The sequence below is a fragment of the bacterium genome (genome assembly GCA_008933615.1).
GTDB lineage: Bacteria > CLD3 > CLD3 > SB21 > SB21 > SB21.
Genome location: WBUR01000010.1, coordinates 1 through 57671, shown reverse-complemented (window position 1 = coordinate 57671; position 57671 = coordinate 1). Strand labels below are relative to the sequence as shown.

Here is a 57671-nt window from a genome sequence, read left to right as displayed (position 1 = left end):
CTGCCTTTACCTTTTCATCCAGTAACTCATTAGTCGCGGCAATGATTCGAAAATCACTTGAGAGCGTCTCCGATCCCCCGACTCGCGTAAACTGCCTCGACTCGAGAACGCGCAATAAATCGATTTGCAACTTAGTGGATATTGAACCGATCTCATCCAGAAAAATAGTGCCTCCATCAGCCATTTCAAATTTTCCCTTGCGGCGGTGATGCGCGCCGGCGAAAGCGCCCTTCTCATAGCCGAATAGTTCACTTCCTAAAATCGTTTCCTCCAGTGTTCCACACGTAACCGTGACAATAGGAAAATATTTACGTTTGCTGTTCATATGAATCGCCTTGGCCACCAGCTCTTTACCGGTCCCGCTTTCGCCTCGTATCAGAACCGTTGTATCGGTTTGTGCAACGGTATTGATCAACTCATATATTTTTTTCATTTGCGCGCTTTCGCCAATCAGATTATCAGGACGGATGATCTCTTCGATATTTTCCTTTAATTGGTCATTCTCATTGCGCAATTTCTTTTGTTCAACAGCCTTTTTTACGAGATGCTCAAGTTCCTCCGGATCTACCGGTTTAGTGATATAGTCATAGGCACCGTCTTTCAACGCTTTGATCGCGGACGAGACGGAGGCATACGCTGTGATAAGAATGACAATGGAATCAGGATCGATTTGCTTCATTTTTTTTAGTAAATCCAATCCGCTCATTCCCGGCATCTTCATATCCAATAAACACAGGTCGTATTTTCCTTTATCAAATTTGTTAAGCGCATCTTCGGCCCTGTCGGCCGTATCAACAAGATAACCTTCTTCTTCGAACCAATGATGAAGCGACTCACGCACGATCTTTTCATCATCTACAACGAGTAATTTTGTGTTTTCCATAACTTAATAACCTGATTTTTTCGGCAGCGGTAATGTAATCTTAAACGCTGTGCCATCCGGCGAAGTGCTTTCTACAACCACGCTGCCATTGTGGTGATTGATGATACCGAATACGACGGCTAATCCTAAACCCGTTCCTTTTCCTCCGGATTTGGTCGTATAAAACGGCTCAAAAATATGCGGGAGATCTTTCGGATCAACTCCAAGTCCGGTATCTTTGATGTGAATGTGAATTTCCTGGCCGTCCGTTGCAGTATCAATGATGAGCTTTCCTCCGGCGTTCATAGCTTCGATAGCATTCATGAATATCGCGAGCAAAGCTTGCTGAATTTTTTGAGGATTACAGACAATCGTTGAATCCGAAGCTTTATAGTTTTCTACGGCTTCGATATTATATATTTGAAGGTGATGACGTATGAGAGCCATGGATTTTCTGATAATGTCGTGGACATCCTCGCGAATAAACACTTCCTCGTCACGATGTGAGAAAATCAACAGATCTTTTACTATCCTGCCGCATCGGGCAGATTCATCGGAAATCATAGAGAGATATCTTAATACTTTTTCATATTCGTTCTTTTTTTGAACTTTCACCAGCTGCTTAGCGATCAATTTGCTGTAGGTCAGGATTCCTTCGAGCGGATTGTTCAATTCATGTGCAACGGTAGCAGATAGTTTTCCGAGCGAGGCTAATTTTTCAATTTGCATCACCTGATCATAGAGTTTTTTCAGTTCTTCCGTTTTTTGGTTTACCCTTGTATTCAGCGTGTCTGACCAATTTTTGATTTCCTTATAAGCGGCGTGCAATTTAGCGGACATATCATTAAACCTTTTCGCAAGTCGGCCAAATTCGTCGTGGGAATTGAGCAAGATCTTATAATCCAAATTTCCTTTCCCTATTTCCTGAATTCCCTTGTTAATTTGAACCATGGGGCGATTCAGCATGACGGTGACAAAAAGTCCGCAGAAAAAGGATATGGTAAATGTAACAACAATAGCATTATAAGCGATATTCGCAATATTGGAACGTATGATCTTCTCAATATTATCGACGGATATTACCACGTCAAGCACGCCCAGAATTTCCTGCTCTGCACTGTGCGCATGACAGTTTGAATTATAACAATCTGCTTCATTCTCAATGGGATTTATCAACCCCATCAGTCTTTTTCCGTCCTGAGTATATGTACGGATTCGATCTTGGATAGGAACGCTGGCAAATACTCCGAATTTAGTATGGCAGATAACACAGGCTTCGGCATTCACATCAACGGCATGTTTAGTTTCCGTGGAATTCGTGGAAAACATAATCGTTCCGGTATTATTATATATGCGAATGTGAACGACATCTTTTTCTGTGCCGATTGTATTAATTATTTGATGCACATCCTCACTGCGATTAAGGAGCATGGAATAACGTGTTGATTTTTTAATCACATCGCTGAGATTATACGCATGTTGTGAATAGGCTAGTATGAGGTCCGATTTAAGATGGGAGGTCGTAAAATAGGTATACAGGGCAAGGTTAGCGAGGAGTATTCCAGAGATAACCAAGATCAGTTTGACGCTAAATTTATGTTGCAACCCAACCTGCATTGCGTCTCCAAAACAACTGATTTAATGTATCAAAAGTACCAAAAAAAAAAATCAGCCGCAAGTTATCTTGCGACCGGCTGCGACTGTTTCTCATTTGTGAATAGTTTATTTTATAAAATAACACTGTTTATTTTTTAAACACTTCGGATTTTTATCTTTTGTCTGAAAAGAACCTTGAGCATACTTAAGTAATCTTCCGTACCTATTCGTTGATACAAATGCTGAATCTTATGTTCAACGTCATCAGCAGTCCGATCCGTGCCGGGGTGTTGAATCTTGTGCTGTATGAGCATGCGGGATAACTCGATAATCTGTTGTTGCCACTCTTGTTGTGATAGACATTCCCGTGCAATTTCATTTTTTTCCGCTTCAATAATACCTATAACCCAGTGTGCTTGGTCACGCTGGATACTGTCGTCCGACTTATCCTGATATAAGAAGTGAATGGGAGAATTCACCGTCATTCCCCCCCATGCGCCGCTCAGCATCAAACAAGGTTGACCTTTTCGAATCTCGGTTCCTTGGCGGCCTGGTACGACCGTAAACACATTATCCAAAAAATGGACAGCAAAAGAACTCAGGCTTAAACGAAATGTTTGATCAGATAATTCATCCAGAACCAGACTATTGGGCAGATAGATCAAACGTTCGTTGTAGTGTTCATACATCAGCCCATCAAGCAAGAGGTCAATCTTGTCAATATCTTCAGTCTTTTTTTCACTCAAAACTGACTTTTCACCTGAATATGCGCAATTACGCATAACTCTGTCAAACTCACATCGTTCACATTCAAACTGCTTGTCACACAGCCTATACTCGACCACATTCGATGTCATCCAGACGCACCGCGTATCTTCTGTAAATGTTTTCATGATTATCCTTATCAATCTATAACGGCCTGCATGGCCGCAAGACTTACTTCATTATATAAGTGGATGCATGAAACATGACGACGACGGTTCATTAGAAAACAACCTTTACTCGGGCGGTAATAATCATTCCTATACGCAAAACAGTGGAATGGAGCGGCCTTACCTTACAAAAAATTCTGCAACCACTTTTTGCCAGTTCATATCGTTTAGTTTTTCTAGTTGCCCGATATATATTTGTCCATTCTCAATATACTCCCCTTCTCTTTTTTCAGACTTAAGAAGATCTTCCATAAGGTCCTTGAATTTTTGAATATCTTCTTGATAAAAAGCCACGGCTGATTTTCCAATACTCATACTTTTGATTTCGTTATCCAAGTTGTCTGTATCGAGGGCGCAAACCCAATTTCTTTCGTATGGAGTAATGTCCAGAGCATCCAGGTTATCCTTAAGTAAAGTATTTATCTGCGATACTTTTCCGCTTACCGGGGAATTAAACGTAATGCTTCTGTTTCCTTGTTTAATAGTGAATAAGGGCTGGCCCGCTTTTACATTCATGCCAAGATTTGGTAGTTCGATCGCATAGACTCGTCCAATAAGTTTCTTAGCAAAGTCATCAATACCGATTTTCGCAATTCCTTCCTGGTTCATACTAACCCACGTATGATTCTTGGAAATAAAAACCCCACCGGGAATTGAAAACTCACCTTTAACAAAATCACCCGATGCGGGGACATGGGAAATATGGACTTTAGGTTTAAGTTGTTTCTGAATCTTATCCTGGCGTTTAATCAGTGTTTTCTTCACAAAATCAAGCAGTTCATCTTCAGTAAACGGTTTTTGAACATAGTCCATTGCGCCGTATTTCATGGTTTCGACGGCAGTCTCCACTGACGCATATCCCGTAATAATGATAACGTCGATATCCGGCCGCAAATGTTTAACGGATTTCGTTACTTCTACTCCATCCATCAAAGGCATTTTTAGATCTGTAAAAACAAAATCATAATGATGTCTTTGAATCATCCCGAGCGCTTCCTGTCCTGTTTCGACTGTATCCACAGCATAACCATCCAAAACAAGAATTTTTCTAAAGCTGCTAAGAATAACTTCTTCATCGTCAACGCACAAAATCTTAGCTTTCGGATTTGCGACTTCCGCACGCTTCAATGTCTTCGCTTCATTGGTAAAATCCAGTTTGAGGCTTTCCTGCAACACCATTTCGCGCTCTTTTTTTAACTTATTGTCGGTGAGGCGCTTCACGACCATCCGGATAACAATATCCGCAATGATAAATATTATTACTGCAAGAATTAATAGTGCCATGATATATCTCCTAAAGATTAATATTTCTTTGCCAATTTACAATCTATCTGAATTATAAGGAACCAACGTTTTTATTTCATAGGCAATATCAGCAGGAATAACGCGATAAATCCAACCTTCAAAGTAGGGATCCTTCTCAATCATGTTCGTATTCAAATTGAGTTTGTGATTGACTTCAATTATCCTGCCGGAAACAGGCGAAAGAATGTTATGTGCTCTATCATCGCCTGACTTAATGGCGGCACAGCTCACGCCTTGCACTATCTCTTCCTCTGATGCTAGAAGTTCTATTTCTTTAACTGAATCGATGGTTTTTAAAAAGAGATCGCACGCGCCAATGAGAACGCTGCCGTCATTCTCCTGGAACATCCAACTCGAATAACCTAAACGTAAATATTTTGCAGGACAAGAAACGTAAAGAAAACCGCTCGGGTTATTTTGGGCCGAAAGATCCGTTTGTCTCTTTTTTATTTCCTGATACTTATTTGCGCGAAATACCGAACTAAGCAATTCATCTACCGTAAAGGGCTTGGGTATAAAATCAACGGCTCCCTGGTAAAGCGAATTGACTGCATTTTCAACGGTGGAATAACCCGTCATCATTATTAATGCGCTGTCAACATTCCGATTTCGAAGTTCGTCCAGAATTTGAAATCCGTCGCCGTCGGGCATCATGATATCGCATATAATAATTGAGTAATAGCTTTGAGAAATTTTCTCAATTGCACTTTTTACGCCCAAAGCAAAGTCAACTGAATAACTCTCAAGCGAACAGATCTTGGTTACGGCATCGATAATCACCTGTTCGTCATCGATGACTAATATTTTTGTTGATTTGCTCATAATCTAGGCTTTCAATGGAAGACGGATAATGAATGTAGTTCCTTTACCCTCTTCACTTTCAACGCTGATCGTTCCATCATGATTATCAATTATTCCCCAAATGACTGCTAAACCAAGCCCGGTTCCTTTTTGTCCTTTCGTGGAGAAAAATGGTTCAAAGATCTTCGGGAGATCACTTTTACTAATTCCGCTGCCGCTGTCAGAAATTCTTATCTCTATATATTCTTTCAGTCCGGCGGAGTCAACAAAGTCCCATTTCTCCCAATCGCTCTTTTCAGACGAACATACTTCGTAAACGCCTTGCCCGCTTATTTCAAAAGATAGAACGGGAGCTCCGCAGTTGGGACAGGGTTTATCCTGCGGAACAAGGGAACTATTGCAGTCCGGGCAAACAAATTTTGTATCCGCGACTATTTTATAACCGGGATTAAAATGATTCCGACGCTTTCCGTATACGGGATCAAAGTGAACTATACCTTCCTCTTTATGAGAAACAACTTTAACTTTCAATGCCGGGAGCCCGTCTATCTTGAATTCATTGTCGATTAGACTGTGCCGTTTTGGACAAGTCGCCTTTTTTATTTGAGCGACCCCAAACGGTGAAAGAGATATTTGTTTTGTGAATGCTTTTATGGTACCGCCTTCTTTTCCGATCGCGTCCGATGCATTGACAAAAAGGTTAATAAACACTTGTTGCATCTGATTTGCGTCAACCGTTATTTTGGGAAGATCATTTTCAGACTGCTTGACAATTTTTATTTTCTTGATCGTTAGCTGCTTCTCAATGACAGCAATGGCTTTATCAATTATAGCATTTATATCCGCAACACCCTTCTTCGGAACGGACTGGCGAGCGAAATCTAACAGGCTCTTTACTATTTCTCTGCTACGCAACGTTTCTCTGACAATGACTTTCAGATCTTCCTGGAGTTCCGGATTATCTTTTGTCCTCTTAAGCAGGAAACTGCTATAAGTTAGAACACCCGTTAGCGGATTATTAATTTCATGCGCCACGCCTGCGGCTAATCTTCCAAGCGAGGCCATTTTATCCGATTGGAAAAGCTGCAGTCTTGCTTCGGACAATTTCTTTGTCATATTATTAAATGATTCGCCGAGCATTCCAATTTCATTATCGCCTAGATACTTAATTGTACAATTCAGGTTGCCCTGGCCGACTTGTTGAGTTGCATTAAGTAATTCATGCACGGGATTCGAAACCCAGCGCCGCACAAATAGAGCGATTAATAATCCGAGCGAAATGATAGCTATAACCGCAAAGATCACAATTTCCCATTCTCTGGTGATAATTGCTTTATCAATCTCTGCAAGTGAGATAGAAACATCCAAAACTCCCAGAACTTTTTGATTTTTAGGGTGTGCGTGACAGTCAGACTGCCAGCAGGATTGTTCATTGTAAATCGGGGTAATTATGCCAAGTACCCGGTTAGAGTCTTGATGGATTTTAAATATCCTGGTTCGTTCAGTAATCGAAATTTGTTCAAGCGGCTGATCCTCCGAGTGGCATGCGTAACAACTTTCAGCCTGCTTATCGACCATCTTATTTATATAAGCAGGATTGGAAGAATAAATTATTTCCCCGACCTTGTTGATGATCCGAACATCTCTGATCTGCGGCTGCTTACCTATCGAATTGATGGTTTGTTGAATTCTGTCTCTTTGATTCAGCATCATATCAAAGCGAGTGCTGGCTACAACCGTTTCACCCAGCTGATTAGCATGTCTTTCAACCTCCGAGATAAAGCTGCTGCTTTGCGATTTGACATTGAAGTAAGCAAATACGCCAATAATAATCAGCGACGCTAACGCAACGACGGATATAAGGCGGAATCCTATTTGTTTAAACATGGTATGCTAGTTCCTAGAGACGGTTCAGATTCTTAATCCTTCAACTATCTTATTATTTATTAACCAACTTTCCCGGCTTTTGTTTTGGATATACATAATTATCATGACAGCCAGTGCAGTTTGGTTTTAATGCATAATTATTACCTGAATGACAATCGTCGCAACCAAGTTCAAAATGAGTTTCATCTAACTGTAAGCCCGTGACCGAATGTTTAAAATTATCTTTGTTCCAATCTTTATGGCAGCTTAAACAGGCATTGTCGATTTTTTTATACGGAAGTTTTGATCCATGACATTTGGCGCATGAAAGCCGCACGTGATGTTTACCCAACGCCCACCCGGAGTTAAGCGCATGGTCAAAAGGCTCAAGCTTTGTATCGCTGTGACACGAACTGCATTTATCGTCTTTGTGGCATGAAATACAGTTTTTGTGCTGCTCATCAAAAGACTTGTCTACATTTGCAGACTTTATTTTGCCATTGAATTTTTTACTTACGTCGTGACATTTAGCGCATGTTTCCTGTTTATGGCAACCGGCACAGGACAATCCAAATTTTTTCGTATGATCGTCATGATAAAATGTAACAAGCTTCCCTTTATCCGAATTGGTTTCATAACTGATGTGTGACGGCTCCAAAATAACAGGATGATCTTTTCCTAAATACTTTTTATGAGTATCTTCTTGTTTCGTATCCTTAAGATCTTTTTTCAATTTATGACACGAATTGCAACCTGTTTCATGACTCCATTCCCGATGACAATCCATGCATTGCCTGTGATAAGCGCCCTTTAGATCAGGTAAACTGACATCTTCCCGCTTTCGTGATAATTCATGGCAGCTGTTACACTGCAAAATGGGACCCGAGGTATTGTGATGGTGGCAATTCTCACAACCTCCGGACATAATAGACATTTGCGCATGTAACTTATGCGAAAAGTAAACAGGCCCGTATCGATCCAATATCTGATCCATGATTATCAGTTCGGGAGTTTGCTCCGGTTTTTGATAAATCGTCACTATTTTTTCACGGGGACATGTGACCAGGCACGGTTCATCTTTCTTTGGTACATCGCATGTATGACAGGTTTTGCAACTGATACTAAGCTTGGCATGATCTTTACCCGGGCTTTGCTGTGCATTAACTCCGGCTGAAAGTGCTGCGATCAGAAACAAACTAATTAGAATGTTTTTCATTGTTCCACCCCTCTGATGCTATATTTGGTGGGCTGTGCGGTTTGTTTGCCCGGCAAACTTATAACAGGAAAATTTAAGACAATAAAACGGTAGGCTAGAACCAGCATCGCAACGAATCCAACCGTTACGGAAATTTCACCGAAGGACGGGAAATAAGATTCCGTCGAGTATGGCGGAGTGTAAGCAACCACAAAATTATTAATTCGGTTTAACAGAACTCCAAACACAACCAGCCCGGATGCCGTAAATAGCAACGGGGGCGATTTTAAAACTTTCGGTGAAAGGAACATTCGTAACGGAATAATTACTCCAAACAAAATTTCGATCGTGAACATAACACTTGCCGTATTAAGTTCCCCCAAATATACAAAGGTCTCTCGAATGACGATATCGCCAATTTTGAATGCGAGATAAATTCCAAGTAAAGGCGCAATCATGGATCCTAATCGTGAAAGAACGTGCATTTCCGGCTTTAATTTAAGTGACCGTGAAGCGATTAGAGATTCAAAAATGACCATTGGGAAACCAACGGAAACCGCAGATAGCAAAAATAAGAGTGGGAGAACCGGTGTTTGCCAAAGCGGATGCATCTTTGGCCCTGCAATGACCATTAAGGTGCCGAGCGAGGATTGATGAAGCGTCGAGAGTACGACACCCGCAATTATGAATATGAACATGGTCTTTGAAAGTCCACGATCAAGAAATCTCAGTATTTTATCTGTAGGTTTGTTCAAAGCGGACAATACACCGGGCAAATTAACTTTTCCTATAAATCTTTCTGTGAAAATGGGGAGAAATTCAATGTAGAGAACGCTCATATATATCATAACACAAATGCCTACTTCAAACAAAGCGGAGTTGCCGTTCCACATAATCAGCGGATGCCAAATGAAATACCACCTTCCGATATCGACAAAAACTCCAAAAGCAACAAAAGTATAACCCAACATAGCCGTCAGCAAGGCAGGACGTATAACGGCATGATACTCTTCACGATGCATAACATGACCCAGTGCGGCAGTGGTAAATCCTCCTGCAGCAAGAGCAACACCGGCGGCGACATCCACTCCAATCCATAATCCCCAGGGATATTGATTATTAAGATTGGTAACCGCGCCTAGTCCGAAGAAAAACCTGCCCATTAAGAAAACAATGCCATTTAGCGCAATCATGACGAGTACTATGACGCCGGGTGTAAAAAATCTATGCTTAATGGGAACGGGATTTACAGATTCGTGGTTCATACGTGTTCCTCCTCTTTTAACTCTTTGCGGCGTTTTGCAATCCACATAATTCCGCCGAGCAGTGCATAAAGCGAAACCGGAGGAACGAAGTATGCAAAAATTCCATGCTGAATTGATTCGGAAACACCTGGCGCAGGGTTATTCCCTAAATTTGGAAATTCCAGTTCCTTAAATTCTTTTGATGACAGGTACAGCCACGAAGTGCCGCCTACTTCATGTTCACCAAGTATATGATCCACATAACGATCCGGATCTCTCTTGATGCGATTACGAGCAATCTTAATAAGTTCGCTTCTGGGTCCGTACGTGAGCGCCTCGACCGGACAGATAGCAACGCAAGCAGGAAGTTTTCCTTCTTTTGTTCTATTAAAGCAAAAATCACATTTCATGATCAGCGGATCAAGCGCCTTATCATACTCAAACGCCGGGATCTGAAATGGACATGCCGCGAGACAATAACGGCAGCCAATACACATATCGGTATCCCAAATAACTGCTCCGTTTTCCTGTTTTGAAAAAGCTCCAACAATACAAGCAGATACGCAAGCCGGTTGATCGCAATGCATGCACTGTACTTTTACATCAACAGGCAGATTTGAATTCTTGCCATGTGAATACTCATTCACAACGGTCAATGCAGTGTGATCAGGCCTTCTTTTAGTTTCCATAGGTTTTCTATCTTCATAAGAAAATAACTCTCCGGCAGATAAATTATGGGCATCCTTGCAAGCCCACTCGCAATTTCTGCATCCCACGCACACTGTAGTATCTACAAGAACCCCCATTCGATCTGCCGATAAAATATTCTTGGGGGCTGCTTTTGCCGGTGAGACAGATAGCCCCGTAACCCCTGCCCCGATTATTGCGGTTTTTTTGAGAAAATCGCGTCGACTCTTGCCAGACATGTTCCGTTCCTTTCAAAAGTGTTAGGAATATCTCCACAACAAACTCAATATACTTGTGTTTTTTTTCACAAACAATGACGTATGTCATGTTTTTGTAAAATTTAATGCATTTAGTTGCATTCTGTTTTCGATAATAGAATGTGACAGCTTAACTAAGATATTGTAAATTAATACTTTACTAATACTCTAGCGTTTCCAAAGATTAAGTCTGGTTTTGTTTACATAGATTTACTCTTATACCCAACTGATTTTAATAAAAAATCAGAAAATAATACACTCCACGATCACACAAAGTGTGGAGATCACCTCCACATTAGCTCATTATTGGTATTCTGTACCGATCTGCAAGCAAAATAACAAAAATGCAATTGAATATTTTCATGAAATTTTATATAGAAACTTTGAAGCAAATAGGTATGATTCTCAAAATCGAATTTGTACTTGATTATCAGCAAAAAAAATAATATTAAAGCGATGGCGTCGACGGCAATGGCGTGCATGAGACATCGCGACGAAAAAAAATCGGAGTAAGTATGAGAGTATCTCTTAATTGGTTACGGAACTATGTTGATATTTCCCTGCCGATGCGCGATCTCGCGCATCGATTGACGATGAACGGACTAAATGTCGAAGAAATCTTTGAACGTGATCCTTTCAAAGGCGTAATCATTGGCAAAGTTATAGAAGTCACAAAACATCCGAACGCGGATAAATTGTCTTTAACCCGCGTTGATATCGGAAACGACCTATTGAATATTGTCTGTGGTGCGCCGAACGTACAAGAAGGCCAGCTCGTGGCTGTCGCCACTATCGGTACGATGATGCCGGGAGGATTTGAAATCAAAAAGGCTAAAATTCGGGGGGAAGAATCTAGCGGCATGATTTGTTCAAAAAGTGAACTTGGATTCGAAAAAGACAAATCTCCAGGAATTTGGGAACTGGATATGCATCAATCCTATCAAATAGGCCAGGCCTTCACGGAGTTCATGAAACTCGGAGAAACCATATTTGAGATCGACGTGACGTCTAATCGCCCAGATTGTTTAAATATGCTTGGTATTGCAAGGGAAATAGCCGTCATCGAAAATAAACCTTTAAGAATTCCGGAAACTAAGATTACGGAAAGTAATGAATCTGTCACTTCACTTGCGTCGGTAGCAATTGAAGATGCGGATGGTTGTCCCCGCTACGCCGCGCGCGTTGTGCAGGGCGTGACCATCGGACCGTCTCCGCAATGGCTCGTCGAAAAACTGGAAGCTGTCGGATTACGATCTATCAATAATATTGTCGATATAACCAATTTTGTCATGCTCGAATGCGGCCAGCCATTGCACGCGTTTGATTATGATGAACTCAAAGGCCACCGTATCATCGTCAAAAAATCAAAAGCAGGTGAAAAATTTCAGACACTCGACGGAAAATTTCATGAACTCAACGACGAAGCGGTTATGATCTGCGACTCGGAACGCGCTATTGCTATCGGCGGCATCATGGGCGGTAAAAACTCCGAAATTTCCGATGAGACAAAGAATGTTTTGCTGGAATCGGCGTATTTCAATTCAAAACGGATACGTCGATCTTCTAAATTCCTTGGAATTACCTCCGATGCATCGGGACGATTTGGCCGTGGAATTGACACGGAAGGAACATTACGAGCGCTCGACCGCGCAACAGACCTCATCATGCAATGCGCCGGTGGTTCCATCGCGTCCGGAGTTATTGATGTTGTCGCACAACCCCGCGCGCCGCGAACGGTGAAACTTCGAGCATCTGCAGTAAATAAATTACTCGGATTAACTATTCCAGAGAAAGACGCCGTTTCAATATTAGAAAAATTGGAATGCCGCGTAAATAAAACAAGCGGCGGAGAATTTGAAGTCACACCGCCGAGTTTCAGGCTCGATCTGAACGTCGAAGAAGACCTGATCGAGGAGATTGCCCGTATTTACGGATATGATCAAATTCCAAACGCAACCGGCGCATATGTAAATTATGAAGCGGAAGAATCGAAACCAGAAAGACTCTCAAGAGAACTTCGCGCAACCATGCGTGAAATTGGATTCTCAGAAGCTGTAACCAATTCGATGGTTCATCCGAAGCCTCAGCTCGTACTATCACCGCAGGCTGAAGGGCAATTCATGAAGATTATGAATCCAATCAGCGAAGATATGTCCGTTATGCGTACTTCTTTGCTCCCAAGCCTGTTTGATATCATCAAGGGAAACTTGTTCAGAAAGAACTATGACCTCCAACTGTATGAGATCGGTAAGATATATTTGCATAATGTCGGCAACCCATTACCGGATGAACAAACAATAATCTGCGGATGCGCAACAGGAATGCGCGACCCAATTCACTGGAGCCATCAATCAGAACCTTTTGATTTTTTTGACTTAAAGAGCGTAATTCTGCGCATTTGTCAAAAATTTATGCTTGACTCTATTGAATTTAATCCCTATAATTTTATTGAGGTGTATGCACCTAACTCTTTGGAAATTTGTTCAGGAAAACATCTTCTGGGCCGTATTGGAAAGATCCAAAAGAGTATTCTACGGCACTTTGACATTGAAAAGGACGTTTGGGCGTTTGAATTGGATTATACGAAGTTATCAGAGTTAGCCCGATTCAAAAAAGCAGTTAAGCCGATATCGCGATTTCCATCTATTCAGCGAGATTTGGCTCTGACAGTTAATAAGTCAATCTCTGCCGGCTCGCTCATGAATGTTATTCGCGGTAATGCCGGAGCGAATTTAGAATCGCTTGATGTTTTTGATGTATATACCGGGGACCAGATCGCATCGGATAAAAAAAGTTTAGCTTTCTCGCTTCTGTTTCAATCTCCAGAACGAACATTGACCGAGGAAGAGATTGATGCCGCATTGAAGACGGTAATTTCAAAAGTTGAAAAAGATTTTGGCGCACAATTAAGATAAACTAATAGAGTAACTCGTCGTGATGAAAGGAACCGCCAAAAATAAGAAGAGCAAAACGACGAGTATCGCTGCGCTTGAACTGGTTTCCAATAACCAGTTTGACCTTCTGGAAATAAAAGCAGTAGAACTACTGCGGGAATTGCAGGAAACGAAAACCGAACGCGACCGGCTCCGATCAGATGTGGAAAACAGCCAAAGCGGATTATCTGAGGCGTTGGAATCCGTGAATAAAGATCTGGAAGCAAAAGAGCAGATATTGCGGCGACAGCAAGCAGTTCTTAAAACTAAAGAGGCGTCGTTGCAAGAATTACAACAGACACTCGGTGAGCATCGAAAACAGTTAGAATTAATTTTAGCCGAAAATCAAAATTTGAAAGAAGATATTGAACAACTCAGAACAAATGCATCCGACCAGAATCCGATGGATCAGCATAGCCGCGATCAGATACGGTTCCGGTTGGAGCAAGTCGTTCAAAAGTTGGATCAATTAGAAAAAGTTATTTATTCAAGTTAACCGATACACCACAGGTGTAAAAACAACAGTGGACAAGAATACTGTTAAGGTAAATATCTACGGGTCGGAATATGTGATCAAAGGTGATGCAGACACCGGTCACATCGAAAAAATTTCTCAATTTGTCGACCAGAAGATGAAAGAAATCAATAAGAGCGGAGCCATCAAGTCCCCTCTTAAGGTCGCCATTTTGGCCGCCCTCAATATCGCCGATGAATACTTTAAAACCCGGGACGAACAGAAGCTACAAATCGAATCGTACGAATCGCGCGCAAAGAAACTGCTTAAGTCTCTGAACGCGGGAGTGACCGAGAAACCCGAGCCTGCCCCGGTTGAAGATAAAGAAGAAGAAATATCCTTATTTTCGCAGAAGTAATTTTTTCGTCGAGTATTTCCTACCTTTACATTTCGAACCCTGTTGTTACCGCTGTGGTGATCAAACCAAGTTGTAATATCAGGGGTTTTTTGTTTTTAAACACATACAGATCATAACCAACGACGATATAGAGGAAAAATGGACATAGCAATATTTATACTATCCGGCCTTGTTATAGCGGTAGCTGCATTCATTTTCGGGCAACTCTACGCCACCAAGATTAGAGTGGCCAAGCGTATCCGGGAAGCGGAAGATGAAGCGAAAACAATACTGAACTCCGCCTCGGTGGACGCTGAAAACCTAAAAAAAGAGAAACTCATCGAAGTTTCCGATGAGTGGTACCGAAAGAAGCAGGATTTTGATGAACAGACCAAGGCCATACGCGCTCAGACTAAGAATCAGCAAGATGAACTTCTCAAACGCGAGCGCAACATCGAACAAAAAGGCGATCTGGTCACACGCAAAGAAAAAGATTTTCTTAACCGTGAACAGCTCCTCCACAGCAAAATGGAAGAGACAACTAAGAAGAACGAGCAACTCGATGCGATGATCAAATCTGAAAATGAGAAGCTGGAGCAGATGGCAAGGATGAGCGCGGAGGATGCCAAACGAGTTCTAATGAATAATATGACCGAAAAAGCTAAGCAGGAGTCAGCGCAAGCTGTTCGAAATATCAAGGAACAGGCTCAATTAACGGCTAAGGAACAGATCAAAAATGTGCTGCTGCAGGCGATCAACCGGACTTCGATGGATCATACGATAGAAACAACCGTCACGTCGATCAAATTGCCCAGCAATGAGATGAAAGGCCGTATCATCGGCCGTGAAGGCAGAAACATCCGCGCTTTCGAAACGATCACGGGATGTGAAATTCTAATTGACGATACGCCGAATACGATCGTGATCTCCGGCTTTGATCCGATTCGCAGAGAAATTGCCAAGATGGCATTGGAAAGTCTGATCACCGACGGACGTATTCACCCGGGCCGTATCGAGGACGTAGTCGAAAAAGCTAAACGCGATCTGGACGAACTGATCATAAGCACCGGCGAAGAAGCGCTATTTGAGGTTAGTATACACGGCACCCACATAGAGATCGTTAAACTGCTTGGAAAGTTGAAATACCGCACTCAACATGGACTCAATTTGCTTCAGCACAGTATTGAAACAGCAACTATCGCGGGACTGATTGCTGCAGAATTGGGTTTTGACGTACAATTGGCAAAACGTGCAGCGATTCTGCATGACATCGGGTTTGCCGTAGACCGAACGGACCAGCATCATGCCGCAGCCGGCGCTGATGTCGCCCGCAAATACGGAGAAAATGCAACTGTACAGCTTGCGATTCTCTTACATCATGAAAACCCAACCACCGCGCACCCGATCGCCGTGATCGTAAGTACTGCCAATATGCTAAGTAAGGAACGGCCAGGCTCACAGAAAAACGCATTGGAAAATTATCTAAAACGGCTCCACAAGCTGGAAGACATCGCGCTGTCATTTCCAGGCGTACTAAAAGCATATGCAATTCAGGCAGGACGCGAAATTCGCGTGCTTGTTGATTTTAATATTCTGGATGATAATAAGATGATGATATTGGCGGATGATATTACACGCAAGATCGAAAGCGAACTGGAATACCCCGGACAAGTCAAGATCACCGTCATTCGTGAATATAGAGCGGTCGATGTAGCGAAGTAGAGTGAATTTTGCTAGGCAGCAAGTATAGTAGCACACTTTATATAGAAACAACCATTTTTTCAGTATTCGTCCTTGAATGCCTGACCGCAGAGTCTTCAGGATGACAGCCTTTAATCATCAAACCACACCATGCCCCCTCCTTACGCAAAAAAAACTTACAAACTCACTCATTTCCTGACGCGCAAAGAGGGAGACCGAGGGGGTGGTCAAAAAAAAACCGTCCCTTCGACAGAGACGGCTTATTTTTGTTTGACAATGCTTGTCCGCTAAAACGGTAGATCGTCGTTATTGGAAGAGCCCGACGATGAATCCGCAGTGCCCGACGGCGCGCTGGAATCCATTTCGCCTGGCGGCGGAACGTAGTCCCCGCTTCCTCCATCGCCTTTCCCACCCAGCATATTCATCTGATCACCGACTACTTCGGTAATGAATTTTTTCGCGCCGGTTGTTTTATCATCGTAGGAGCGTGTCTTTAATTTGCCTTCGATGTAGACGAGTGAGCCTTTCTTCAAATATTGCCCGCAAATCTCGGCGAGTTTATTCCACACCACGACGCGGTGCCAGTCGGTATTCTCGACCTTTTTGCCCTCTTTGTCTTTGTAGGATTCGTCCGTAGCGATATTAAACGTTGCCACGGCGCTCCCGCTCGGCGTATAACGTAGTTCCGGGTCTTTGCCCAGTCTGCCGATAAGCATTACTTTATTTAATGTTCCTTTTGCCATACTTTCACCTGATTTTTAATGATTATTTGTTTTTACAATTACGTATTTTGTTGCCACAAAGACACAAAGTCACAAAACAACACGAAGAAAAAATAAATTTCAATATTGACTCTTGGTGCCTTAGTGTCTTAGTGGCATGAATGCTACTTACTTTTTTTCTCGGAACTGCTTGGACTTTGCTTCGGCGTTTCCTTTTCCTGCGGCGCCGAGGGAATCAAACCCAATTCCTGCCGGATCTTCAATTCGATCTTTTTGGAAGTTTCCGGGTTATCGATCAGAAACTGTTTCGCGTTTTCGCGTCCCTGCCCGATCTTTTCGTCGCCAAACGCATACCACGTTCCGCTCTTCTGAACGATGTTCATATTCGATGCAAGATCGATGAGGTCGCCTTCTTTGGAAATCCCGGTACCATACATGAGATCCACTTCGGCTTCTCGGAACGGAGGCGCGAGTTTGTTTTTGACGATTTTCACTTTAGTTCGATTTCCAACAATAGCCTCGCCGGCTTTGATCTGACCAATTCGGCGGATATCAACCCGAATCGACGTGTAGAATTTCAGTGCGCGTCCGCCGGTAGTGGTTTCCGGATTACCAAACATCACACCGATTTTATCTCGAACCTGGTTGATGAATATGACGCACGTTTTAGACTTACTCACCACGCCAGTCAGTTTACGCATCGCCTGGCTCATCAGACGCGCCTGAACGCCCATAGTGGCATCGCCCATTTCGCCGTCTATTTCGCTTCTCGGAACGAGCGCCGCGACCGAATCGATCACGATCACATCCACCGCATTACTGCGAACGAGTCGTTCCGTGATCTCCAAAGCCTGTTCGCCGTTATCCGGCTGTGAAATGAGTAGATTCTCCGTGTCTACGCCTATCCGCTTTGCGTATATCGCATCTAACGCGTGTTCTGCATCAATAAATGCCGCAATGCCGCCCGTTTTTTGCGCTTCGGCAATGATATGCAGCGACAAAGTCGTTTTACCGCTGGCTTCCGGACCGTAGATCTCTGTAATTCGGCCGCGCGGAATTCCTCCCACGCCCAATGCCGCATCAACCGAGATCGACCCGGTGGAATAAACGTCCACGCCAACTGACGTGCGGTCGCCTAATTTCATGATCGAGCCCTTGCCGTATTCTTTGACGATTTCCTGCAAAGTCCGGTCTAACGAGGCTTTCTTATCTTTGTCCATTAAAATTGCTTCTTCTGCCATTTATGCGCTCCTTGATTAAAAAAATTTTCTATTTTAGTGTAGAAAGGTTCGTGAAAGTATAAAAACAAATACTATTCTGCAAGCATAATTCACGTAAAGTCTTTCCTCACTTTTTTAAATAATGGCGCCCTGTAATTTTTTAGCCACAGAGAACACAGAGTTTCACAGAGATTCCTTTTCCGTATTCCCTGTGCGTCCTGTGTAGTAAAGTTATTTTTTACAGGGCGCCATTGTTACACACCAACGAATATTTTAGAACGGTAGATCGTCTTTCGACGGCGTTTCTGCTTCGTCTGTTTCGACGGGCTCGTCATTCGCTTGCTCATGGGTGAGCAATTCTTGCTGTTCCGTTCCTTTCTTAGACGAAAGCATCTGCATCGTTTCGGCTATGATCTCAGTCATATACCGTTTGACGCCGTCTTTGTCGTCCCACGAACGGGTTTTAAGCTGACCCTCCACGCATACGAGAGACCCCTTTTTCAGATACTGTCCGCTGATCTCCGCGAGCTTACGCCACGTAACCACCTTGTGCCAGTCCGTTTGCTCGACCATGTTCCCGTCTTTACCTTTGTAGACGTTATTGGTGGCGATACTGAACGAGCTGATCGGTATTCCGCTTTTCGTATAATGCACGTCAGGGTCTTTCCCCAATCGTCCGATCAATACGGCTTTGTTTAATGTTCCTTTGGACATAATGTCCTCCTTTTTTAGTTACGGTTAATTAAGTTAGTTTATTTTCAAAGTTCATTTTCCAATCGTTCACGTACTTAATTTAATAGTACTAAAGACGGATTTTCGCTCAAAATTTGACCGAAAATGCATTATTGTAAAAAAATTTGATTTATTTGGCTGGATATGGTAAGTTTGAGGCCTTGAAATGTCTGTGAGGAAACTTTGAACATATTTAATCTGCAAATATTTATTTTACCAAAAGAAATTTTATTGTGTCAAAATCCGTAAAAATTACAATTAGCGTCCTAGTAAGCATATTGGTAATAAGCCTCGCCGCAGGCTCTGCCTGGTATTACGAATACTTAAATCAAACGATTCCTCTGAAGGATCGTGTGATGAGCCTTGAACTTAACCTCAGATACGCCCGGGACAGCATAGCAAAGTACCAGGAAAATAACCGGCTACTTGTGGAAGAAAATAAGTGGTATCATCTCGTCATTCCTTCGGAAAGCGGTATATTTTATCCGGCAGAGATATCGCACCAATATTATATTTACGGCCAGCAAAAAGGGAAATACCTCGAGTTATCATTCAATGCAAATAAGTATTTTGAACACCGGCGACGAAAACAGGAGAGTGGACTGCAGCGTTTCATTGACGCATCGACGCCGCATGAGAATTTCCTCTACACTATTCTGGACAGCTTGCGCATTGTACCCAATGACTCCGTACGCAATGATGCAAATGCTCAAAAAATACTGAACTTCGTTAACAGCATTCCCTATGAAGACAAAAAAAAATATTATGTTAAAATGCCCATCGAAACGCTGGTTGAAGGACGCGGGCATTGCGCCGACCTTTCGATACTTATGCATTCCCTGATGATCACAGCAGGACTTGATGCGCTGCTTGTATTTCCCACAGACCGTGACAGTCTCGACCACACGATGGTCGGTGTACACGGTGATTTTAATTTCGACCGGACACGAACCTATTTTTTCTATCCTGATAGCAACGGAAAAAAATATTACCTTTGCCAGCCGACCGGAACGGACGACATGCGCTACCCCATTCTGCATAAAGTAGGCTTTTCCCACCGTTATCCTTATTCTATTATTTTTCAGGATTCCGTAACCATTGTAGAAAATAAAAAAGAGTGGCTAAAACGCAGAAAATAAAGGTCCGCAAAGTTGGTCAGCTTACGTATGAATAATTTATTTAATCGCCGCCAAGTACAATCAAAATGAAACAAAACAATTAATTAGTTTTTGCGTAATAATGATTCGCGCTGTGACTTGATCCGGTCAGCTGGCGTTCAATTACACGTAAATAAAAATACGTGCTTATCGGGTTGGCTCACAAATGGAAGAGAACCCTTCAGTCTGAGTGAAGTCGAAGACTGATTTTACTAAACTTGGTCATGGTTCGACAAGCTTGTCCTGAGCCCCGCCGAAGGGCTCACCATGACGTATGTGAGCAAACCCGATAAGCAAATAAAATTAAGATAACCGCTTGAAAGGAATAAGGAACATGAATCGAATTTTCACACTGCTGGCAGTGATCGCAATGACTCTTATTGCATGCTGGCCTTCAGTAAAACAGGCAGACTTAAATGATCCGCTGGTAGCAAATCGTGATACGACAGTAGCTCCCGGTCAAAACTTTTTTTATTACGCCAACGGAGGATGGATTAAAAATAACCCGATCCCCTCTTCAGAATCTTCAAATGGAATTTGGCTCACGATCCAGGACGGCGTGAAAGATGCCGTAAAAGAAATCTGCGAAACTTCCGCCAAAGCATCAGCACCCAAAGGAAGTAACAAACAAAAGATCGGTGATTTTTTTTCCAGCGGCATGGATACGCTTATGATTGAACAAATGGATTTGAAACCCCTTGAATCCGAATTTCAAAAGATCGATGCCATTACAGACATTCCAGGACTACTAAGAACGGTCGCGCATTTACAGACACTGCAGGTCGGCGCGATGTTCAGTATCTATGTAAACCGTGACGACAAAGTTCCGGCCCAATATGCAATATTTCTGAATCAAGGCGGTCTCGGCTTACCCAATCGTGATTATTATTTCAATACGGACGCGCGAACCGCTAATATCCGCAGTGAATACCTTAAACACCTGCAAGCGATGTTTCAGATGTTACAGAAATTAGGCGATCTATCCTCGGCCGACAAACTCAGCAATGATATCGTGACACTGGAAACCGCGCTGGCCAAATCAAGCCGTAAGCTCGAAGACTTGCGCGATCCGTATAAGAATTATAACAAAATGACCATCGCTGAACTGAACAAGCTTACTCCTTCAATCGATTGGAACATACTGCTTAAAGAAATGGGTGTGACGAAATTGGATACAGTCGTTGTCGGGCAGCCGGAATTTTTCAAGACACTCAACGATAATGTGAAAGCGGTAGGTATCGATAAATGGAAAACGTATTTGCGTTGGAATCTGATCAACACTTACTCGGCGTACGTCAGCAGAAGATTTGACGATCAGGATTTCGATTTTTACTCTAGAACTATTTACGGAATCCAGGAACCTAAACCGCGCTGGAAACGCGTTGTAGAAAAAACAAACCGTTCCCTTGGCGAAGTGATCGGACAAGAATATGTTGCCAATTATCTTCCGAAAGGAACGAAAGAAAAATTGATCGAAATCGGAAATAATATTCGGGATGAAACACGTGAACGAATCATGAGACTAGATTGGATGACCGAGCCTACGCGTCAAATGGCACTCAAAAAAATAGAAACCCTGGTCATGAAAGTCGGCTATCCCGATAAGTGGAAGGATTACTCTGAACTCGAAGTATCGCGTGATTCGTATGCGCAAAATGTGATGAATGCGCATAAGTGGTCATTTAACTATATGATTCGCAAATACGGCAATCCGGTTGATCGCCATGAATGGAATATGTTTCCCCAGACGTATAACGCGTACTATGATCCCACAGGAAATGAGATCGTCGTTCCGGGCTGTAATATTATTGTCCCGGGGTATGGCAAGAAATTACCTGATGATGCGGTACTTTACGGGATTATAGGCGGAAGCACGTTCGGTCACGAGATCATTCACGGTTTCGACGACCAGGGAAGTCAATATGACGAAACAGGGCGGCTGAATAACTGGTGGACAAAAGAAGACCGCGAGAAATTCGAAGCGCGCACTAAACTTCTGATCGAGCAATATAATAATTACGTAGTGCTTGACAGTTTGTACGTTCGGGGTGAAGCTACACTTGGTGAAAACATAGCCGATCTGGGAGGCATCCAATTAGGATACTCGGCGTTTAAGAAAACCGCTCAGGGCAAGTCAAACGAAACATTAAACGGATTAACGGCCGATCAGCGGTATTTTCTTGGATTTGCATATGCCTGGATGATGCAGTACCGCAATGAGTCGCTGGCCGCGCAGATCATGACGGACGTGCACTCGCCGGTTCAATTTCGCGTGATCGGACCGATGTCCAATACACCGGAGTTTTACAGGGCATTCAATATTCAACCCGGCGAACCGATGTACCGGGATGAGAAAATTCGTGTTTCGCTTTGGTAGATCATTTTGCCACAGAGGCCACAGAGAAAATGCAGAGATATTTAAGTGAACTAAGGGACTTATGTTTTTCGCCATGTGACCACTGAAAAAATTGTTATTTGAAGCAGATAGTTTAAAAACATGACTCTGTGTTCTCTGTGGCTAAAATTTTATAGCTTATGATCAAAAGTATAGACGAACTCCAGCGTCAGATCGAGATTGTTGCATTCGTATTCGAACATCCCGATAAATATTCCGAAATAGAGCTCGCGGAACATTTTTTTACCAGCGATACGTCCATACGTCGCGATATGAAGGCGCTTCGTGAAATGGGAATCGTGATCCATTCACGTAAACACTCCTACCGAATTGAATTGACGCAGGAACAGGTTAATCAGTTGGTTACCGCCTATTTCGCCTTCGGCAATAATGAAACGATAAAAAATCTCCCATTGGTTTTTGAAAAATTTCAAAAAAAAACATTGACGTTTTTTGTACAGACCATTAAAGCGATCCGCGAAAAAACTATCATGGAGATCGAATACCGCGCTGCAAAAAACGGCAGACTCCAATGGCGCTCCGTCACGCCGGTGACGTTTTACAATGCAGGTAAAACCCATTACCTCATCGCTATGCATCACGAGACTCCGAAAATGTTTACGCTCGAACGCATCAATGCATTTCGGTTTACAGGCCAACGTTCAGCTATAAAAAACGTACCTTCACTCGGCGAACTATTTAAATATTCCTGGGGCTCGTTTACCGGAGGCGCAATCACTAAAGTACGCCTTCTCTTTCAGGACGAAATGGAACAATATATGTCTGAAAAATTTTGGGTGGAAAATCAAGAAGTGAAACAGACCGACGATGGATTTGAAGTTACCATGCAGGTCAAACTGTCCAATGAGTTTGTCGCATGGATAATGGGTTGGGGCAGCGCGGTTCGAATTCTAGAACCAAAAGAATTGGTAGAGAACGTTTTGAACAAGGCGAAAGCAATCACTGAAAAATATTCACGATAGGACAGAATCCCTGCGATGTCAAAATACAATTTTCAACCTGCTTATCGGGTTGGCTCACAAAGTCATGCAGAGCTTGTCGAAGCATGACAAACTATCAATAAAATCAACCTTCGACGGGCTTAGGCTGACAGTGTTTCTATCAATTGTGAGAAAACCAGATAAGCAGGATTTATGCTCCCGCCCACCTACGAAATAAAATCAAATCTTTGAAAAAAAAACTTTCATTTATATCGAATTAAAAATATATTGCTTCATTCAAAATTTAAACATCCTATCCATAGTTTTTGATGAAGAAACGACTGTTTACCCCGGGCCCCACGCCCGTCCCTGAGTCTGTCATGCAGGCAATGGCTCAGCCGATCCTTCACCATCGTAATAAAGACTTTGAAGAGATTTTTCGGGAAGTTAATTTAGGACTGCAGTATTTATATCAAACATCCCGTCCCGTTTTAACCTTCGCATCATCCGGAACCGGCGCGATGGAAGCCGCCTTTGTTAGCTGCTTATCCAAAGGCGATACCGTCATCAATATCGAAGGAGGAAAGTTCGGCGAACGCTGGACGAAAATCCCTCAGGCATACGGCGTCCACGTAGACCTTATGAAGGTTGAATGGGGAAAATCTGTAACAGCGGATGATGTCAAAATAAGATTGAAAACCAACCCGAAGATCAAAGCCGTGGTCATGACGCACAGCGAGACGTCAACCGGCGCATTCACGGATGTAAAAGAAATTTCAAAAGTTGTGCATGAAAACTCCGATGCCCTGGTCATGGTGGACGGCGTTACATCGGTCGGCGCCATGGAATTGAAATTCGATGATTGGGGCCTTGATACGGTCGCGACAGGCTCGCAAAAAGGCCTGATGCTGCCGCCCGGTCTTGGCTTTTGCGCGGTAAGCGAACGCGCGATGAAAGCGAGAGAGACATCCGATCTGCCAAAGTTCTATTTTGATTTTAAACGCGCAGAGAAAGAATTAAGTTCGTTTACGACGCCATTTACGCCGGCCATAACATTAATCATTGGATTACGTGAATCGCTGCGATTGATCCGGGAAGAGGGTATTGAAAATGTGTGGAAACGGCATTCGCAAATGGCCGAGTCATGCCGTTTAGCCGTAAAGGCATTGGGATTGGAAGTGTTTGCTGAAAAACCCGCCAATTCCGTCACGGCTGTAAAAGTTCCATCCGGCCTGGACGCCGATATGGTTTTTAAAACGATGCGCAGCAAGTACGGTATAACACTGGCAAGCGGACAGGATCATCTTAAAGGAAAAATCTTTCGAATTTCACATTTAGGCTATTATGATATTTTTGATATGGTAACTGTTATCGCAGGAATAGAAAACACGCTAAACGACTTGAAATTCGAATTCGAACCCGGAAGCGGATTGCAAGCCATCCAGCAATATATCCTCAATACATCCAATTAAGCCTCCTGATAAGCACACACAGAAAGGAAAATGAAACATTGGGTTCATGGCGACAAATTCTTTTTGCATCTCTATTGATAGCGGGGACTCAACATCCGGCAGTGGGACAGGAATGGAAATTGGTCAAAGGTACGATGCTGTGTGGAATTGGCGGATTAGCTTTGATAAGCCATGCTGGAAAACAAACTCAGTATATCGCCGTTCATGATGCCAAGAAACCGGGTGAACCCCGCCTGGCAATAATCACGGACGAACCGGGGAAACTCCCAATTTATGAAAGCATTGTTTGGCCTGACAATAATCCTCCCATTGATGCCGAAGCCATTAGTGCAATTCCCGGTACGGAGAATGCTTTCGTAGTGATGGCAAGCGGCGGGAAACTGTTTCATATCATCTTTGATCCGTTGTCAAAAACAGTTCAAGTCGTCCATACTTTTAGTTTACCGGAAATAGATCAGGGAAGTAATTATGAAGGGCTCTCTTTCCTAAGGATGAATGGGGAAGTGCTTGCCGTATGGGCGCACCGCGGGCAAGGATCGGTACCGGCAAAATTATTTTGGAGTATATTCGATCCTTCAAATTATACGTTTTCATCAATAGGCTCCGAAATGCTGATGGTTCCGTGGCCAGTCGAAGGTGTACGCCATGTTGCCGATTTAAAGGTCGGCCCTTTGGGAATTCTATACATCGTGGCCTCATCGGATTTAGGCAATAACGGGCCATTTGAATCGGCCTTCTATGTTGCAGGAGTTTTCAGAGCTTGGAACAAAAAAATCTTTTTTAGTAAAAATCCCGTTATGTACCGCATTATGCAGTTCTATGATCACAAAATTGAGGCCATAGAATTTGTTCCGGGCCCGGGCGGAGGCGTGATCTTCGGATCGGATGATGAAAACCTGGGAGGCAGTATTTATTCAACGTGGCAATGATAGATCTGCTTATTTCCATTTGAAATAACCTAAAGCGCCCTTTAGCCCTACCCAAAGTACCAAAGGGGTCTGCAAAAAAAACCATGCAACAAAAACTGCAAAAGAATATTTCTTTTTGAAAATGTGGGCCCCATAGAACGTCACCGCGAAATCTACTATGCCTTTGGTTATCCAAACAAATGCGGTCATGACCATGATCGGAGCGTATACGACGCTTAAGGCCAATCCCGCAACCAGCAAAAAGTGCAAACAATATATACTAATCAGGTAGAAAAAAAATAACGGATTCAGACGAAGCATAATAGTTCCGTTTGACGCCCAACGAGCGCGCTGCTGAATGAATTCAAATAATGTATTCATCGGCAGTGTTGTATTAAATGTTCCCGCATGCCCGGAAAACACTATCCGGTATGAAGTATATTTTCTTATAAGCTGGATCATCAACGTATCATCGCCGGAAATACGTTCGATGATTTCTTCAAATCCGCCGACGGCATCAAAGGCTTTTCTGCGGTAAGCAAGATTCTGTCCGCTCGCAGCCAATGGAAACCCCATATTGGTTATTCCGCACGTAGCCGACATCAGAGTCAAAAAATCAAACTCCTGCCAACGTTCAAAAAAAGTCTTCGATTCTACTTCTGAAAAACCTATCACGACTCCAACATCTTCCAGAAAAAAGGAGGCTATTCCTGCTATCCAAGAGTTCCTAACACGGCAATCTGCGTCGGTGAATAGCAGTATCTCACCCTTGGATTCTTTTATTCCCATAGACAAAGCATTTTTTTTGCCGGAAATTTTTTCGGATTTATCCGAAACGTGAATCAATTTGACCTGCATGTTATGCCTTACAAATTCCGAAACCAACTGCGACGTTTTGTCTGTGGAACGGTCATCAATCACAATGACTTCGAACAAATCTTTCGGATACGTTTGATTTACGACGGATTCCAAACATCGAATAATGTTGTCTTGTTCGTTGCGGGCCGCAATAAGCACAGAAACAAACGGCTGGGCTGAATTATTACTTCGTGCAGGCACGAAAAGGCCAATGAGGTATAGCATACTCATGACAAGATATACGATAAGAACGACCCCGGTCAACACAGCTATAATAATCATGATATTCCGGCCTTAATTAAGCGGTTTTGAAACCGTATCTTTCCATTGAAATTTTCCAAACAACCCCCACGCTCCAAAAACTGAAATATACAAAGGGTGAAGCAAGGCGATAATGGGATAAAACAGCAGATACGTCCATTTTTTAAAACGGAATGCGCCAACTGTCATAAGTAAAAAATCAGCGATCAATTTGATTGCCCACACCATAGCATAGAATGAGAAATGAATAAAAGTCTCAGAGATCAGTATTTTTACAGAAACATATGTGATCATCGAAACATTAAAAACATAAAATAAACTTAAGCCGATAATCATGGCAAAGCCGTAATGGCGTCCTTTTGACGCCTGTCGTATTTTTTGATTTACAAATTTACCAAACGACGATGGCGGATCTGTGACGGCCATTGTTTTATCGCCCAAACAATATCTTATTTCCCAAAGTGTTTTTCTAACCAACCCGAGCAACAGATCATCGTCCCCGGACACAAAATGTGCAATCTTAGAAAATCCGCCTACTTCCTGGAATACTTTTTTACGATAAGCCAGACTGCGGCCGGTCGCAGTCATCGTTTTTCCAAAAGCTGAACTTGCTGCGGCTACCGATGCCAATGCAAGTGAATCCAACGCAATAAAATTCTCAAATACGGAATACTTTCGTATGGGTTCGATGGGCGAATACCCGACGACCATGCCAACTCTTTCACCGAATTCGGACACCATCGCATTCAACCAATTCTCCTCCGGCCGGCAATCTGCATCAGTACATACTATGATGTCTCCTTTTGCAGCTTTGATCCCTTCATTTAGAGCATGTTTCTTAGGAGCCATGTGCGGAGATGGTTCAGTAACAGTAATCAATCGAATAGCGCTATTCTCTTTTTGATAGGACTTAACAACAGACGCGGTCTTGTCTGTAGAACGGTCGTCGATGATAATAATTTCAAACTGATCTCTCGGATAGGTTTGTCGTAGAAGGTGTTGAATACATGTCCCAATGTGTTCTTCTTCATCACGCGCGGCGACGAGAACTGATACGAAATTTTTGTGACGCGCAAAACCGACGGGCTGATAAAATAGAAATCCAATGCTGTACGCGGCAAGGATTAACGCATAAAAGCTAACAAATAAAATCAAAAATATATCAAATCCGTTCAATTCCATTTCATACGCCCGACTTCTTCAATCGGTCATTAGTAAGTGCATGCCAGAGATAATACGTTGCAAAAGATTCCCAGCCCTTCCATTTGTCTGCATATTTTAGAACTTTCTCCAAACCGGTATCTTTATCCAAATTATAAAACCTGCGAATGGCCTGATGAAGTCCGATGTCGCCCCGCGGCAATATGTCACGATGCCCGAGATGCATCAAACAACATTCGGCAGTCCACATCCCAATTCCGCGAATTTTTGTAATTTCTTTTCTAAATGCCTCAGCAGGCAGGGATTCCATTTTATGAAAATCAACTATCCCGTTTACAACGTCACGAGCCAGATCGATCAAATACTCGGCTTTGCGTTCTGAAAACTGAATGTTCAGCAAATCTTTCTTATTGATTTCAGACACCGTTTTGACATCCGGATAAACATAAAAAGATTCGCCATGATGGGCCAACTTTTTTCCAAACTTTTGCACGTAGTTCATTTCCACTTTATCGGCAAATGTTACGTTGATCTGCTGGCTGATGATACACCGTGTTACGCATTCAAAAAGATCGCCGGGGTAGTTTGGCTTCAATCCGAAATACTGCGCTAACAATCCTGCTAATGTTTTGTCATGAGAACAATGCTTGTAAAACGGCTTCAGATCAGTGTTTGCTAAAAATTGCCGTTCTATCTGCGTTCTAACCGAATCCACCGCTCTTTCACTGATGCTATTACCTATAAGCGAAACGGATAATCGCGGCTTCTTTACAGTTCCTTCATTGACCATTTCGGCCAAAAGAAGTTTGTTTTCAAATTCATACGCTTTTTTGTATTTCCCGTTCGAGCGTTCATACTGATCAAAGTGATATTTTTTGTATCGATGAGAATGGGTAGAGGCAAAAAAATCATATGGCGGCACGACATCAATTACTATCGTAAAATGTTTCATGCGCCTTGGCCGGAAGATCTACGGAAATAATTTTTCAATGTCATAACCTCTATCTATAAACGTTTGCCGGTTTTTTTTAATCAAGTCACTGATGGACTCTGTGGAAATGGAGTTTGTTATGCCGTATTTGAGATCGGTTTTGAGTTCGACGTACATCTCACCCTGGTATGGGATTGACGGACTATATTCGCTGACTTCGAACTCCTTGTTTGGAGTTAAAACGTAGGTGGAGTTTGCCGGAACCGATTTCGCCATTCCGACGAGCTCAAAGTTAGGAACTCCGTCGCGAATAGCTAATATAATACCGCCGCTGAAACCTCTGTTAAACGAGGCGTCGGTTAGAAAAGAACCCCGTTTATCTCGGTTGGGGCTGCTCACAGTCCCTTTGGTGATCATTTTGAATCCCATCGGATAGCCGACGATATATATAAACGTTCCCCAATTTAAATCCTTGGATTTCCCAATCGGATACGTAAAAACCGGAATGGCTGACTCCGGCCTATGATCAAATTTCCGGCCAAGAATGGCGATATCTTGCGCGTTATCAATTGCCAGTATCTCAAGCTCCCCGCCCTCAGGCAGATCCTTGATAAAATTGATCTGACGGTCTTTAAAAGAAATGCTTTGAATAAATCCGTGGCCGTTGTCATCCTTGCTGTAATATGAGATCATCGTATCCGGAAAATCAATGATGTGCGCACAGGTCAGAAGCGCTACGCGCACATCCTGATAGTAAATCACCGTAGCTGTTCCTACGACGAAACTGTGCGGATAAGTGATTTGTATGGATTTCTCTTTCAGAACCGATTCGTTAATATCCCTGATACCTATCTGTGATTTTTCAGAAAAAGTATACGTTTTGTAGAAAGCCGTCGCATTGATCATTTTTACGGTCTCAACAATTTCGGATAACTGTTTCGAACAATCTTTATAAGGAAACTCCGAGTCGTATTTCCCGTCGGCGAGCGTTGGGTATGCAACTTTATATATCTTATCTGCGCAGGACACTAACGCAAACGTCGTCAGTATAAATATAAGATAACTTCTCATACGGCCTCCTTTTGAGCGGTCAGTCTTTCGGGGTCCACTCAAACTTAGTCAGATCGATCTTTTCACCTTTAAAAACAATATTTTCTTTTTTTAATAACTTCTTCTGCAGCTGATACATTCCGTCTTTTTGCGGTAACGAAATCATACCTTTGGAATTGATCACGCGGTGCCACGGAATGGATGAGCCGCGTGGAATATTGTGCATGGCGTATCCGACTAGACGCGCATTCTCGCCCAATCCCGCGATACGCGCAATCTGGCCGTAAGTTGATACTTTGCCTTTTGGAATTCGTTTTACGGTTTCCCAGATGATGGAATAGGAATTTTGTACAGAAACTTTTTTTTTCATAGGCTTTTGAATCAAACGGGGCAACTTCCGGCACTATACAATTTAACACAAAATAAAAAAACTACAGGGCTTTCATTTTCTTAGAGGCTTTGTAATTTAAGGTGAATTTAATTCAACCCCGACGGTGTCTGTGGTGTGGAAATTAATTTTGTAAAGATGCTCCAGCGTTTTTCAGGGTTTGCCAACGTTCCCCCATTTTTCTCGATATAATTCTTGACGATATCCTGACCGAGATTATAATTGATCACATAGCTTCGGTATTTCTCTATAAAACGAATACGTTGTTGCGCGCGATCGCGAGGATATAACCCAAACTGAATCAGCCATTCCACCGCTTCCTCCATGGTCATTTTTCCATCGAGGTAGTCACGTGCGGCTTCATTTCCGGCATAACCCAGTTTTCCGACCAACTCATGTATCTGGTAATACTTTGCTGCCGTTTCCGGCGCCATACCGGCGATTGGGAATAGTACTTTGCTCTCAAAATCGATCCTTTCTTTCCCCGAAAGGGCCATTTCGATTCCAAAATTGGCCGTACCTTCTGCGATTAGAGACTGCGGGCTGAAAAGCGCATACGCGGAAAACTCAAACCATTTGTTTTCTCTTACAAGATGTTTTTCGAGCAGTGAATTATACACATGGTGCCCCGGATAGCCTTCATGACAGGCGAGGTCGACCGCGCGGTCGATGTAGATCGGCAGATCGGTATTGATCTGAATCAGGCTGAAAGCGCCGCCCTTATACCAATTATAACCGCTCCACGCTTTATTCGTCACATATTCTACGACGAAATTTTCATTTTCCGGCAGTGAAATATATTTCCTTGTACGTTTTCTGCCCTCTTCAATGGCCGCTTTAAAAACTTGATCCAGTTTATCTTTTGGGATAATAAAAGCGTTTTTGAATTCCTCTAATCGCTGCGATACGCTGCCGCTGCCAGGCAATTCATTATCCAGTTCTTTCATCGCTTTTTCAAAAAAATACTTATCATGTTTTGGCGCAACGGCATCGTACAACAATCGCGATTCTTCGTCAAAAGTAAATTTCTTGCCGATTAGCATTTGTATTTTCGTTCGAATTGCCACGCATTGCTTGGCCAAAAAATTATAACGCAATCTGTCCATTTCCGGTAAATCAGAGTTGTCGAAGGGCTTCAGTTTTTCAGATAGTTTCATCGTTTGCTCTTCGAGTTTTTTCAAATTATCATCCCTATCTCCCGATGGTTCCGACGGCTTCCATTCTTCAGGGCCATAATAGGCGTCGACGAAGTCCGCGTCATACAAACCAACTTGCAAAACTAATTTTACGTACGATTCAGCTATATTATTCATGGTTTCCTACTCTCCTATGGAAAATTAATCCCTGTTCTGCAACCGTTTTAAAGTATTTTGTTATGAAGAAATGTGAACTAAACTATTTCACATTAAAATATTTTGCTTCCGGATGATGTACTATAATAGCGCTGGTCGATTGTTCCGGAACAAGATGAAATTCCTCAGTCAGCAAAACCCCGATCCGCTCCGGTTCAAGTAAATCAAACAATTTGGCTTGATCTTCAAGATACGGACACGCGGGGTATCCAAAACTGTATCGCGAGCCGCGGTACTTTTGCTGAAATAATTTTTTGATCTCTGGATTATCGTCTTGACTGAAACCAAGTTCGCTCCGTATTTGCCGATGCCAGTATTCCGCTAAGGCTTCTGCCGTCTCAACACTAAGGCCGTGAAAATATAAATAATCGGAATAATTATTTGCTTCAAATAATTTTGCCGAAAATTCCGATGCCTGCAAACCAACGGTAACAAGCATGCAACTGAAAACATCCATTCTACCGGAATCCTTTGAAGCAAAAAAATCAGAAATGCAATAATAAGTACCGGCCTGTTGTCTCGGGAAGGTAAAACGCACTTTCTCCGTTTTCAAATCGTCGTGATACAGTATCAGATCATCCCCCTCGGATTGGCATGGATAATAACCATACACAACCTTTGGAATAAGCAGATTTTCCGCGGCCGATCGGGATTTCCAATGTTCAAATACCGGCAAAACTTTTTCTTTAACTAAGATATCATATTCCGAGCCGCTCATTTTTCCGCGAGTAAATTGCCATTGCCCTCGAAACAGTGCAATCTCATTAATATAGGGGTATATGTCATTAAGTTTAATCGGATCTACGATCTTGCTTCCCCAAAAAGGCGGCGTCGGTATGTCGGCATTTGCTGCAACCTTCGAACGCTGCATGACCATCGGCGCTTTAATTTTCTCTGGCTTCTGAGTTTCCCGAATCCATGATTGAACTTTACGGAGATGAGCATATTCATGAGCAAAGGAAGAGTCAGCGATCATCTCGCTAACAGAAACTCCGCTAACGATAATGGACAGCTGCTCAGGTTGTAACGACGAAATCTGTTGGATAAGTCCGGATTGGGCTTCATTCCATATGTCCATCAGCTCTATTCTTGGATGGGCTTTGTATTTTTCCACTGCTTCAGCATTCATGCGATTTTCCACTTCGCCGGTGACTAAGTAAACTTTTGAAAGTTCATTCTTCACAATATGTCTTAGTCGTGTTATTTGAAAGTATTCCGATTCAATAAAATGAGCGATCATATCATGCACCGACCATTGACCAAACACTTTTGGCTTTTCAAAATCTTCATCTGAAATATATTCCAGCGCTTTATTCCATTGATGACGAACAATGCGAACTCTCTTTATCGTTTCCTGGATGGTAGTTGCCGGCACTGCAAGCGTATCGTCGGCCGTTTTCATTTCTACCTTTAGCCCGCTCATCAGGTTTTCCATTACATGTAATCCGGAAAATGCATCTTCACAATAGAACAGCGGAGCATCGTAAACGGCTCTAAGATCCTCCTCAACATAACGACGAGTTAACGCGGCGCCTCCAAGTAGAACCGGTACCTTCAAGTCACGTTCTGCCATTACTTCCAGATTTTCTTTCATGATCATCGTTGACTTTACAAGCAGGCCGCTCATACCTATCGCATCCGCTTTGTGCTCTTCCACCGCATGCAACATGACGTCGACAGGGCATTTAATACCTAAGTTGATTACCTTATAACCGTTGTTAGTCAGAATAATATCGACCAGATTTTTTCCAATATCATGAACATCGCCTTTGACCGTCGCTAAGACCATCGTCCCTTTTTGTGTACTGCCGGCTTTTTCCATTAAAGGTTCGAGGTAGGCTACGGCAACTTTCATGACCTCCGCCGATTGTAACACGAAAGGTAACTGCATTTCACCGTTGCCAAAAAGTTCACCCACAACCTTCATGCCGTCAAGAAGAATCGTATTGATGATATCGAGTGGCTCATATTTTTGTAACGCTAATTTGAGATCGTCTTCCAATCCCTTTTTCTCCCCGTCAATGATACGATTCTTCAGACGTTCCTCGACGGAAGATGAAACCGGAGCCTTTGTTTTTGCGGTGTCGGATTTCTTACTGGCATAGTAGTTAATGATCTCTATAAGTGGATCATATACTGCTTTTTGTTTTTTTTCCTCTTGCAAAAAAGCTCCTTCAAGTCAATTTATGTCGGAATAATATAGGTAAAACAATGACCATTGCAAAAACTATTCAACGCGTTTCGAGAAGATTTTTGACAATCGTGATGGATTTCATCAGCTCCAAGCCGCTGATAGGTTCATCCGGCCTGAATCGGCCGTCAGCCGTGAGGGTCATAATTCCCTGCCTGCAAATTGTTCTGATCGCATCGAATTGAAAATCGTTTTTCTCCACATCGGATGGAACTGTTTCCTTTTCGAATCGGTGATTTAGCGAAGTCTTTACCTTTAAAAAAAGATACAAATAATACGCAACGTTGCGCCTTTTCATCACATATTCAGGATAAAATTTCCCGTCAGGTAATGGCTCTAATGCTCCCATTATAACCGACCTTTTATAGAAATCTATCATTGGGTGATCGTCCGAAACATCTAAGAAGCGGGTAGCGGTAGTTGCCCCGTCACTTAATTCCCTAAATTCGATGACCATAGAATGCGCAAATTGACCTCGAGTAACCGTAGTCGATTGGTTTAGATTTCTTAACTGTTCGTTTTCAAACGAATTCTTCGGATTATGGACATGTAGGATGGCATTGACCTTTTGGCTCAAGGCAACGATTTTTTCATTGTCTGCGGACAAACTGTCTTCCAATAACCTCTCCAAGTAGTCTGATGCATATTTATAGTTCTCTAACTGGAAATATAACTGAGCCAACATCCATGATGGCTTCCAATAACCTGGAGCTATTTGAATGGATTTTTCAAGATTCACCACTGCATCATTCATTTTTTTCTGATAAAATTGAGCCGATCCGATAAGATAATAAATTTTGGCATCGTTCCGAACGGTCGTCGGAATATTGCTTAAAATAGATTCAACATTTCTATAATCTCCGCGCAAAATCAAGATCTCACCAATTTCGCAGTATGCACTAACAAATGTCGAATCAGCTTCAATGGTTTTTTTGAAGAATTGTATGGCTTTGTCATTGTTGCCGTCATTTTTACTTTTCAGCCCTTTTTGAAAAGAGCTCACGGCAATTTTCTGGCGTTCCGCCCGGGTAAGGTTTGACAAATCGGAACATGAATTCACAAAAAATGAAAAGACGAGGAGTGTGAATGTAATTGAAAAAATCAGATTAGGGCGCATGCAGGTTTTGAGGAATTTTAATAAAATGGAGCGAGAGACGGGACTCGAACCCGCGACGTCCAGCTTGGGAAGCTGGCATTCTACCACTGAATTACTCTCGCATTGACTTTCGGTGAAAATATACTCAGTTGACATAGTATTGTCAATAACCAAAAATATCTCTTGACAAGCGTTATTTATTACTTTATATTGACCAAGCATATCCACTTTGTGGATTTGTATGTTTTTTGTTAAGATGTTTTGTCCCAAGTGGGAAACAGCTCATTAGAGTCTGGTGAATACCTTTACTTTGTGTACTTTTTTTGGACTTGCTTGTCTCGAAAAATTTCCAAAAAATAAGTTTTTATCCATTGTCTCAAAGTGTTATATGGGCGCTTTGAGATTTTTTTTATCCCATAGTTTAACTTTTTCAAGGAGATATCTCATGAATACCAGCAAACTTTACGTTGGTAACCTTTCGTACAAAGCGGACGAACAAACCTTAGCCGATCTGTTTAAACAGGCAGGCGAAGTAACTTCCGCTAAGATCATCGTGGACAAAATGTCCGGTCGTTCAAAAGGTTTCGGTTTTGTCGAAATGGCAACAACCGAAGAGGCAGCAAAAGCCATCGAAATGTTCAACAACTTTTCCTACATGGAAAGACAGTTGGTGGTGAATGAAGCCAAGCCGCAAGAAAAAAAGAGTTTCGGCGATCGCGGCGACCGATTCAGCAGAAGAGATTCACGATAAACGATAAAAAGGAGATATCTCCAGATTATTGATTCGATCGTTACTATCTTTCGTTATAAGCCTCAAAGCTTGCTTTGAGGCTTTTTTTTTGCCTCTGTTTCAATATCAGATGTCTTGAAACTAGCCGATGAATCAACTATATTATTGAAAAATTCCTCACCACTTTGCGGCTATGCGATTCATTAATCTACTGGATTATTTTTTTGTCTTGAGGCCGATCCTTTTCTTTCCCGGATGGACCACCACATTAGCCGGATTTCTCGCTGCAGGTAACACCCAAGTTCACTTGAGTTTTTTCGACGCAAATCCTTCGTTAATCCTTGTATGTATTTCTTCCGCTATGGTCATGGGCGCCGGCTTTATCGTGAACCAGATCAAAGATAAAGAAACAGACCGTGTCAACCAGAAACTGTTCTTTTTGTCAGAAGGTGTCACTCATCAAAAAACAATGATAATAGAAACATGGATATTAATATCATCCTCACTCGCAATCGCCGCATTTATCTCATGGCCAATGTTAGTCATTCACATACTGGCTTTATTTCTGATAACGGTAGCCTATAACCTGAAACCTTTTTCACTCAAAGACCGAACCTTTGGCAGTTTCATCGCCAACTCACTGATGGGAACTTTTGCATTTGCGTTTGGCTGGTATGCACTCGATTCCTCCTTCCTTCTCTTCATTGAAAAATCCTTGCCGTATCTCTTCTTCAATACTGCACTCTACTTTTTGACGACTATTCCGGATGCCGAAGGTGACAAACTTACACAAAAAAAGACCATTTGCGTCGTCTATGGCATTCATACAACAATCTACTGGGCCTTGGGGTTTGAATTAATTGCAATCACCTTGGCCGGAATAACAACGGATTGGCTGATTCTGATTCCATCGGTAATGACACTCCCCCTTTACGTCAGACTCGTAATGTTCAAAAACGTTTCTTCTTCAATTTTAACAATTAAATTTGGGCTATTGTTTTTTTCTTTAATGGTAGGTATTTTCTTTCCATTGTATATCGTACTCATAATTTTGTTTTTCATACTGACTCGGTTTTATTACCGAAGGCGCTTTAACATTATCTATCCTAATTTTAAAGGTGTGTAAAGTCGTGCGAACCTTTTTTTCATATTTTTTTGGAATAGCTGTAACCTTCCTGACTGTAACTTTTGTTCCAATGGAACGCCTTTTAGACGAGATCATGAATACACAAAAGCTGATTGATAATGTCAAATCGGCTAACTTGTATGAAAATCTCTGCCGGCTCACAGTACAAAAAATCGTTGAACAAAAACAGCTTGGGCTCCTGGTAGACACTCCATTGATGCCGGCACAAGACGACGTCCGTAAGGTGATTCAAAAAACATTTCCTGAAGAGTGGCTTCTGAACAACCTATCGGCCTCTCATGCCGATCTGATTGATTTCATCAAAGACCCCGTAACGGATGGACGTTATTTTGTGGGAATCCTTTTAACGGACCGCAAAAATCTACTTTCTGAAAACCTTACCATGCTCATCAAGGCAAAAATGAACAGCCTTCCACAATGCACACATCAGGAACTGATCAAGATGAGTCCAAGTTTTTTAACAATGCGTAAGGGTATGGATATTGATATCAGAAAATTGAATGTAACATGCAGGCCACCCGAGGCCGTTCAGAAATTGCTATTTAAATCACTTCGGATCCAAATTGAGAGGGCGGTTGACTTTTTACCCGACAGCCTTAGTTTGCTTAGGAGCACAAACGGAAAGAATGATCAGATCGGAATTATACGTGAACTAAAATCACTATATCGATTTTCACAAACGTTTGCGGTTTTTGGCTACGGCGTACTGTTGTTTTTCCTTATGCTCATTGTGATCATTAACTACGGAAATTTATCTGTTTTATTGCATCGTCTTGGTTTTCCTTTCGTCCTTTCAGGCATTCTGCTTCCGCTGCCTTTTGCTTTATTATTAGCGAAAAGTAATGATATCTTTTCCATATCTTCGAAACAATTTACGTACGGCGAAGCGGCAGTTGGTTCCGTCAGCTACGAAGCATTGCGCCTTATCGTATTCTTTGTTAAGTCGCTCACGGAACAGTACAGCTGGAACATGATATATTTTGCCGTCATCATTTTTATTATCGGAACCGGGCTTTTCATATGGAGCCGGATCTTGAGGATAACACCTCTATCACCTTTGGATAGCAGAGATGAAACAAATATATAAAGATATTCTCGAATCGTTAGATCGTTACGAAAAGATCGCAGTCGTAACCATCATAAACGCGAACGGTTCGACTCCCCGAAAGGGCGGGGCCAAAATGCTGGTCTTCCCTGACGAAAGTTTTCTCCATTCCGTTGGCGGGGGCATTTTTGAATCCATCGTTATTAAGGATGCTCTCGGTGTTCTGCGCAACGGCAAGACCGTGATAAAAAAATATTCTTTTAACCAGGAAGGCAAATACGCTACCGGCGCGATATGCGGCGGACAAGTGGAGGTGATGATCGAAATGATTACCAATACACCGGATTTATTGATCGTCGGCGGAGGACATGTCGGCAAGGCCCTCGCCAAAGCAGCATCGCTGCTCGATTTTTCTATTACCATCGTCGACGACCGAAAAGAATATGTGGACGTAAATGAACCTGGGCTGAAAATCAATCGAATCCATACGCCGCCGGATTTCAGCGCCATTCCAAAGATCACAGAAAATACCTATATCTGTCTTGTATCTAAAGGTTGCCCAACGGACGAGGCCGCGTTGAGGCGAGTGATAGGTTCGCCCGCCAAATACATTGGTATGATAGGGAGCAAAAAGAAAGTTCAAACTGTGTATCAAAACATGCAAGCCGATGGTTTTCATCCATCCCTATTCGAACGAATCCATGCGCCTATAGGAATTGACATCGGGGGCGATTCGCCCGAAGAAATCGCAGTCAGCATTCTTGCAGAAATCATCAGCATCAAGAACAAAAAAAAATGAGAACCGCCCTTCATGCCTGATATCAACTATAAGCTTATTCAACTGGAAGAAGTTGATTCAACCAATGAATATGCAAAAAAACTTGTGCTGCACGAGGATATTCTGGATACATACGTCGTGGTTGCAAATCATCAAACCCACGGCAAAGGGCGGCTGGGCAGAAAGTGGGAATCCCCGCGGGGCATGGGACTTTGGATTTCAATCATCCTGAAACCGGGAAAGAGCCATGAAGAAATGGTCTGGACTAATTTTATGGTGTCCGTGACCGTTTGTGAAGCGCTCAAGGAACTGACACGGTTGCTGTTTGAACTTAAATGGCCGAACGACATTCTAATTAATGGTAAGAAGATTTGTGGAATTTTAACGGAAACGGTGAACAAGAACAAAAAAGTATTCCTGATCATCGGTATAGGCATCAATATCAATCAGCAAGACTTTCCGGGGCCTCTGGACGGATCGGCAACTTCACTTTTCATTGAAACGCAAACCGTATGGGATCGTTGGGTTATACTCGAGAAAATAATGTCCGGATTTGACGATAACAACATCAATTTAAGTCCAGAAATTATCACACGATGGAAATCGCTATCCGGTATGCTCGGGCATCGGATTACGGTTGTGCAGGGTGATCATACATTTGAAGCAATGGCAACAGACATCGCGAAAGATGGCGCTTTAGTTGTAGAAAGAAACGGAAGAGCTGAAAAACTATACGCCGGGGATGTGCATATATTGGTTAATTAAAAAAATGTTTTCGTCCTACCCTATATCGTTCAACGATATACTGGCTGGCAAGAGATCCAATCAGCAGCGACGATATCACTACAAGCAAATTAAGAATAACAATCTCAATAAATTCTTTTGCATGATCTAAAACAGTGACAATTACCATGACTGTCAGCGCCACAAAAAGTAAAGGCGTTACCCACTTTCGGGCAAAGTAACAAATACGCAGGTGCGGATTATCCCGTTGCATGAATTTACTGCTCCAATCGGTTGTTTTTCCCACTGCGCGAGGCCACAAATAAAGAAAGCCAATAGATTCACATAAACTGATGAAAATATAGTCTTCCATATCACAGCATGTATAATGATTTTATTTAGACTAAATATACAGAATACACGTCCGAGCGGTCACATCTTTTAATGTTCATATCCGATTTAATAGTTTTTTGATCTGTGGACGAATATTTTTGACAACTTGCTGCTCGTCTATGGTTCGTAATTCACGATTCTTCATTACAACCTTACCGTCGACAATTACCGTTTTAACATCTGTGGATCTGGCTGAATAGATAATGCTGGAGTATATGTTTTCTTCCGGCATAGAGTGTACATTTTCTAAGTCCATCAAAACAAGATCTGCCTTTTTCCCAGGTTCAATGCTCCCGATTTCTTTTTCCATTCCAAGCGCGCGTGCGCCCTGGATAGTTGCCATTTCAAATACTTTTTCCGCCGTCAGGGATTTAGGGCCTACTCTGGGTTTTTGAATAAGCGCAGCCAAACGCATTTCCTGAAATATATCCAGATTATTGTTACATGGAGCTCCGTCAGCGCCCAAAGATACCGTAATGCCGCGGTCGAGCATTTCCGGAACGGGAGCAATTCCCGATCCCAATTTTAGATTTGACGATGGGCAATGCAGCACTTTAGTCTGCGTTTCCTGCAGAATATCCATTTCATTCGAATTAAGCCATATGCAGTGAGCAAGACATAATCGTTCCCCGGTCAAATTAATATGATGAAAATATTCAATATTGCTTTTTTGATAACGTCGGACTACTTCGTCAAGTTCGCCCCGATTTTCGGAAGAATGAGTATGAATAAGTAATTTCTCCTCAGCTGCAATATCACGCACTTCACACAAAAGTTTCTCACTGCAGGACAACACAAATCGAGGCGCAAAGGCAAATCGTAACCGTCCATTGGACTTTCCATGCCAGTCTTTTTTAAGACGCAAACTCTCATCGATCGACCATCTCATAGATTCCGTCAGGCTCTTCGGGGCGCCAGCACAGTCATCCATCATGGCTTTTCCGCAAATTGCTCGTATCCCGGATTTTTCGATTTCTTCAAAAACCCGGTCGGTGTGATGAACCGTAGCCATATCCATAATCGTTGTGGTACCGCATTTGATAAGTTCGGTCAACCCGATTCTGGCTGACAAGGCTATCGATTGAGGCGAATGAGCGCCCTCGAACGGCCAGATTTTTATTTTCAGCCAATCAAGCAGTTCAAGATCGTCCGCAAGATTACGAAAAAGGGTTTGACACAAATGCACATGCGTTTGGACAAAACCCGGCGAAACAGTCAACTCCGAGGCATCCATGGTTTTTGCATTTTCGAAATCAGATCGGTTTAAACGTCCAACTTTCTCGATCCTATCACCTTCAATCAGAATATCGCCGCGCAATACTTCACGCGCAGCATTCATGGTAACAATTTTTCCGTTTTTGATTATCCTCTTCACTTGGCATTCCTGTAACGTTGCTTTGAAAATTCGTACATTAAAATTGCGCTAGCAGTTGCGGCATTTAGGGATTCTGCATGGCCGAATTTAGGAATTCTGATCTCGTGCGAACAGAGGCGCTTTATGGGCTCTGAAATGCCGTGCGCTTCATTCCCGATGACAATAACGTTGGACGTATTCGTTTTCTCAAAGTCGGCGGGTGCATTTGGATCGATGGAGGCCGCAAAAATGCTATAGTTTTTTTCTTTTGCCTGCATCAGAAATTGCGGCAAGTCCAGTGACTGACAGGATACTCGAAAAATCGATCCCATGCTGGCCCTAACCACTTTCGGATTATAAATATCTACCGACGATTTACTTAATACAATTTTATTAATCCCAAACCAATCGGCGCTGCGAAGAATCGTTCCTAAGTTTCCCGGATCGTTAATCTGATCTAAAGCTACGATGATGTCTTTTGTTGTAGTAGAAAAATCAATTTCGTTATTTTTTTTTTGATAAATACCCGCAGCAATTCCCTGTGCATTTTCCGTATCGGATATTTTTCGGAATTCTGCAGCATTTGCCTGAAAAGTAATTGCGGAGAATTTGTTCCAGATCGTATTGGCCAGTTGAGGATGTTGTGAAATAAAGTCAGTATGAAGGACTATCCATTCGGCTTTAAATCCACTTTTCAAAAATTCTTCAAAGAGATGAATGCCCTCGATGTGAAATAACCCCGATACTTGCCTCTTTTTTTTGTCCAAAACCGAAGAAAAGTACTGCAGTTTGTTTTTGGTTATCCGCTCAAAAGTCACCATAGCGAACTCAAAGCGTTAGATGGACATGTTGAGTTTGTCAAGCTCGACTCGTAATTGGTCCGGGTCTTTGTAATGAATTGCGTGCATACCGCAATGCCGTGCCGCTTCGACATTTTGCGAACGGTCATCTATAAATACACACTCCTCCGCCTTGCGGTGTGAAATATTTAGGGCGGCACGATAAATCTCAGGATTAGGCTTCATGATGTTAAGATAACAGGAGGAAAAAAACGCTCCGAAATAATTTGGAAGGTCAAAATGTCTGATGCGATGTTCATTGAGTTCTTTGGATTCGTTGTTCAGCGACGCCAAAAAATATTTACCGGTTCCGGCAACTTGCTTGAGTACTTCCAAACCGGGTAACGGTTTCGACTGTTCGAACATCTTTTCCTTAAACTGGTCGTGAGTAAAAATCTGAGGCATTCCAAACAACGTCAGATTCAGATATTCTTGCAGGGAAAATTTGCCGCTTTCAAACAACGCAGCTACTTCGCGGTGCCGGTCGCCGAATTCGTTTAATTCCTCACCTGTACGGATATTAAATTCATTCAGCACACGAACACGCTGCTCGCGATCCCATGCATTGGTCAGTACGACCCCTCCCAGATCCCAGAAAATCGAAGTAATGTTATTCATGAAGAATTAAGTTATTGGCTCGGTTTGGTGACTGCGCATCCAGTCTTGAATATACATAACCACATCCGTTGTAGCAGTTCCAGGGCCGAAGAGTTTTCCCACGCCCATTTTTTCGAGTTCCTCAGCGTCTTTATCCGGGATAATGCCGCCACCGATCAGAAGTATATTTTCAAGTTCCTCTTTTTTCATCTGATCCAGTATTTTAGGAAATAACGTCATGTGGGATCCCGATAAAATACTGACTGCAACTACGTCGACGTCTTCCTGAACGGCTGCGCTCACAATCATCTCTGGAGTTTGGCGTAATCCTGTATAAATGACTTCCATGCCCGCATCCCTAAGCGCACTGGCAATAATTTTAGCGCCGCGGTCGTGGCCGTCCAGTCCCGGTTTAGCTACTAAAACTTTGATCTTCTTATTCATGTATTTAGATTGTTGGTTTAATAAATATTCCATCGAAATATCGTAAAACGCGCCTTAAGGGTTCTTGTTTTCCAAAGCTTCAATTTCCGCACGAAAAACGAGTTTTATTGCCGGTGAATCACTATCGTTTGAAAAAACAGTAAGAGTCTTTTTTTGTATTCCGAATCTGCCTTTTGAATTAAACGTCGTTTTGATTTCTCCCATGCCTTGAGGCGGAATCCGATTGGCGCTCAGCAAAGTGGCAGTACAGCCGCATGAGGCTCTTACCTGCGCTATTTTTAACGTATCGTTGCCGATATTGGTAAAGGTAAATACGTGTTCCACCAATTCGCCTTCTTTGATTTTGCCGAAATCAAACTCCTCCTCGGCAAATTCTATTTTTGCTTTTTTCAAATCCTGAAATAGGGAAATTCCGCTGTGTAACTTTGATTGAAAAACAAAACCCAGTGCACAAAGGGCTACAACAAAACTAATAATAACGATTTTTTTCTTCATGACGGTACCATACGATTTATTGAAGAAAATTACCCCATTCAGAAGTTAAAATCAAGGTATTTTTGGCCATAAACCGGCTATAGATGCTTGAAATTACTGTTGATTTTCGACGTAAATAATTTTATGTTCACATGCACTAAATAGCAAAAAATGAGCCAACAGAATGTCGATCCAGCGAACGGAAGCTATAATTCTTAAGACCATTCCCTATGGGGAAACCAGCAAAATCCTTACCACTTTTACGAAAAATATGGGTAAGGTCAATTTGCTTGCAAAAGGCGCACGCGACGTAAAGAGTAAATACGGCGGATCATTGGAATTATTTACGTACATCTCGGTCATTTACTATGATCGGACAGAAAGAGACCTGCAATATGTCTCAGATGTGAGCGTTATTGATCCGTTTCTACAAATTCATAACGACCTGGACAGAACATATGAAGCGCTGGCTATTATAGAAATGTGCAACCGTTTAATCCACGCCAATGAAGATAATTTGCACTTATTTGACCTTTTGGTACAAACCCTGCAGGGAATTGACCGCGCTGAAAAAAGACCTGTGAACGGGTTATTGTATTTCATGTTGCACGTCGCGACTCGATTAGGATTCACGATGGACTTTGATTCATGCAAAAATTGCCGAGATGTGATGGACCACAAAGAACTGAATTTCAGTGTAGAACATGGCCGAGTGGTTTGCGAATCTTGCCCATCTCACCTGCGGAATGTTTCAGGCGCATTGTTGTCAAAAGAATCGTTGGGTATTATGAGACAGATAGCCCGTTCACACGGCAATGGAATATACAATATTGCGATGTCAGAGAAAGCTTGCAATGAAGTCTACCACTTGCTTCTTAGGCACTTGCAGTATCATATGGAGGAATTACAGAATCTAAATTCGCTTTCTTTTTTGAAATTAGCGTAAAACATGGTTTTTTATATAAATAAAATCACGGTAATTTTTGTCTTTGTTGCAGCGCTCTTCCCAGGGGTTGCCTGTTCCGATTTGACCGAATCCGGCACCGAATCGGTCGGTAAGGATCTGGCCAATCCTGATCAGGAAGGATGGAATTCTAAAGCTGTTTTTACAACCAGAGGCGTGGTGGAGGCGGAACTTTTTTCAAGGCATATGATGCGGTGGAACGCTCAGAAACTGACGACATTCGGGCAAAGTTTGCGAGTAGAGTTTTATGAAAAGGGAAAACATAATGCGACTTTGACCTCCGACAGCGGAGAAGTTCGCGGCGCCACGAATAATCTTTCTGCTTTTGGAAATGTTGTGATCGTGTCCGACAGCGGACTTATGATGCGAACTCAAAAGATTTACTGGGATGACCAGAAACAGTTAGTATTTGCAGACGGTTTTGTGACCCTGACTTCTGCCGAAGACACGCTCAATGGATATGGATTTGAATCAAACAAGGACTTGTCTAATTGGAAAATGAAGAATGCATACGGACAGTCCGCACGGGATATTGATTTGCGAACGGGTTCGATCCGTTCAAAGAACGAGAAAAACGTTCGAAAGCAGGATGATGAAATGGACAAGGAAATGCAGAACGTGCTGAAGGAAAACAAATAATGAGCAATGTATAATGCCTCATGAGATATGATGATCGTTTTTGTGAATAGGCTCCTGTCAGCGCTAATGCTCTTAACATTGAGCTATGAAATGCTGCGGGCTCAAACAAATTCGCCACGGCAAACACAGGAGGAATATAATCCTTTACGGCTTGACGCGGCCGATGAGATCGAAAATCAGCGCATTGACAACAAGGATATTCTCAAAGCTAAAGGCCATGTTAAATTTTCTCAGGACACCCTAACGGCCACTTGCGATCAGGCCGCATTTTTCAGGGATCTTCAGATGGCCATCCTGATCGGTGATGTGGCGCTACATGATCTCCACCGTACGATCTTCTGCGAAAAGGCACGGTATTATGCGAAGCAGAGAAAATCAGTATGCCAGGGCAACGTCGTATTTATTGACCGTTCAACGACGCTGGTCGCGGATTCTTTGATCTATTTTCAGGACATCGGACAACTGTTTGCTTATGGAAATGTGGTAGTATTTGACAGCCTGGAATCCGTTACCATTTACGGGGATGAAAGTTTCTACGATGTACGAAGGGAATATGCCAACGTGAAGGGTCACCCGTATATGATACAATACGACAGCACAAAGTTCAAAGGCCAGAATACGGCTCGCTTAAGCAGGGGTTTGATGTCTAATCCTATATTGGATACCATAGGCAATCCGATCAGATACCGGTCTGAGGACCAGTTATCCGCAAAGGGCCTTTTCGTGGAATCGTTTATTGAAAAAAACAAAGTTATTATCAAGGACAGCGTATCTTTTATTCGAGAGAAGCTCTATACCACATCGCAAAAGGCAACGTTTTTTACAAAAAAAGAAATTTTGTTGCTTGAAGACAAGCCTGCGGCAACTTATGAAAATAATTTAATGACTGGCGACACCATGCAGGTGCAATTTAAAAATAAGGTCATACATACTATTTACGTTAAAGGCAATGGCGAAGCCTCGTCTGAAGCAGACTCACGTGGAAAAAAAACTCACCGTTTGAAAGCCAAAGAAATGACGATGTCCATCGAGGATAATAAGCTGCAAACGCTGGAAGCTCAAGGCAATGCGTATAACATTTATTATCTTGAAAATAATGGCGGCGTTAACGAAATTTCCGGCCCAAAGATCATCCTATATTTTGCACAGTCCGGTAAGCTGGACCGATTTAAAGTTGTGGGTGGAACGGAAGGAACTTATTTTCCTGAAAAATATGAGGATAAAGTTGGGAAAAACTAATTTTGAAAACCAAAATATGGATGCGAACCGTGACACACCTACGAGTCGCGCGTCTGCGCATACCGTTGAATTATCAGCAGATTACATTGACCACCAGCGTGAAGCAAAGAAAACCTTGCGCGCAGAAGCTCTTGTTAAGAAATACGGCGGTCGAAGCGTAGTGAACGGCGTTGACGTTCAGGTTACTCAGGGAGAAATCGTAGGGCTGCTCGGCCCCAACGGTGCGGGAAAAACTACGACGTTTTATATGATCACCGGCATGATCAAGCCTAACGTCGGCCGAATATTTCTCGACGAAAAAAATATTACCAAAATGGCAATGTACCGCCGGGCGCGCATGGGCATAGGCTATCTGTCTCAGGAAGCATCCATATTCCGAAAATTGACTGTTGAACAAAACATCATGGCCATTCTGCAGACTTTGGATATTTCGCGACAGGAACGTAAGCAGAGACTTGAACAATTACTGGAGGACATGACGATCACGCGCATTGCGAAGAACAAAGGGTATTCGCTATCGGGAGGCGAGCGACGCAGAACCGAGATTGCGCGGGCGTTAGTGACCAATCCCCGATTCTTACTTCTGGACGAACCGTTCGCAGGCATAGATCCTATCGCCGTTGAAGATATCCAATCCATTGTAAAAGAATTGCGCGAGCGCGGCATTGGGATTCTGATTACTGACCATAATGTTCACGAGACGCTCGCTATTACCAATCGCGCTTATCTGCTTTTCGACGGCAAAGTGCTGAAAAGCGGTTCAGCCGAATATTTAGCAGATGATCCCGAAGCGCGTAAATTATATCTTGGCGATAAATTCAAGCTTAGACATTAAGGAGAAACTGACAGATGTCCCAGGGTATGAAACAGGTTTTGAGCCAGCAGATGAAGATGACCCCGCAGCAGATATTGCTGTCCAGTCTGCTACAATTGCCTCTACAACAGCTTGAACAAAGGCTCAAACAAGAACTTGAAATGAACCCCTTATTGGAAGAAGCTCAGGAACTTGAAGAAGTTGTCGAACAAGAAGAGGAATTGGAACTCGAAGAAGAAGAAAAACAGGAACTGCTGCAGAAACAGGAGAAAGACGAAAAAGAGAGGGAAGAAGAACAAATCAAGGCTGAACGTGAAAAAGAACGTAAAGAAGAGGAAGAGGTTGATTGGGATAAATTTTTGAATGACGAGAATAATTTTGAAGTGCGAACGCCTCGCGATTTTAGCAGTGAAGAAGACGAGTCGGAATGGATCCAGCCCGATCAAAAGACGCTGGCGGATTTTCTTATAGAACAGCTTCGATTTACTCCGCTGAACGAAAAAGAACGCGAGATCGGCGAATACATTATTTGGAATATTAACGAAGACGGCTACCTCATGTTTGATGAGCCGGTGCTTGAAAAATCAAAGGCCGAAGAAATTAAAAGTTTTGCCGAAGCGGCGGACGATTTCAGAGACGACCATATATCGTTTATTCAGGAAAACAACACGTCTCAGCCGGTTCAAAACGAGTCTGAAATTCAAAAAAAAGGTAAACCAAATGCCAAAATTGACCCTATTCAGGCCATTGCAGAGGAATTGCAAACAACAAATGCTGAGATTGAAAAAGTTTTGAAAGTAGTGCAATCATTGGATCCCCCGGGCATAGCTGCGCGCGATCTAAGGGAATGTATTCTTATTCAGCTAGAGAGATCAAAAACGGGATTTTATGACGATGGGATTTCGTTATCCATCCAAATCATAAACGAAGCATATAACGACTTCATCAATCGCCGTTATGACAAAGTCAGCCGGCAACTCAAAATACCTATGGAATCGATTAAAAACGTTATCGGATACATACTGCAACTTAATCCCAAGCCGGGCGATGGTTATATTAAGCCGGAACAAAACTATATCACACCGGACGTTCTCATCAAGAAAGTGAACGACAAATTTGAAATCATTTTAAACGATTACGGCGTTCCTAATTTACGTATTAATCACGCTTATAAAAAAATGATGCTGGAAAAGAACAAAGAAAAAAAGGAAGCAAAAGAATTTATCAAAAATAAACTAGAGGCTGCTAAATGGCTTATCAACTCCATTTACCGCCGCCGTGATACCATCTACAGAACCGTGGAAACGATCGTCGACATTCAGAAAGACTTTTTCGAAAAAGGGAGAGAATTCATCAAACCCATGAAGCTTGAAGATGTTGCTTTAAGAATCGGCATGGATATATCCACGATCAGTAGAGCAACGAATGGAAAGTACGCGCAGACGGACTACGGGGTTTTTGAATTAAAATATTTCTTTTCGACCGGTATGGTCAATTCCGACGGCGAAGACATCTCTACCAAACAGATTAAAGTTCTATTAAAGCAGGTCGTTGACGAGGAAGATAAGAAGAAACCATTGAGTGACGAGGATCTGGCAAAAATACTCACCGAACGCGGCACGCCGATCGCACGGCGAACCATTACAAAGTATCGCGAGCAAATGATGATTCCGGCCGCCCGTTTAAGAAAAGAAATATGATTTTATTGAAAGAATTTCAGTTCCAGATAAGTTAAACCGGAGATATGCATGAGAATTGTCGTTACGGGAGGCGCCGGGTTTTTGGGCTCACATCTGTGTGACCGCTTGCTTGCAGAAGGACATGAGGTTATTAGTATTGATAATCTGATCACCGGCAGCATTGCTAATATCGAACACATCCGAAATGAGAATTTCACTTTTATTTTCTATGATGTAACTAATTATCTTTATGTGGACGGGCAGGTTGATTTTGTTTTTCATTTTGCCAGCCCGGCAAGCCCGATCGATTATTTGGAATTGCCGATACAAACCCTTAAAGTCGGATCACTCGGAACACACAAGGCGCTTGGGCTGGCTAAACATAAAAACGCCGGCTTCCTATTAGCATCCACTTCCGAAACGTACGGCGACCCCTTGATCAATCCGCAACATGAAGAATACTGGGGCAATGTTAATCCGGTCGGGCCGCGCGGCGTTTACGACGAAGCAAAACGTTTCGCGGAGGCCATGACCATGGCCTATCACACATTTCATAAAGTGGACACGCGAATTGTACGTATATTTAATACCTACGGGCCGCGTAACCGCGCCAATGACGGACGTGTCGTACCGTCCTTTATCAATCAAGCTATTCGTAACGAACCCATTACCGTTTTTGGCGAAGGCAAACAAACGCGTTCGTTTTGCTACGTCAGTGACCTCATCGACGGTATTTACCGGTTGATGAAGTCCGACGAACATTGGCCGGTCAATATAGGCAATCCAAACGAGATGACTATTCTGCAATTTGCAGAGATTATCATTGAACTAACCAATAGTAAAAGTAAAATTATTCATAAACCTCTCCCACAGGACGACCCGGCTGTGCGCCGTCCGGATATCAGTAAAGCAAAAAGAGTTCTGGGATGGGAACCGAAAGTTGATATTCGGGACGGTTTAAGTAAGACGATAGAATTTTACCGGGCGCTGATGAATAGGAAGTGATTAATTCATATTTGGCGTTCGTTTACGCAATTGTGCAAAAAAATCCTTGAGAATAGACGAACATTTATCTTCCATGACCCCGCCGATCAATTCTGCGCGGTGATTGAGTCTTTCGTCCTGAACAATATTATAAAGCGACGCACATGCCCCTGTTTTTGCATCGTACGCTCCGAATACGACCCTATCCATTCGCGCCAGCACAATCGACCCTGCGCACATAACGCAGGGTTCGAGGGTCACATACAGCGTAGCGCCATTCAGCCACTTAGAACCGATCGTTGCAACGGCCGAAGTAATAGCTATCATTTCAGCGTGAGCCGTCGGGTCTTGGAGCATTTCAATCTGATTGTATCCCCTGCCAATAATTCTATTTTCAAACACGACTACAGCGCCTACTGGGATCTCATTTTTTTTGTATGCATTTTCGGCTTCTTTAAACGCAAATTGCATCCATGCATCATGTTCACTCATCGAGATTTAACGTCCAGCTTTAAATGATTTGTATTAACGGAATGAAGATAGTAAACACCTCTTTCTTTTACAATATTAATTACCACTGGACTATATAATTAGAATACAAAAAACATGCTGATGATACCGCGTCGTATGCGTGCGACTATTTATCAAAAAATGAGTTGCATTTTTAAGATAAAATTAACACTATTTGGCATTCCAGTTTTTAGTTTCTTTCGGACAAACCATATAATAATAATAATTTACAACTAAATTTGTTATTAGGCATGTTTGTTGTCACTTTACGCTGTAATGTGAGAAGTTAATTAATTTATTCGAATTAAATTTTGTAGAACTTACATAGTCGTAAGAAAGATTTTTCAATGGAACAAATTGGTCTGAACAGCAATGTATTTGCCGGCGGTAAAATATTCCATATCCAGACTGCAGGTAATATCTCGGGTCTGACAATGCAGTCGGAAATATTTGACGCCGGACGCGTGGTAACGGTTCACAGAAAGAAGCTTGACGATGGAATGAAAAACATTACCGAAGAAGATTTCAAAGAAACGGTAAGCTCTTTTCATCAGGACATTGCGTGGGAAATTGAATTACTTTTCTTCATCCGCGATAAAATACGGACCGTTAAGCATTCCATTTCGCATAATAAGATGGGGCTTCTTTTCATGCGCAAAGGATTGATGGACGAAGCGATTGTAGAATTTGAGCATGCCGTTGAAAAAAACCCTGAATTAGTAGAATCATACAACAATCTGGGCATGGCTTTGTCTCAAAAAGGCGACTTATCCGATGCAATTGATATCTTAAAAAAAGCAGTAGGCATGGAGCCGAACTATGCCGATTTAAGAAATAACCTTGGAATTGCATTAGGCAAATGCAAGAAATATGAAGAAGCCATGGCTGAATTGCAGACGGCGCTGAAAATCAACCCTAATTATCTTGAGCCGCAACTAAATATTGCGACCTTGTTATTGGAAAGTGTAAAAAACAGCCCTGAAGACAGAAATCTCCCCCCTGTCGCAATTCGAATTAGCAGAGTGATTGAGAGTTTGCAGAATCTTGTAACCACTGTTCCTGAATTTTCGGGTTACCGGTTTTATACTTACCGTATTGAAAAAACTATAAAACTCTTGCAATCGGATCAGTTGCCACAAGCCATTGAAACAATTAGAGAAATTAAAGATGCCATTCAGAAGCCAAATCTGGATGAAACGATCCACGGATTTTATCTTAAGTTTCTGTTTGGCGGCGCCGGCAAAGACGAAAAAGTGTTGTTAGATTATAGAAAACGTTTGGAAAAAGGCGTTGAAGAAAATCCAAAATATGCCGATCTGCATAACTCACTCGGAACGGTCTATTTGATCCAATGTCGTAATTTATTTATTAAAGCGATGACACAATTCAAAAAAGCCTACGAAATTAATCCATCATACAAAAGCGCTTACAAAAATTTCCGGCTGGTTCAGAATGATGGGCGCGAATTTTTAAACTTGCTCCGGGCCATTCTGAAATAGAATGACATTATTTTAACGCCTGTGATACTATGTTCTTGTAAGATCGGTGTCATTTTACTAAATTGGAAATCAGTCGGTAGCTGGTAAGTAACAATTAAAGTTGCATTTCTCTTGGGGCATATGATGGATAATGATATTCGCGTACTTTTAGTTGAAGATTCCATTTCTGAAGCAAAGTTGATCGTCAGTTCTCTTTTGTCATCACAGATACTGTTCAAGCTGAAACAAGTTGCAGCTGAAGATGAGCTGAAAGAACAACTTAAAGGGTTTAATCCCGATATCGTGATATCTAATTACAACGTTGCATCGCTGAACGGCCTGAAAGCGCTAAAAATAGTTAAAGAACATTCCCCAAAAACCCCGGTCATTATTCTGACCCTTCCCAATAACGAAGAAACTGCAATAGCCTGTTACAGAAACGGCGCATCAGACTATATTTTCAAGAATGAGCTCGAACTGCTGGGCCCGGCGATGCAACGCGCACTACTGAAGTCTAAATTTCCAGAATCTTACGAAATTCTCAATGAAAACGATAAACGCAGCATTGATACTTTCGAGTTGATCGACCATACCATTTCAGATATGCTCCTCATTCTTGATTCGCAGGGGCATATCACCTTTGCTTCATCATCTTATCACCGGATACTGAACAATAAAAAGATCGAAACCGGGTATGATTTTTTTTCTGATGTTCATCCCGGCGATCGTGGTTTGACCCTCCAGACTTTTCATGACGTTCTAAAAGGCGACTCCGACAAACGGATCGAATATCGGCTGATTATTCAAGACGATGAATATAAACATATCGAATCGCAATGGAATGCGGCTGTAGATGAACTTGGCCATGTTCGACAAATTATCCTTGTAGCGCGAATAATCACTAAACGTAAACGAGCCGAAGAAGCGCTGCGAGAAAGCGTTAAACATTTCAGAGCATTGCTCGAAAATATCTCCGACGCTATTTCACTCATCAATCCGTACGGCATCGTACTATACACCAGCCGTTCGACAAACCGTGTGCTGGGTTATTCTGCAAATGAATTTGTCGGAACCAATGTATTTGACCTGATTCACACCGACGATCTCTCGACTGTGTTGGAACAAATGACCGTTTTAAGAAAAAAGGAAGGCAGCGTACAATCGCTGCAGTTTCGAATCAAACACAAAGACGCGTCCTGGCGATGGATGGAGGGTGTAGTAAATAACCTGACACATGAACCCAGTGTACAGGCCATCGTATTTAATTACAGGGACATCACGGAGAGAAAAGAGGCAGAAGAGGCTTTCAGAGAAAACGATAAACGATTCCGGGCTTTAGTTGAGAACAGTTCGGATGCCTTAATACTCATTTCCGGTGACGGCATAATTTCATACGTAGGCCCATCTTTTTCGCACATTGTCGGCCATTCCCAAGAAGAAACATTGACGGTCAATTTATTCCAGTTCATCCACCCCGATGATAGAAAGCAAACTGAATCATTGTTTAATGAACTGCTGAAACGGCCCAGACACATACTGACGATACAGTTCCGAATGTTTCATAAGGACGGTTCCTGGCGATGGATGGAGGGCGTGGCCAATAATCTTTTGACCGAGCCTAGCATTGGAGCAATCGTTCTTAATTTTAGAGACATTACAGACCGAAAGAAGGCAAATGAAGCTTTGGCAGAAGAAAAAGGCCGTCTATTAGTCACTTTACGGTCGATCGGCGAAGGAGTGATCACAACGGATATTTTGGGACGAGTGATGCTAATGAACAAAAGCGCGGAGTTGATCACGCAATATACGCAGGAAGAAGCGTTTGATAAACCGATTCGACAGATCCTCCCTCTCAGATCCATCAAAAGCGAAGAGTCTATTGACCATCCCGTTGACAAAGTTCTAAAGACCAAACGAATTGCCGATGCCGCTGATCATGTATTAATCATGCATAGAAACAAAGAACGTCACATTATCACCGACAACGCCGCGCCTATTCAGGATAAAGACGGTAACCTGCTTGGCGTGGTGGTTGTTTTCCGCGACACTACGGATCGTTTGAAAATGGAAGAAGAACTTCTGAAGGCGCGGAAAATCGAATCCATCGGAATACTGGCCGGCGGGATTGCGCACGACTTCAATAATATTTTATCGGCAATTCTTGGCAACATTTCCATGTCCAAAATGAAACTGGAACACGGGAATAAAGAAAAATCACTTGAACTTTTGATACGCGCCGAAAAGGCGTCGGAACGAGCGCGTGACCTTACGCAGCAATTATTAACTTTTTCAAAGGGCGGCGCACCGGTAAGAAAAACCTCAAGCATTTCAGACCTGCTTCGTGATTCGGCTAATTTTTCCTCTGCAGGTTCGAATGTCCGGTGCGAGTTCGCGATCTCCCCTAATCTCTGGCAGGTCGATATGGATGGCGGTCAAATGAGCCAAGTCATCAATAATTTGATCATTAATGCCCGACAGGCCATGCCCAATGGCGGTGTCGTCACAATAGAGGCGCTGAATATTATTTTCGACTCGGACAATACAAAATACGGTGTCCTTCTGAAAAAGGGAAATTACATAAAGATCGCCGTCCGTGACCAGGGTATGGGAATAGCACCGGAGAATCTACAGAAAATATTTGATCCGTATTTTACGACCAAAAAGACCGGGAGCGGATTAGGACTTGCAACATCATATTCGATTATTAAGAATCATGAAGGCGCAATCACTGCTGAGTCGATCTCCGGTAAAGGCACCACTTTTATCATTGTGTTACCCGCATCTAAGAATATTATGCCGGTACAAAAGGTTCAGGAAAGCCGCCCGGCGCCGGCTCACGGCAAAATATTAATCATGGACGATGAAGACATCATAGCAGAGATGAGTGAAACTATGCTTACGGAACTCGGTTATCAGGTTCGCACGGCAAAGGACGGAAAAGAAGCTATCGAAATGTACATCAAGCATAAAAATGCGGGGTCGCCTTTCGATGTTGTTATCATGGATCTGACTATTCCGGGCGGCATGGGTGGAGAGGAAGCAATCAAGCAATTGATAGACTTCGATCCAAACGTAAAAGCAATTGTTTCCAGCGGCTATTCCAACGATCCCATTATGGCAAACTACAAGAATTTCGGATTTACAAACGTGCTGACAAAACCCTACCAAATCAGGGAACTTGCTCGAATAATAGAATCGGCATTTACAGACAATTCAACCTTATGATCAATCCATAAGTTTTCTCAATCCAGCAACGCCGCTAATGGTCAACTATTTGCGTAAGCATGTCCTTTTTTTGGTCCAAACCTGACAACTCTTAACCCTCCAAACTTTTTTCATCCTAAATAATGCTTTGAATTAAAATCCAAAGATCATTAAATTATTCCTGATGTTCAGTGAGAGGTTTATTTATGAACAAATTTGACACGGAAGTTCATCTCAGTAGAGAAATGGGCCTCACACAGGGAGATAGAACATATACGAAAAGTCAGAACTTTAGAAAAGCTGGAATTAAAGCAGTATAGAGTATTATTACCTCTTTCAAATGTTGAATCGGTGATCGGTCTAACGCACATTGCCGTGGCTATTGCAAAGAAATCGAAGGCTGAAATACTATTTTTGCATGTTGACGAAGTCAGAGAAAAAGTCCGCTAGTTGCCGAGATAAGCGACCATGTGAGAATTAAGCCGCTTTTTGATCCTGCCAATGAGGTCGCCGCCAAACGAGAACGTTGCTGCACGGTCAATCCTGAATGTATCATACAGGATATCTCAGGGTATTGTGAATACGGCCGAGGAACAAGAGTGTAACTTTATTTTGGTCGGAAGGCGAAAACATCCGGATTTTTTTGAAAGATTTTTTTCATCGATCATTGAAAGCGTTATTCGTAAATTTCCAGGGGAGGTTGCCGTTTTACACGGTATTCTTGAACGTCAAAACATCAACCTTTACAATTGATATACACACCATTTTGGCAACCGAAATTGCTCCTGCGTTAATAGACTACTTTAAGTGCAAGCTAACTATTCTTTTGGTATATGATCCCGAAACAACCTTAAGTGAAAGAGTGGAAAGAGAATCAAAAGTCAAAGAACTGATTGTGGAAAATTCACTTGTCGCGGATGTTGTGATCATCAGGGACGCTGACATTGTCAAGACCGTTGTTGATGAATTTAGGAAAGTAGATCTCATTCCGATGGGCGGATCGACGGGAGAGTTTCTGGAACTTTTATTCGGTCGTTCGGTTTCGCAGGAAATAACTGAACAAGCGGCATGTCCGGTTCTTTGGGTAAAAGAGTACGAAGAAAGGGAGCCCTTGTGGAAACTATTATTAAAATCACCAAAGAAGATAGGAGTTTAAAATGGATAACAATTTAGAAAGTCTGTTTCTCGATTTTGGAAGACAGATAATCAATTATTTGCCAAGCCTATTAGCTGGAATTATTTTGTTATTAATTGGTTGGCTAATTGGATGGCTTGTAAAGAGGATAGTTGTTCAATTGCTTGTAGTATTAAGATTTGAAAAGCTGTTTATAAGATTACAGTGGCGACAAGCAACTGTCTAAAGCCGACGTAAGATACGCCGTTTTCAATTTAATTGGGAATGCGATTTTTTTTGTTATTTTTCTAATTTTTCTCAACTCCTCCCTCGATGCGATGAAACTTACAGCGCTGTCCGGCCTAATCCAACAATGCGTGGTTTTTATCCCAAAGCTAATTACAGCGCTGCTAATTTTTGGATTAGGTTGGATTATTGCATCACGCACCTCTTCAACCGTTTATAATGCACTGCTTAAAGAAAATTTTCCTCAATATTCAATCGTTTCCCGTCTTGTTAAATTTGTTGCGATCCTTTTTTTTTTCGTCCATGGCTTTGGTTGAATTAGATATTGCTCCGTTGATCGTTACTATTGGATTTACTACAACTATTATAACGCTGGGAATAATTCTTATCGCGCTAACTGTATATAGGGATAAATCATCGTTCAATGCCCTTTTTAATATTGGCGATAAAAAATAGAGCGCGCATAAATATTGACTGGCCTGATTGAATTCATGAGTCAATGCGCAGAGTCAGCATTATATATTGGGAAACTGCAATTAACCGGGGATTGGTTAGACGGGCGAAACTATAATGTTAATAACAATTAAAACTTTCCTATCACTATCCGATTAAGGTTCATTTTGCCACAGTCTCAGTTCTTTATTATCTTTCTGCAGCCTAAATAATGTTTTGTATAATAATCTTCAGATAACTCAGAGATCGTAACGCCAACGGTTGTGCTCGCATGAGCAAATTTACCGTCACCGACCCAGATGCCTACGTGGGATGCCCCTTTTGACCCTTTATATGTATTTTGAAAAAAGACCAGATCACCAAATTTCAGGTCTTTCTGCGTGATGGGTTCTCCGGCGCTATACATTTCTGCGGATTGTCTTGGCAGATCTACATTTAACACTTTCTTGAATACCGATCCGACGAACCCGGAACAATCTGTCCCCTTTCCTTTTTCCACCATACCAAATCTATATGGAGTACCTATCCACGATTTTATCTCGGCCATCATTGCATCTTGCTTATCTTTCGTTAATGCCCCGCCAGTATAAATCATCGCCGCGGCTGATCCGGTGACGGCAGCTTGCTGGCCTGTATTTTTTGTTCCGATATCCAAACTGTCCGCTCGAAACCATCCGGGTTTACTTAATCCAGAAGTTGCCCCGTCACCCGCCCTCTTGATCGAGCGATAAACGGGCTGCGGAGTGCAGTTGAAGTGC

Annotated in this window: 53 protein-coding genes, 1 tRNA gene and 1 pseudogene (1 of these 55 running past the window's edge); 26 read left to right on the top strand and 29 right to left on the bottom strand. The window is 42.4% G+C overall.

Features of this window, described 5'->3' with window-relative positions; all coding sequences use genetic code 11:
- The 9 genes from F9K33_05375 to F9K33_05335 all read right to left on the bottom strand — a co-directional run.
- Positions 1–883, bottom strand: partial view of a sigma-54-dependent Fis family transcriptional regulator gene (locus tag F9K33_05375; GenBank protein ID KAB2880430.1) — the 5' portion only. It extends 467 nt beyond the left edge of the window; 883 of the gene's 1350 nt are visible here — the first part of the coding sequence; it begins with the start codon at positions 881–883; its stop codon lies off the left edge, out of view.
- 3 nt (positions 884–886) lie between these two features.
- A complete protein-coding gene (locus F9K33_05370; GenBank protein ID KAB2880429.1) occupies positions 887–2479 on the bottom strand; it encodes a HAMP domain-containing protein in 1593 nt (530 codons plus the stop codon).
- A 134-nt stretch (positions 2480–2613) separates the two neighbouring features.
- Positions 2614–3351 (bottom strand): hypothetical protein, encoded by a 738-nt coding sequence (locus F9K33_05365; GenBank protein KAB2880428.1) that lies wholly within the window; start codon positions 3349–3351, stop codon positions 2614–2616.
- A 159-nt stretch (positions 3352–3510) separates the two neighbouring features.
- A complete protein-coding gene (locus tag F9K33_05360) occupies positions 3511–4674 on the bottom strand; it encodes a response regulator (GenBank protein KAB2880427.1) in 1164 nt (387 codons plus the stop codon).
- Between the two features lie 36 nt (positions 4675–4710).
- A complete protein-coding gene (locus F9K33_05355; protein KAB2880426.1) occupies positions 4711–5517 on the bottom strand; it encodes a response regulator in 807 nt (268 codons plus the stop codon).
- Between the two features lie 3 nt (positions 5518–5520).
- Complete coding sequence (locus F9K33_05350; protein KAB2880463.1) at positions 5521–7074, bottom strand: HAMP domain-containing protein; 1554 nt, start codon at positions 7072–7074, stop codon at positions 5521–5523.
- Between the two features lie 361 nt (positions 7075–7435).
- Positions 7436–8578, bottom strand: a complete 1143-nt coding sequence (locus F9K33_05345; GenBank protein KAB2880425.1) for a cytochrome c3 family protein — start codon at positions 8576–8578, stop codon at positions 7436–7438.
- Positions 8575–9822, bottom strand: a complete 1248-nt coding sequence (gene hybB, locus F9K33_05340) for a Ni/Fe-hydrogenase cytochrome b subunit (protein KAB2880424.1) — start codon at positions 9820–9822, stop codon at positions 8575–8577. The genes F9K33_05345 and hybB overlap by 4 nt, the downstream gene beginning before the upstream one ends.
- Positions 9819–10727, bottom strand: coding sequence for a 4Fe-4S dicluster domain-containing protein (locus F9K33_05335; protein KAB2880423.1), 909 nt, complete (start codon positions 10725–10727; stop codon positions 9819–9821). Before F9K33_05335 ends, hybB begins: the two co-directional genes overlap by 4 nt.
- Positions 10728–11260: 533 nt before the next feature.
- Here F9K33_05335 and F9K33_05330 point away from each other — a divergent pair.
- The 4 genes from F9K33_05330 (at position 11261) to rny (ending at position 16251) form a co-directional block, all read left to right on the top strand.
- Entirely contained in the window at positions 11261–13660 is a 2400-nt protein-coding gene (locus F9K33_05330; GenBank protein ID KAB2880422.1) for a phenylalanine--tRNA ligase subunit beta, read from the top strand.
- 19 nt (positions 13661–13679) lie between these two features.
- Positions 13680–14174, top strand: coding sequence for a hypothetical protein (locus F9K33_05325; protein ID KAB2880421.1), 495 nt, complete (start codon positions 13680–13682; stop codon positions 14172–14174).
- Complete coding sequence (zapA, locus tag F9K33_05320; GenBank protein ID KAB2880420.1) at positions 14164–14550, top strand: cell division protein ZapA; 387 nt, start codon at positions 14164–14166, stop codon at positions 14548–14550. The genes F9K33_05325 and zapA overlap by 11 nt, the downstream gene beginning before the upstream one ends.
- Before the next feature lie 138 nt (positions 14551–14688).
- On the top strand, positions 14689–16251 hold the full coding sequence (rny, locus tag F9K33_05315; GenBank protein KAB2880419.1) for a ribonuclease Y: 1563 nt from the start codon (positions 14689–14691) through the stop codon (positions 16249–16251).
- A gap of 266 nt (positions 16252–16517) precedes the next feature.
- On the opposite strand, the gene F9K33_05310 is transcribed toward rny, so the two are convergent.
- The 3 genes from F9K33_05310 to F9K33_05300 all read right to left on the bottom strand — a co-directional run bounded on the left by F9K33_05310 (position 16518) and on the right by F9K33_05300 (position 18886).
- On the bottom strand, positions 16518–16973 hold the full coding sequence (locus F9K33_05310) for a single-stranded DNA-binding protein (protein KAB2880418.1): 456 nt from the start codon (positions 16971–16973) through the stop codon (positions 16518–16520).
- Between the two features lie 143 nt (positions 16974–17116).
- Complete coding sequence (recA, locus tag F9K33_05305) at positions 17117–18172, bottom strand: recombinase RecA (protein KAB2880462.1); 1056 nt, start codon at positions 18170–18172, stop codon at positions 17117–17119.
- A 273-nt stretch (positions 18173–18445) separates the two neighbouring features.
- Positions 18446–18886, bottom strand: coding sequence for a single-stranded DNA-binding protein (locus F9K33_05300; GenBank protein ID KAB2880417.1), 441 nt, complete (start codon positions 18884–18886; stop codon positions 18446–18448).
- Between the two features lie 251 nt (positions 18887–19137).
- On the opposite strand from F9K33_05300, the gene F9K33_05295 reads away from it, so the two are divergent.
- The 5 genes from F9K33_05295 to F9K33_05275 all read left to right on the top strand — a co-directional run bounded on the left by F9K33_05295 (position 19138) and on the right by F9K33_05275 (position 25798).
- On the top strand, positions 19138–20043 hold the full coding sequence (locus tag F9K33_05295) for a transglutaminase domain-containing protein (protein KAB2880416.1): 906 nt from the start codon (positions 19138–19140) through the stop codon (positions 20041–20043).
- A 352-nt stretch (positions 20044–20395) separates the two neighbouring features.
- Complete coding sequence (locus F9K33_05290; GenBank protein ID KAB2880415.1) at positions 20396–22438, top strand: M13 family metallopeptidase; 2043 nt, start codon at positions 20396–20398, stop codon at positions 22436–22438.
- Between the two features lie 158 nt (positions 22439–22596).
- Positions 22597–23439, top strand: coding sequence for a transcriptional regulator (locus F9K33_05285; protein ID KAB2880414.1), 843 nt, complete (start codon positions 22597–22599; stop codon positions 23437–23439).
- A gap of 287 nt (positions 23440–23726) precedes the next feature.
- On the top strand, positions 23727–24869 hold the full coding sequence (locus tag F9K33_05280) for an alanine--glyoxylate aminotransferase family protein (GenBank protein KAB2880413.1): 1143 nt from the start codon (positions 23727–23729) through the stop codon (positions 24867–24869).
- A 38-nt stretch (positions 24870–24907) separates the two neighbouring features.
- Positions 24908–25798, top strand: coding sequence for a hypothetical protein (locus F9K33_05275; GenBank protein ID KAB2880412.1), 891 nt, complete (start codon positions 24908–24910; stop codon positions 25796–25798).
- A 9-nt stretch (positions 25799–25807) separates the two neighbouring features.
- Here F9K33_05275 and F9K33_05270 read toward each other — a convergent pair whose 3' ends face one another.
- The 9 genes and pseudogenes from F9K33_05270 to F9K33_05230 all read right to left on the bottom strand — a co-directional run bounded on the left by F9K33_05270 (position 25808) and on the right by F9K33_05230 (position 35187).
- The gene (locus tag F9K33_05270; protein KAB2880411.1) at positions 25808–26917 is read right to left on the bottom strand and encodes a glycosyltransferase; all 1110 of its coding nucleotides are present in this window, start codon (positions 26915–26917) and stop codon (positions 25808–25810) included.
- 12 nt (positions 26918–26929) lie between these two features.
- A complete protein-coding gene (locus F9K33_05265) occupies positions 26930–28078 on the bottom strand; it encodes a glycosyltransferase (protein ID KAB2880410.1) in 1149 nt (382 codons plus the stop codon).
- Position 28079: 1 nt separating this feature from the next.
- Positions 28080–29009, bottom strand: a complete 930-nt coding sequence (locus tag F9K33_05260) for a DNA-3-methyladenine glycosylase 2 family protein (GenBank protein KAB2880409.1) — start codon at positions 29007–29009, stop codon at positions 28080–28082.
- An 18-nt stretch (positions 29010–29027) separates the two neighbouring features.
- Entirely contained in the window at positions 29028–30059 is a 1032-nt protein-coding gene (locus F9K33_05255) for a trypsin-like peptidase domain-containing protein (protein KAB2880408.1), read from the bottom strand.
- Positions 30060–30078: 19 nt separating this feature from the next.
- Positions 30079–30408: a cysteine methyltransferase gene (locus F9K33_05250; GenBank protein ID KAB2880407.1), complete on the bottom strand. Its 330-nt coding sequence runs from the start codon at positions 30406–30408 to the stop codon at positions 30079–30081.
- Between the two features lie 107 nt (positions 30409–30515).
- Complete coding sequence (locus F9K33_05245) at positions 30516–31739, bottom strand: hypothetical protein (GenBank protein ID KAB2880406.1); 1224 nt, start codon at positions 31737–31739, stop codon at positions 30516–30518.
- A gap of 1453 nt (positions 31740–33192) precedes the next feature.
- A pseudogene (locus F9K33_05240) lies at positions 33193–33942 on the bottom strand (methionine synthase).
- Positions 33943–34009: 67 nt separating this feature from the next.
- Positions 34010–35086, bottom strand: a complete 1077-nt coding sequence (locus F9K33_05235) for a hypothetical protein (protein ID KAB2880405.1) — start codon at positions 35084–35086, stop codon at positions 34010–34012.
- A 26-nt stretch (positions 35087–35112) separates the two neighbouring features.
- Positions 35113–35187 (bottom strand) — tRNA-Gly (locus F9K33_05230).
- Positions 35188–35510: 323 nt separating this feature from the next.
- Between F9K33_05230 and F9K33_05225 the strand changes: the two genes are divergently transcribed.
- From F9K33_05225 to F9K33_05205, 5 genes are all read left to right on the top strand, one after another.
- The gene (locus tag F9K33_05225) at positions 35511–35816 is read left to right on the top strand and encodes an RNA-binding protein (protein KAB2880404.1); all 306 of its coding nucleotides are present in this window, start codon (positions 35511–35513) and stop codon (positions 35814–35816) included.
- A gap of 172 nt (positions 35817–35988) precedes the next feature.
- The gene (locus F9K33_05220) at positions 35989–36921 is read left to right on the top strand and encodes a hypothetical protein (protein ID KAB2880403.1); all 933 of its coding nucleotides are present in this window, start codon (positions 35989–35991) and stop codon (positions 36919–36921) included.
- A gap of 94 nt (positions 36922–37015) precedes the next feature.
- Positions 37016–38029, top strand: coding sequence for a hypothetical protein (locus F9K33_05215; GenBank protein ID KAB2880402.1), 1014 nt, complete (start codon positions 37016–37018; stop codon positions 38027–38029).
- Complete coding sequence (locus tag F9K33_05210; GenBank protein ID KAB2880401.1) at positions 38013–38786, top strand: hypothetical protein; 774 nt, start codon at positions 38013–38015, stop codon at positions 38784–38786. Before F9K33_05215 ends, F9K33_05210 begins: the two co-directional genes overlap by 17 nt.
- A gap of 12 nt (positions 38787–38798) precedes the next feature.
- Positions 38799–39530 (top strand): biotin--[acetyl-CoA-carboxylase] ligase, encoded by a 732-nt coding sequence (locus tag F9K33_05205; GenBank protein ID KAB2880400.1) that lies wholly within the window; start codon positions 38799–38801, stop codon positions 39528–39530.
- On the opposite strand, the gene F9K33_05200 is transcribed toward F9K33_05205, so the two are convergent.
- The 6 genes from F9K33_05200 to F9K33_05175 all read right to left on the bottom strand — a co-directional run bounded on the left by F9K33_05200 (position 39523) and on the right by F9K33_05175 (position 43610).
- Positions 39523–39861 carry a hypothetical protein gene (locus tag F9K33_05200; GenBank protein KAB2880399.1) on the bottom strand — a complete coding sequence of 113 codons (339 nt, stop codon included), beginning with the start codon at positions 39859–39861 and terminating at the stop codon, positions 39523–39525. The two genes, F9K33_05205 and F9K33_05200, sit on opposite strands and share 8 nt — an antisense overlap.
- Before the next feature lie 75 nt (positions 39862–39936).
- Positions 39937–41256 (bottom strand): 5'-deoxyadenosine deaminase, encoded by a 1320-nt coding sequence (locus tag F9K33_05195; protein ID KAB2880398.1) that lies wholly within the window; start codon positions 41254–41256, stop codon positions 39937–39939.
- Positions 41253–42056: an RNA methyltransferase gene (locus F9K33_05190; protein KAB2880397.1), complete on the bottom strand. Its 804-nt coding sequence runs from the start codon at positions 42054–42056 to the stop codon at positions 41253–41255. The genes F9K33_05195 and F9K33_05190 overlap by 4 nt, the downstream gene beginning before the upstream one ends.
- A 15-nt stretch (positions 42057–42071) precedes the next feature.
- Complete coding sequence (locus F9K33_05185; GenBank protein ID KAB2880396.1) at positions 42072–42692, bottom strand: HAD family phosphatase; 621 nt, start codon at positions 42690–42692, stop codon at positions 42072–42074.
- 6 nt (positions 42693–42698) lie between these two features.
- The gene (locus tag F9K33_05180; protein ID KAB2880461.1) at positions 42699–43115 is read right to left on the bottom strand and encodes a cobalamin B12-binding domain-containing protein; all 417 of its coding nucleotides are present in this window, start codon (positions 43113–43115) and stop codon (positions 42699–42701) included.
- A 54-nt stretch (positions 43116–43169) separates the two neighbouring features.
- The gene (locus F9K33_05175; protein KAB2880395.1) at positions 43170–43610 is read right to left on the bottom strand and encodes a DUF1573 domain-containing protein; all 441 of its coding nucleotides are present in this window, start codon (positions 43608–43610) and stop codon (positions 43170–43172) included.
- Between the two features lie 163 nt (positions 43611–43773).
- Here F9K33_05175 and recO point away from each other — a divergent pair, with 163 nt between their 5' ends.
- Genes recO through F9K33_05145 form a run of 6 tightly spaced genes read left to right on the top strand, consistent with a single transcriptional unit; the run spans position 43774 to position 49929 of the window.
- The gene (gene recO, locus F9K33_05170; protein KAB2880394.1) at positions 43774–44535 is read left to right on the top strand and encodes a DNA repair protein RecO; all 762 of its coding nucleotides are present in this window, start codon (positions 43774–43776) and stop codon (positions 44533–44535) included.
- A 3-nt stretch (positions 44536–44538) separates the two neighbouring features.
- Entirely contained in the window at positions 44539–45192 is a 654-nt protein-coding gene (gene lptC / locus F9K33_05165) for an LPS export ABC transporter periplasmic protein LptC (protein ID KAB2880393.1), read from the top strand.
- A 27-nt stretch (positions 45193–45219) separates the two neighbouring features.
- Entirely contained in the window at positions 45220–46431 is a 1212-nt protein-coding gene (locus tag F9K33_05160; protein KAB2880392.1) for a hypothetical protein, read from the top strand.
- Positions 46432–46447: 16 nt separating this feature from the next.
- A complete protein-coding gene (gene lptB, locus F9K33_05155) occupies positions 46448–47266 on the top strand; it encodes an LPS export ABC transporter ATP-binding protein (protein KAB2880460.1) in 819 nt (272 codons plus the stop codon).
- Between the two features lie 14 nt (positions 47267–47280).
- A complete protein-coding gene (rpoN, locus tag F9K33_05150) occupies positions 47281–48945 on the top strand; it encodes an RNA polymerase factor sigma-54 (protein ID KAB2880391.1) in 1665 nt (554 codons plus the stop codon).
- Between the two features lie 48 nt (positions 48946–48993).
- Positions 48994–49929, top strand: coding sequence for an SDR family oxidoreductase (locus tag F9K33_05145; GenBank protein KAB2880390.1), 936 nt, complete (start codon positions 48994–48996; stop codon positions 49927–49929).
- On the opposite strand, the gene F9K33_05140 is transcribed toward F9K33_05145, so the two are convergent.
- Complete coding sequence (locus F9K33_05140) at positions 49930–50400, bottom strand: nucleoside deaminase (protein ID KAB2880389.1); 471 nt, start codon at positions 50398–50400, stop codon at positions 49930–49932.
- A gap of 365 nt (positions 50401–50765) precedes the next feature.
- On the opposite strand from F9K33_05140, the gene F9K33_05135 reads away from it, so the two are divergent.
- The 6 genes from F9K33_05135 to F9K33_05110 all read left to right on the top strand — a co-directional run bounded on the left by F9K33_05135 (position 50766) and on the right by F9K33_05110 (position 56777).
- Positions 50766–51917, top strand: a complete 1152-nt coding sequence (locus F9K33_05135; protein KAB2880388.1) for a tetratricopeptide repeat protein — start codon at positions 50766–50768, stop codon at positions 51915–51917.
- A gap of 120 nt (positions 51918–52037) precedes the next feature.
- Positions 52038–55121 carry a PAS domain S-box protein gene (locus F9K33_05130; GenBank protein ID KAB2880387.1) on the top strand — a complete coding sequence of 1028 codons (3084 nt, stop codon included), beginning with the start codon at positions 52038–52040 and terminating at the stop codon, positions 55119–55121.
- A gap of 480 nt (positions 55122–55601) precedes the next feature.
- Positions 55602–55853 (top strand): hypothetical protein, encoded by a 252-nt coding sequence (locus F9K33_05125; GenBank protein KAB2880386.1) that lies wholly within the window; start codon positions 55602–55604, stop codon positions 55851–55853.
- Positions 55854–55962: 109 nt separating this feature from the next.
- Entirely contained in the window at positions 55963–56256 is a 294-nt protein-coding gene (locus tag F9K33_05120; GenBank protein KAB2880385.1) for a universal stress protein, read from the top strand.
- Between the two features lies 1 nt (position 56257).
- The gene (locus tag F9K33_05115; GenBank protein KAB2880384.1) at positions 56258–56461 is read left to right on the top strand and encodes a hypothetical protein; all 204 of its coding nucleotides are present in this window, start codon (positions 56258–56260) and stop codon (positions 56459–56461) included.
- Between the two features lie 91 nt (positions 56462–56552).
- Positions 56553–56777: a hypothetical protein gene (locus F9K33_05110; GenBank protein KAB2880383.1), complete on the top strand. Its 225-nt coding sequence runs from the start codon at positions 56553–56555 to the stop codon at positions 56775–56777.
- A 314-nt stretch (positions 56778–57091) separates the two neighbouring features.
- Here F9K33_05110 and F9K33_05105 read toward each other — a convergent pair whose 3' ends face one another.
- The gene (locus F9K33_05105) at positions 57092–57508 is read right to left on the bottom strand and encodes an NlpC/P60 family protein (protein KAB2880459.1); all 417 of its coding nucleotides are present in this window, start codon (positions 57506–57508) and stop codon (positions 57092–57094) included.
- Positions 57509–57671 lie beyond the last annotated feature (163 nt).

What these genes read in the sequence shown, in the direction of transcription:
- F9K33_05370 (KAB2880429.1), bottom strand. Translation starts at nt 2,479, where the DNA reads ATGCAGGTTGGGTTGCAACATAAATTTAGCGTCAAACTGATCTTGGTT.
- F9K33_05365 (KAB2880428.1), bottom strand. Translation starts at nt 3,351, where the DNA reads ATGAAAACATTTACAGAAGATACGCGGTGCGTCTGGATGACATCGAAT.
- F9K33_05360 (KAB2880427.1), bottom strand. Translation starts at nt 4,674, where the DNA reads ATGGCACTATTAATTCTTGCAGTAATAATATTTATCATTGCGGATATT.
- F9K33_05355 (KAB2880426.1), bottom strand. Translation starts at nt 5,517, where the DNA reads ATGAGCAAATCAACAAAAATATTAGTCATCGATGACGAACAGGTGATT.
- F9K33_05350 (KAB2880463.1), bottom strand. Translation starts at nt 7,074, where the DNA reads ATGGTCGATAAGCAGGCTGAAAGTTGTTACGCATGCCACTCGGAGGAT.
- F9K33_05345 (KAB2880425.1), bottom strand. Translation starts at nt 8,578, where the DNA reads ATGAAAAACATTCTAATTAGTTTGTTTCTGATCGCAGCACTTTCAGCC.
- hybB (KAB2880424.1), bottom strand. Translation starts at nt 9,822, where the DNA reads ATGAACCACGAATCTGTAAATCCCGTTCCCATTAAGCATAGATTTTTT.
- F9K33_05335 (KAB2880423.1), bottom strand. Translation starts at nt 10,727, where the DNA reads ATGTCTGGCAAGAGTCGACGCGATTTTCTCAAAAAAACCGCAATAATC.
- F9K33_05330 (KAB2880422.1), top strand. Translation starts at nt 11,261, where the DNA reads ATGAGAGTATCTCTTAATTGGTTACGGAACTATGTTGATATTTCCCTG.
- rny (KAB2880419.1), top strand. Translation starts at nt 14,689, where the DNA reads ATGGACATAGCAATATTTATACTATCCGGCCTTGTTATAGCGGTAGCT.
- F9K33_05310 (KAB2880418.1), bottom strand. Translation starts at nt 16,973, where the DNA reads ATGGCAAAAGGAACATTAAATAAAGTAATGCTTATCGGCAGACTGGGC.
- recA (KAB2880462.1), bottom strand. Translation starts at nt 18,172, where the DNA reads ATGGACAAAGATAAGAAAGCCTCGTTAGACCGGACTTTGCAGGAAATC.
- F9K33_05300 (KAB2880417.1), bottom strand. Translation starts at nt 18,886, where the DNA reads ATGTCCAAAGGAACATTAAACAAAGCCGTATTGATCGGACGATTGGGG.
- F9K33_05290 (KAB2880415.1), top strand. Translation starts at nt 20,396, where the DNA reads ATGAATCGAATTTTCACACTGCTGGCAGTGATCGCAATGACTCTTATT.
- F9K33_05285 (KAB2880414.1), top strand. Translation starts at nt 22,597, where the DNA reads ATGATCAAAAGTATAGACGAACTCCAGCGTCAGATCGAGATTGTTGCA.
- F9K33_05280 (KAB2880413.1), top strand. Translation starts at nt 23,727, where the DNA reads ATGAAGAAACGACTGTTTACCCCGGGCCCCACGCCCGTCCCTGAGTCT.
- F9K33_05270 (KAB2880411.1), bottom strand. Translation starts at nt 26,917, where the DNA reads ATGATTATTATAGCTGTGTTGACCGGGGTCGTTCTTATCGTATATCTT.
- F9K33_05265 (KAB2880410.1), bottom strand. Translation starts at nt 28,078, where the DNA reads ATGGAATTGAACGGATTTGATATATTTTTGATTTTATTTGTTAGCTTT.
- F9K33_05260 (KAB2880409.1), bottom strand. Translation starts at nt 29,009, where the DNA reads ATGAAACATTTTACGATAGTAATTGATGTCGTGCCGCCATATGATTTT.
- F9K33_05255 (KAB2880408.1), bottom strand. Translation starts at nt 30,059, where the DNA reads ATGAGAAGTTATCTTATATTTATACTGACGACGTTTGCGTTAGTGTCC.
- F9K33_05250 (KAB2880407.1), bottom strand. Translation starts at nt 30,408, where the DNA reads ATGAAAAAAAAAGTTTCTGTACAAAATTCCTATTCCATCATCTGGGAA.
- F9K33_05245 (KAB2880406.1), bottom strand. Translation starts at nt 31,739, where the DNA reads ATGAATAATATAGCTGAATCGTACGTAAAATTAGTTTTGCAAGTTGGT.
- F9K33_05235 (KAB2880405.1), bottom strand. Translation starts at nt 35,086, where the DNA reads ATGCGCCCTAATCTGATTTTTTCAATTACATTCACACTCCTCGTCTTT.
- F9K33_05225 (KAB2880404.1), top strand. Translation starts at nt 35,511, where the DNA reads ATGAATACCAGCAAACTTTACGTTGGTAACCTTTCGTACAAAGCGGAC.
- F9K33_05220 (KAB2880403.1), top strand. Translation starts at nt 35,989, where the DNA reads ATGCGATTCATTAATCTACTGGATTATTTTTTTGTCTTGAGGCCGATC.
- F9K33_05215 (KAB2880402.1), top strand. Translation starts at nt 37,016, where the DNA reads ATGAATACACAAAAGCTGATTGATAATGTCAAATCGGCTAACTTGTAT.
- F9K33_05210 (KAB2880401.1), top strand. Translation starts at nt 38,013, where the DNA reads ATGAAACAAATATATAAAGATATTCTCGAATCGTTAGATCGTTACGAA.
- F9K33_05205 (KAB2880400.1), top strand. Translation starts at nt 38,799, where the DNA reads ATGCCTGATATCAACTATAAGCTTATTCAACTGGAAGAAGTTGATTCA.
- F9K33_05200 (KAB2880399.1), bottom strand. Translation starts at nt 39,861, where the DNA reads ATGGAAGACTATATTTTCATCAGTTTATGTGAATCTATTGGCTTTCTT.
- F9K33_05190 (KAB2880397.1), bottom strand. Translation starts at nt 42,056, where the DNA reads ATGGTGACTTTTGAGCGGATAACCAAAAACAAACTGCAGTACTTTTCT.
- F9K33_05185 (KAB2880396.1), bottom strand. Translation starts at nt 42,692, where the DNA reads ATGAATAACATTACTTCGATTTTCTGGGATCTGGGAGGGGTCGTACTG.
- F9K33_05180 (KAB2880461.1), bottom strand. Translation starts at nt 43,115, where the DNA reads ATGAATAAGAAGATCAAAGTTTTAGTAGCTAAACCGGGACTGGACGGC.
- F9K33_05175 (KAB2880395.1), bottom strand. Translation starts at nt 43,610, where the DNA reads ATGAAGAAAAAAATCGTTATTATTAGTTTTGTTGTAGCCCTTTGTGCA.
- recO (KAB2880394.1), top strand. Translation starts at nt 43,774, where the DNA reads ATGTCGATCCAGCGAACGGAAGCTATAATTCTTAAGACCATTCCCTAT.
- lptC (KAB2880393.1), top strand. Translation starts at nt 44,539, where the DNA reads ATGGTTTTTTATATAAATAAAATCACGGTAATTTTTGTCTTTGTTGCA.
- F9K33_05160 (KAB2880392.1), top strand. Translation starts at nt 45,220, where the DNA reads ATGATGATCGTTTTTGTGAATAGGCTCCTGTCAGCGCTAATGCTCTTA.
- lptB (KAB2880460.1), top strand. Translation starts at nt 46,448, where the DNA reads ATGGATGCGAACCGTGACACACCTACGAGTCGCGCGTCTGCGCATACC.
- rpoN (KAB2880391.1), top strand. Translation starts at nt 47,281, where the DNA reads ATGTCCCAGGGTATGAAACAGGTTTTGAGCCAGCAGATGAAGATGACC.
- F9K33_05145 (KAB2880390.1), top strand. Translation starts at nt 48,994, where the DNA reads ATGAGAATTGTCGTTACGGGAGGCGCCGGGTTTTTGGGCTCACATCTG.
- F9K33_05140 (KAB2880389.1), bottom strand. Translation starts at nt 50,400, where the DNA reads ATGAGTGAACATGATGCATGGATGCAATTTGCGTTTAAAGAAGCCGAA.
- F9K33_05135 (KAB2880388.1), top strand. Translation starts at nt 50,766, where the DNA reads ATGGAACAAATTGGTCTGAACAGCAATGTATTTGCCGGCGGTAAAATA.
- F9K33_05130 (KAB2880387.1), top strand. Translation starts at nt 52,038, where the DNA reads ATGATGGATAATGATATTCGCGTACTTTTAGTTGAAGATTCCATTTCT.
- F9K33_05125 (KAB2880386.1), top strand. Translation starts at nt 55,602, where the DNA reads ATGAGGTCGCCGCCAAACGAGAACGTTGCTGCACGGTCAATCCTGAAT.
- F9K33_05115 (KAB2880384.1), top strand. Translation starts at nt 56,258, where the DNA reads ATGGATAACAATTTAGAAAGTCTGTTTCTCGATTTTGGAAGACAGATA.
- F9K33_05110 (KAB2880383.1), top strand. Translation starts at nt 56,553, where the DNA reads ATGAAACTTACAGCGCTGTCCGGCCTAATCCAACAATGCGTGGTTTTT.
- F9K33_05105 (KAB2880459.1), bottom strand. Translation starts at nt 57,508, where the DNA reads ATGATTTATACTGGCGGGGCATTAACGAAAGATAAGCAAGATGCAATG.